The sequence below is a fragment of the Thiosulfatihalobacter marinus genome (genome assembly GCF_016019955.1).
GTDB classification, from domain to species: Bacteria; Pseudomonadota; Alphaproteobacteria; order Rhodobacterales; family Rhodobacteraceae; genus Shimia; species Shimia marinus_A.
Genome location: NZ_JAECRZ010000007.1, coordinates 1 through 55,485, shown reverse-complemented (window position 1 = coordinate 55,485; position 55,485 = coordinate 1). Strand labels below are relative to the sequence as shown.

At 61.4% G+C, this 55,485-nt stretch carries 57 protein-coding genes and 1 tRNA gene; 29 read left to right on the top strand and 29 right to left on the bottom strand.

Annotated features, from left to right (window positions below; translation table 11 throughout):
• The first annotated feature begins 16 nt into the window (after nt 1-16).
• Nucleotides 17-93 (top strand) — tRNA-Pro (locus I3253_RS11915).
• Nucleotides 94-151: 58 nt separating this feature from the next.
• Nucleotides 152-1,225, top strand: a complete 1,074-nt coding sequence (locus I3253_RS11910) for a 2'-deoxycytidine 5'-triphosphate deaminase (RefSeq protein WP_197917902.1) — start codon at nt 152-154, stop codon at nt 1,223-1,225.
• Between the two features lie 9 nt (nt 1,226-1,234).
• Here I3253_RS11910 and I3253_RS11905 read toward each other — a convergent pair whose 3' ends face one another.
• From I3253_RS11905 to I3253_RS11875, 7 genes are all read right to left on the bottom strand, one after another.
• Nucleotides 1,235-1,444, bottom strand: a complete 210-nt coding sequence (locus tag I3253_RS11905; protein ID WP_197917901.1) for a hypothetical protein — start codon at nt 1,442-1,444, stop codon at nt 1,235-1,237.
• 89 nt (nt 1,445-1,533) lie between these two features.
• Nucleotides 1,534-2,190, bottom strand: coding sequence for an SMC-Scp complex subunit ScpB (gene scpB, locus I3253_RS11900; RefSeq protein ID WP_197917900.1), 657 nt, complete (start codon nt 2,188-2,190; stop codon nt 1,534-1,536).
• Nucleotides 2,183-2,980: a segregation and condensation protein A gene (locus I3253_RS11895; protein WP_197917899.1), complete on the bottom strand. Its 798-nt coding sequence runs from the start codon at nt 2,978-2,980 to the stop codon at nt 2,183-2,185. The genes scpB and I3253_RS11895 overlap by 8 nt, the downstream gene beginning before the upstream one ends.
• 12 nt (nt 2,981-2,992) lie before the next feature.
• On the bottom strand, nt 2,993-3,976 hold the full coding sequence (locus I3253_RS11890; RefSeq protein ID WP_197917898.1) for a glycoside hydrolase family 3 N-terminal domain-containing protein: 984 nt from the start codon (nt 3,974-3,976) through the stop codon (nt 2,993-2,995).
• Complete coding sequence (locus I3253_RS11885) at nt 3,973-4,965, bottom strand: SPOR domain-containing protein (RefSeq protein ID WP_197917897.1); 993 nt, start codon at nt 4,963-4,965, stop codon at nt 3,973-3,975. Before I3253_RS11885 ends, I3253_RS11890 begins: the two co-directional genes overlap by 4 nt.
• An 81-nt stretch (nt 4,966-5,046) precedes the next feature.
• Nucleotides 5,047-6,792, bottom strand: a complete 1,746-nt coding sequence (gene argS / locus I3253_RS11880) for an arginine--tRNA ligase (protein WP_197917896.1) — start codon at nt 6,790-6,792, stop codon at nt 5,047-5,049.
• A gap of 52 nt (nt 6,793-6,844) precedes the next feature.
• Nucleotides 6,845-7,990 carry a deoxyguanosinetriphosphate triphosphohydrolase gene (locus I3253_RS11875; RefSeq protein ID WP_197917895.1) on the bottom strand — a complete coding sequence of 382 codons (1,146 nt, stop codon included), beginning with the start codon at nt 7,988-7,990 and terminating at the stop codon, nt 6,845-6,847.
• 98 nt (nt 7,991-8,088) lie between these two features.
• On the opposite strand from I3253_RS11875, the gene I3253_RS11870 reads away from it, so the two are divergent.
• Nucleotides 8,089-8,412 carry a HesB/IscA family protein gene (locus tag I3253_RS11870; protein ID WP_197917894.1) on the top strand — a complete coding sequence of 108 codons (324 nt, stop codon included), beginning with the start codon at nt 8,089-8,091 and terminating at the stop codon, nt 8,410-8,412.
• On the opposite strand, the gene I3253_RS11865 is transcribed toward I3253_RS11870, so the two are convergent.
• Genes I3253_RS11865 through I3253_RS11855 form a run of 3 tightly spaced genes read right to left on the bottom strand, consistent with a single transcriptional unit; the run spans nt 8,413 to nt 11,146 of the window.
• Nucleotides 8,413-9,363, bottom strand: coding sequence for a DMT family transporter (locus I3253_RS11865; RefSeq protein WP_197917893.1), 951 nt, complete (start codon nt 9,361-9,363; stop codon nt 8,413-8,415).
• A complete protein-coding gene (locus I3253_RS11860; protein ID WP_197917892.1) occupies nt 9,363-10,439 on the bottom strand; it encodes a DUF6902 family protein in 1,077 nt (358 codons plus the stop codon). Before I3253_RS11860 ends, I3253_RS11865 begins: the two co-directional genes overlap by 1 nt.
• 59 nt (nt 10,440-10,498) lie before the next feature.
• Nucleotides 10,499-11,146 carry a DUF6749 family protein gene (locus tag I3253_RS11855; protein WP_197917891.1) on the bottom strand — a complete coding sequence of 216 codons (648 nt, stop codon included), beginning with the start codon at nt 11,144-11,146 and terminating at the stop codon, nt 10,499-10,501.
• Nucleotides 11,147-11,536: 390 nt separating this feature from the next.
• Here I3253_RS11855 and xth point away from each other — a divergent pair, with 390 nt between their 5' ends.
• A complete protein-coding gene (gene xth / locus I3253_RS11850; protein ID WP_197917890.1) occupies nt 11,537-12,316 on the top strand; it encodes an exodeoxyribonuclease III in 780 nt (259 codons plus the stop codon).
• 75 nt (nt 12,317-12,391) lie between these two features.
• Here xth and I3253_RS11845 read toward each other — a convergent pair whose 3' ends face one another.
• Together I3253_RS11845 and dksA are read right to left on the bottom strand one after the other, a co-directional pair.
• Entirely contained in the window at nt 12,392-13,564 is a 1,173-nt protein-coding gene (locus I3253_RS11845; protein ID WP_197918086.1) for an FAD-dependent monooxygenase, read from the bottom strand.
• 70 nt (nt 13,565-13,634) lie between these two features.
• Entirely contained in the window at nt 13,635-14,057 is a 423-nt protein-coding gene (gene dksA / locus I3253_RS11840; protein WP_197918076.1) for an RNA polymerase-binding protein DksA, read from the bottom strand.
• 185 nt (nt 14,058-14,242) lie between these two features.
• Between dksA and I3253_RS11835 the strand changes: the two genes are divergently transcribed.
• The 5 genes from I3253_RS11835 to I3253_RS11815 all read left to right on the top strand — a co-directional run bounded on the left by I3253_RS11835 (nt 14,243) and on the right by I3253_RS11815 (nt 18,428).
• Nucleotides 14,243-15,082, top strand: coding sequence for an AAA family ATPase (locus I3253_RS11835; protein WP_197917889.1), 840 nt, complete (start codon nt 14,243-14,245; stop codon nt 15,080-15,082).
• Nucleotides 15,083-15,248: 166 nt separating this feature from the next.
• On the top strand, nt 15,249-15,704 hold the full coding sequence (locus tag I3253_RS11830) for a GNAT family N-acetyltransferase (protein ID WP_197917888.1): 456 nt from the start codon (nt 15,249-15,251) through the stop codon (nt 15,702-15,704).
• Nucleotides 15,701-17,065 carry a DUF2927 domain-containing protein gene (locus tag I3253_RS11825; RefSeq protein WP_197917887.1) on the top strand — a complete coding sequence of 455 codons (1,365 nt, stop codon included), beginning with the start codon at nt 15,701-15,703 and terminating at the stop codon, nt 17,063-17,065. The genes I3253_RS11830 and I3253_RS11825 overlap by 4 nt, the downstream gene beginning before the upstream one ends.
• Before the next feature lie 6 nt (nt 17,066-17,071).
• Nucleotides 17,072-17,239: a hypothetical protein gene (locus I3253_RS11820; RefSeq protein ID WP_197917886.1), complete on the top strand. Its 168-nt coding sequence runs from the start codon at nt 17,072-17,074 to the stop codon at nt 17,237-17,239.
• A gap of 4 nt (nt 17,240-17,243) precedes the next feature.
• The gene (locus tag I3253_RS11815; RefSeq protein WP_197917885.1) at nt 17,244-18,428 is read left to right on the top strand and encodes a vWA domain-containing protein; all 1,185 of its coding nucleotides are present in this window, start codon (nt 17,244-17,246) and stop codon (nt 18,426-18,428) included.
• A gap of 425 nt (nt 18,429-18,853) precedes the next feature.
• Here I3253_RS11815 and I3253_RS11810 read toward each other — a convergent pair whose 3' ends face one another.
• Nucleotides 18,854-20,410 carry an NAD(P)H-hydrate dehydratase gene (locus I3253_RS11810; protein ID WP_197917884.1) on the bottom strand — a complete coding sequence of 519 codons (1,557 nt, stop codon included), beginning with the start codon at nt 20,408-20,410 and terminating at the stop codon, nt 18,854-18,856.
• A 173-nt stretch (nt 20,411-20,583) separates the two neighbouring features.
• Here I3253_RS11810 and I3253_RS11805 point away from each other — a divergent pair, with 173 nt between their 5' ends.
• The 3 genes from I3253_RS11805 (at nt 20,584) to I3253_RS11795 (ending at nt 23,025) form a co-directional block, all read left to right on the top strand.
• Nucleotides 20,584-20,922: a P-II family nitrogen regulator gene (locus tag I3253_RS11805; RefSeq protein WP_197917883.1), complete on the top strand. Its 339-nt coding sequence runs from the start codon at nt 20,584-20,586 to the stop codon at nt 20,920-20,922.
• Nucleotides 20,923-20,958: 36 nt separating this feature from the next.
• On the top strand, nt 20,959-22,365 hold the full coding sequence (gene glnA / locus I3253_RS11800; RefSeq protein ID WP_197917882.1) for a type I glutamate--ammonia ligase: 1,407 nt from the start codon (nt 20,959-20,961) through the stop codon (nt 22,363-22,365).
• Between the two features lie 174 nt (nt 22,366-22,539).
• Entirely contained in the window at nt 22,540-23,025 is a 486-nt protein-coding gene (locus tag I3253_RS11795; protein ID WP_197917881.1) for a flavodoxin family protein, read from the top strand.
• On the opposite strand, the gene I3253_RS11790 is transcribed toward I3253_RS11795, so the two are convergent.
• Nucleotides 22,986-23,783, bottom strand: coding sequence for a heme-dependent oxidative N-demethylase family protein (locus I3253_RS11790; RefSeq protein ID WP_197917880.1), 798 nt, complete (start codon nt 23,781-23,783; stop codon nt 22,986-22,988). The genes I3253_RS11795 and I3253_RS11790 overlap by 40 nt on opposite strands.
• Before the next feature lie 123 nt (nt 23,784-23,906).
• Here I3253_RS11790 and dddP point away from each other — a divergent pair, with 123 nt between their 5' ends.
• Together dddP and I3253_RS11780 are read left to right on the top strand one after the other, a co-directional pair.
• Nucleotides 23,907-25,253 (top strand): dimethylsulfonioproprionate lyase DddP, encoded by a 1,347-nt coding sequence (gene dddP, locus I3253_RS11785; protein ID WP_197917879.1) that lies wholly within the window; start codon nt 23,907-23,909, stop codon nt 25,251-25,253.
• Nucleotides 25,254-25,353: 100 nt separating this feature from the next.
• Nucleotides 25,354-26,571 (top strand): bifunctional alpha/beta hydrolase/OsmC family protein, encoded by a 1,218-nt coding sequence (locus I3253_RS11780; RefSeq protein WP_197917878.1) that lies wholly within the window; start codon nt 25,354-25,356, stop codon nt 26,569-26,571.
• Between the two features lie 272 nt (nt 26,572-26,843).
• Here the strand turns inward: I3253_RS11780 and I3253_RS11775 are convergent, their stop codons facing one another.
• A complete protein-coding gene (locus I3253_RS11775; protein WP_197922344.1) occupies nt 26,844-27,395 on the bottom strand; it encodes a hypothetical protein in 552 nt (183 codons plus the stop codon).
• Between the two features lie 79 nt (nt 27,396-27,474).
• Nucleotides 27,475-27,807 (bottom strand): hypothetical protein, encoded by a 333-nt coding sequence (locus I3253_RS11770; protein WP_197917876.1) that lies wholly within the window; start codon nt 27,805-27,807, stop codon nt 27,475-27,477.
• 78 nt (nt 27,808-27,885) lie between these two features.
• On the opposite strand from I3253_RS11770, the gene purB reads away from it, so the two are divergent.
• The 4 genes from purB (at nt 27,886) to I3253_RS11750 (ending at nt 31,948) form a co-directional block, all read left to right on the top strand.
• On the top strand, nt 27,886-29,190 hold the full coding sequence (gene purB / locus I3253_RS11765) for an adenylosuccinate lyase (protein ID WP_197917875.1): 1,305 nt from the start codon (nt 27,886-27,888) through the stop codon (nt 29,188-29,190).
• A 132-nt stretch (nt 29,191-29,322) separates the two neighbouring features.
• On the top strand, nt 29,323-29,880 hold the full coding sequence (locus I3253_RS11760; protein WP_197917874.1) for a tetratricopeptide repeat protein: 558 nt from the start codon (nt 29,323-29,325) through the stop codon (nt 29,878-29,880).
• 65 nt (nt 29,881-29,945) lie between these two features.
• Entirely contained in the window at nt 29,946-31,010 is a 1,065-nt protein-coding gene (locus I3253_RS11755; RefSeq protein ID WP_197917873.1) for a flagellar motor switch protein FliG, read from the top strand.
• A gap of 56 nt (nt 31,011-31,066) precedes the next feature.
• Entirely contained in the window at nt 31,067-31,948 is an 882-nt protein-coding gene (locus I3253_RS11750) for a DMT family transporter (protein ID WP_197917872.1), read from the top strand.
• Here the strand turns inward: I3253_RS11750 and I3253_RS11745 are convergent.
• Entirely contained in the window at nt 31,945-32,640 is a 696-nt protein-coding gene (locus tag I3253_RS11745; protein WP_197917871.1) for a DUF1223 domain-containing protein, read from the bottom strand. The two genes, I3253_RS11750 and I3253_RS11745, sit on opposite strands and share 4 nt — an antisense overlap.
• A 212-nt stretch (nt 32,641-32,852) precedes the next feature.
• Here I3253_RS11745 and acnA point away from each other — a divergent pair, with 212 nt between their 5' ends.
• Nucleotides 32,853-35,540: an aconitate hydratase AcnA gene (acnA, locus tag I3253_RS11740; protein ID WP_197917870.1), complete on the top strand. Its 2,688-nt coding sequence runs from the start codon at nt 32,853-32,855 to the stop codon at nt 35,538-35,540.
• A gap of 170 nt (nt 35,541-35,710) precedes the next feature.
• Here acnA and I3253_RS11735 read toward each other — a convergent pair whose 3' ends face one another.
• The 6 genes from I3253_RS11735 to I3253_RS11710 all read right to left on the bottom strand — a co-directional run bounded on the left by I3253_RS11735 (nt 35,711) and on the right by I3253_RS11710 (nt 39,865).
• Nucleotides 35,711-36,244 (bottom strand): DsbE family thiol:disulfide interchange protein, encoded by a 534-nt coding sequence (locus tag I3253_RS11735; protein ID WP_197917869.1) that lies wholly within the window; start codon nt 36,242-36,244, stop codon nt 35,711-35,713.
• Nucleotides 36,237-36,386, bottom strand: coding sequence for a heme exporter protein CcmD (gene ccmD / locus I3253_RS11730; RefSeq protein ID WP_408647815.1), 150 nt, complete (start codon nt 36,384-36,386; stop codon nt 36,237-36,239). Before ccmD ends, I3253_RS11735 begins: the two co-directional genes overlap by 8 nt.
• Nucleotides 36,386-37,117 (bottom strand): heme ABC transporter permease, encoded by a 732-nt coding sequence (locus tag I3253_RS11725; RefSeq protein WP_197917867.1) that lies wholly within the window; start codon nt 37,115-37,117, stop codon nt 36,386-36,388. The genes ccmD and I3253_RS11725 overlap by 1 nt, the downstream gene beginning before the upstream one ends.
• A 91-nt stretch (nt 37,118-37,208) precedes the next feature.
• Nucleotides 37,209-37,865 (bottom strand): heme exporter protein CcmB, encoded by a 657-nt coding sequence (ccmB, locus tag I3253_RS11720; RefSeq protein ID WP_197917866.1) that lies wholly within the window; start codon nt 37,863-37,865, stop codon nt 37,209-37,211.
• Nucleotides 37,862-38,485: a heme ABC exporter ATP-binding protein CcmA gene (gene ccmA / locus I3253_RS11715; RefSeq protein ID WP_197917865.1), complete on the bottom strand. Its 624-nt coding sequence runs from the start codon at nt 38,483-38,485 to the stop codon at nt 37,862-37,864. The genes ccmB and ccmA overlap by 4 nt, the downstream gene beginning before the upstream one ends.
• A 228-nt stretch (nt 38,486-38,713) precedes the next feature.
• Nucleotides 38,714-39,865 (bottom strand): pyridoxal phosphate-dependent aminotransferase, encoded by a 1,152-nt coding sequence (locus tag I3253_RS11710; protein ID WP_197917864.1) that lies wholly within the window; start codon nt 39,863-39,865, stop codon nt 38,714-38,716.
• Nucleotides 39,866-39,921: 56 nt separating this feature from the next.
• Here I3253_RS11710 and I3253_RS11705 point away from each other — a divergent pair, with 56 nt between their 5' ends.
• From I3253_RS11705 to ilvN, 3 genes are all read left to right on the top strand, one after another.
• Nucleotides 39,922-41,250: a M48 family metalloprotease gene (locus tag I3253_RS11705; protein ID WP_197917863.1), complete on the top strand. Its 1,329-nt coding sequence runs from the start codon at nt 39,922-39,924 to the stop codon at nt 41,248-41,250.
• Nucleotides 41,251-41,613: 363 nt separating this feature from the next.
• On the top strand, nt 41,614-43,368 hold the full coding sequence (locus I3253_RS11700; protein WP_197917862.1) for an acetolactate synthase 3 large subunit: 1,755 nt from the start codon (nt 41,614-41,616) through the stop codon (nt 43,366-43,368).
• 12 nt (nt 43,369-43,380) lie between these two features.
• Complete coding sequence (gene ilvN / locus I3253_RS11695; protein WP_197917861.1) at nt 43,381-43,944, top strand: acetolactate synthase small subunit; 564 nt, start codon at nt 43,381-43,383, stop codon at nt 43,942-43,944.
• A 75-nt stretch (nt 43,945-44,019) separates the two neighbouring features.
• Here ilvN and I3253_RS11690 read toward each other — a convergent pair whose 3' ends face one another.
• A complete protein-coding gene (locus tag I3253_RS11690; RefSeq protein WP_197917860.1) occupies nt 44,020-44,370 on the bottom strand; it encodes a hypothetical protein in 351 nt (116 codons plus the stop codon).
• A gap of 281 nt (nt 44,371-44,651) precedes the next feature.
• Between I3253_RS11690 and I3253_RS11685 the strand changes: the two genes are divergently transcribed.
• The 3 genes from I3253_RS11685 (at nt 44,652) to I3253_RS11675 (ending at nt 46,892) form a co-directional block, all read left to right on the top strand.
• Complete coding sequence (locus tag I3253_RS11685; protein WP_197917859.1) at nt 44,652-45,410, top strand: helix-turn-helix domain-containing protein; 759 nt, start codon at nt 44,652-44,654, stop codon at nt 45,408-45,410.
• A 118-nt stretch (nt 45,411-45,528) separates the two neighbouring features.
• Nucleotides 45,529-46,683 carry an aromatic ring-hydroxylating oxygenase subunit alpha gene (locus I3253_RS11680; protein WP_197917858.1) on the top strand — a complete coding sequence of 385 codons (1,155 nt, stop codon included), beginning with the start codon at nt 45,529-45,531 and terminating at the stop codon, nt 46,681-46,683.
• On the top strand, nt 46,680-46,892 hold the full coding sequence (locus I3253_RS11675) for a hypothetical protein (RefSeq protein WP_197917857.1): 213 nt from the start codon (nt 46,680-46,682) through the stop codon (nt 46,890-46,892). The genes I3253_RS11680 and I3253_RS11675 overlap by 4 nt, the downstream gene beginning before the upstream one ends.
• A 26-nt stretch (nt 46,893-46,918) precedes the next feature.
• Here I3253_RS11675 and I3253_RS11670 read toward each other — a convergent pair whose 3' ends face one another.
• The 3 genes from I3253_RS11670 to I3253_RS11660 are packed head-to-tail and all read right to left on the bottom strand — an operon-like array spanning nt 46,919 to nt 50,564.
• A complete protein-coding gene (locus I3253_RS11670; RefSeq protein WP_197917856.1) occupies nt 46,919-47,698 on the bottom strand; it encodes a DUF2189 domain-containing protein in 780 nt (259 codons plus the stop codon).
• 60 nt (nt 47,699-47,758) lie between these two features.
• Nucleotides 47,759-49,186: an amidase gene (locus I3253_RS11665; RefSeq protein ID WP_197917855.1), complete on the bottom strand. Its 1,428-nt coding sequence runs from the start codon at nt 49,184-49,186 to the stop codon at nt 47,759-47,761.
• Nucleotides 49,187-49,208: 22 nt separating this feature from the next.
• A complete protein-coding gene (locus I3253_RS11660) occupies nt 49,209-50,564 on the bottom strand; it encodes an MATE family efflux transporter (protein WP_197917854.1) in 1,356 nt (451 codons plus the stop codon).
• Nucleotides 50,565-50,702: 138 nt separating this feature from the next.
• Between I3253_RS11660 and I3253_RS11655 the strand changes: the two genes are divergently transcribed.
• Nucleotides 50,703-51,308 carry a 2-hydroxychromene-2-carboxylate isomerase gene (locus tag I3253_RS11655; RefSeq protein WP_197917853.1) on the top strand — a complete coding sequence of 202 codons (606 nt, stop codon included), beginning with the start codon at nt 50,703-50,705 and terminating at the stop codon, nt 51,306-51,308.
• A complete protein-coding gene (locus I3253_RS11650) occupies nt 51,305-51,949 on the top strand; it encodes a TIGR02453 family protein (RefSeq protein ID WP_197917852.1) in 645 nt (214 codons plus the stop codon). The genes I3253_RS11655 and I3253_RS11650 overlap by 4 nt, the downstream gene beginning before the upstream one ends.
• Before the next feature lie 60 nt (nt 51,950-52,009).
• Here I3253_RS11650 and ppk2 read toward each other — a convergent pair whose 3' ends face one another.
• Nucleotides 52,010-53,002, bottom strand: coding sequence for a polyphosphate kinase 2 (ppk2, locus tag I3253_RS11645; protein WP_197917851.1), 993 nt, complete (start codon nt 53,000-53,002; stop codon nt 52,010-52,012).
• 181 nt (nt 53,003-53,183) lie between these two features.
• Here ppk2 and parE point away from each other — a divergent pair, with 181 nt between their 5' ends.
• Complete coding sequence (gene parE, locus I3253_RS11640) at nt 53,184-55,145, top strand: DNA topoisomerase IV subunit B (protein ID WP_197917850.1); 1,962 nt, start codon at nt 53,184-53,186, stop codon at nt 55,143-55,145.
• A complete protein-coding gene (locus I3253_RS20460) occupies nt 55,142-55,339 on the top strand; it encodes a hypothetical protein (protein ID WP_197922382.1) in 198 nt (65 codons plus the stop codon). The genes parE and I3253_RS20460 overlap by 4 nt, the downstream gene beginning before the upstream one ends.
• Here the strand turns inward: I3253_RS20460 and I3253_RS11635 are convergent.
• Nucleotides 55,285-55,485: integrase core domain-containing protein (locus I3253_RS11635; protein ID WP_197917849.1), on the bottom strand; the 201-nt coding region annotated here is incomplete at its 5' end. The genes I3253_RS20460 and I3253_RS11635 overlap by 55 nt on opposite strands.

The following is a 55,485-nucleotide window of genomic DNA, read 5'->3' as shown; positions in this document are numbered from 1 at the left end:
ATGTACAGCCCATCGTCGGGCTATGGCGCAGCCTGGTAGCGCGTCCGTCTGGGGGACGGAAGGTCGCAGGTTCGAGTCCTGCTAGCCCGACCATTCAAAACCGCCCGTGTGTCGCAAGGCCCGGGCGTTTTGCTTATCCGGGGAGAGCATCATGACCGGCGTATTGCCCAGCCAAACCATTGAAAAGATGCTGATCTCCGGAGAGATCACCACAACGCGCCCACCTGTGGAGGGGCAGGTGCAACCCGCCTCGCTGGATCTGCGCCTTGGCGAGGTGGCTTACCGCGTGCGCGCCTCTTTCCTGTCCGGCAAAGAGCGCAGCGTCGCCGAGCGGCTTGCGGAATTCGAGATGCACCGCATTGATCTGTCCGGCGGCGCGGTTCTGGAAAAGGGCTGTGTGTATCTGGTGCCGTTGATGGAGGGGCTGGCCCTGCCCGAGAGCGTGCAGGCTGTTGCCAATGCCAAAAGTTCAACCGGACGGCTGGATCTTCTGACCCGCACAATCACCGATGGCGGCACCGAGTTTGACCGGATCGCGCCCGGCTATACTGGCCCGCTTTATGCCGAAATCTGCCCGCGCAGCTTTTCCGTTCTCGTGCGCCCCGGCATGCGGCTGAACCAGATCCGTTTCCGTAACGGCCAAAGCGTGCTAAGCGACGCGGATCTTCACGTGCTGCACGAGCGAAGCCCCCTGGTGGATGGCGACGCCGTGATCGATGACGGGCTGGGGTTCTCTGTCGATCTGCGCCCCTCACAGGGTACGCTTGTTGGATATCGCGCCAAGCCTCATACCGGGGTGATCGACCTTGACAATATCGGGATTTACGACCCGGCGGAATACTGGGAGGAGCTGCACAGTTCGGATGGCAAGATCATTCTTGATCCCGGCGCGTTCTACATCCTTGTCAGCCGCGAAGCCGTCCACATCCCCCCCGCCTACGCCGCTGAAATGGCGCCCTTCCTGGCGATGGTCGGCGAATTCCGGGTACATTACGCGGGGTTCTTCGATCCCGGTTTCGGCCATGACGCCGCCGGCGGGGCTGGCTCACGCGGGGTGCTTGAAGTACGATGTCACGAAGCGCCTTTTGTACTGGAACATGGCCAGATTGTTGGCCGACTGGTCTACGAACGAATGGCCGAAGTGCCCGACCAGCTGTATGGCGCCGGAATCGCGTCGAATTATCAGGGACAGGGCCTGAAGCTTTCCAAGCACTTCAAGACATAGGGATAACCCTCAGAACTTGTTCATCCGCCGGGCCATGCGCATCGCCTGCCTGGCGCGTTTGGTGTTCTGCTGCTGCCCGCCACCCTGGCCGTTGCGCTGCTTGCCACGACCGGCGCTTTCGGGCGTTGACATCGCCTTCATGCCTGCCCGAATGCCCCCATTTACGGCTTTGCGAAAAAACATGCGCATGATCATGTTCATAAGTTGGTTGGCGTTCATCTTGGATTCTCCAATCCTGGTTGCGTTCCTAGATAGGCGCAAATTGTGCCCGAAATATGGCCAGGGTGCCGCAATACACCGGATTGTTCTCAATCTTCGAACAATTCGGACTGGCCTTCCACGTCTTCGGCCTCGTCCTCGGCGTCTCCACCCATGGGCATTGCGCCCGGCGGAGGACGGTTTTCCAGCAAACCGGCTGCCCGAAGTTCCTTGAGCCCGGGCAGATCTCGCGCACTTTCCAGCCCGAAATGGTCCAGAAATTCCCCGGTAACAACAAAAGTTACCGGACGCCCCGGGGTCATCCGGCGGCGCCCAAACCGGATCCATTCCATTTCCAACAACTGATCCACCGTGCCCCGGCTTACGCTGACACCGCGTATCTCCTCGATCTCGGCGCGGGTGACGGGCTGATGATAGGCGATGATCGCCAGGGTTTCGATGGCCGCCCGGCTGAGTTTGCGGGTTTCCACGGTTTCCTTCTGCATGAGAAACCCAAGATCCCCGGCCGTGCGCATCGCCCAGGCATCCCCCACCTTGATCACCTGCACACCACGCCCCTCGTAGCGTTTGCGCAGATGAACCAGCGCCTCGGCAGCGTCGCATCCATGCGGCATCCGGGCATTCATTTCCCTGACACTCACCGGCTCTGCACTGGCAAACAGGATGGCTTCACACATGCGCTCCTGCTCCCCCATCGGCGGAGCTTCGAAAAGACTTTCCTCTTTTTTGTCAACGCCTTCAGACATGACCCTCATCTTTCTTGCGCAATTCTATCGGTGCAAATGTCTCGGATTGGCGAATTTCGATCCTGCCTTCCTTGGCCAGTTCCAAAGAGGCCGCAAAAGTGGCCGCCGTGGCGGATCGGCGCTTCTTGGGATCGTTTTCCCAGCCGACCGGCAAATAGCTCAGGATATCGGTCCAGGCTCCGGCAAAACCAATCAGCCCGCGCATCCGTTCCAGCGCCTCTTCCATGGTGAAAACCGAGTCGCGGTCCATCGTAAACGGGCGAAACTCGTCACGCGTTCGAATGCGCGCATAGCCCTGCATCAGGTCCAGCAATGTTGCGGTATACGTCACGCGCCGCACCCGCATAATGTCTTCCGGGATTCCACGCGCAAAGAAATCCCTCCCGAGCTGATCCCGTGCCATCAGCTTGGAGGCCGCATCGCGCATGGCCTGCAATCGCTCCAGTTGGAACGCCAGGTGGGCAGCAAGTTCTTCGCCGCTTGGCCCCTCTTCCGTCGGGTCTGGCGGCAGCAGCAAGCGCGATTTCAGAAAAGCCAGCCAAGCGGCCATCACCAGATAGTCCGCCGCAAGTTCCAGCCGCAGCTGCTTGGCCTTTTCGACAAAGGCAAGGTATTGGCGGGCCAGATGCAGGATCGAAATCTTGCGCAGATCCACCTTTTGAGTTCGCGACAGCGTCAGCAAAAGGTCCAGCGGCCCTTCGAACCCGTCCACATCCACAATCAGCGATTCCGCCGCCAACCGCTCGGCAACGGAAATCCCCCGGCTTTCCTCGAACTCGCTTTCGGCCATGCCCCTGCCCGCTCAGAACGCTTTAAGTTCCGCAGTCAACGCCGTAATGTCAACCGGTTCGGGTGTCCGCCGCGCCCCAAGCGCGGCCTCGGCCCGTGCCTGCGCCTCTGGGCCCATCTCGCCACAGGCCGCGGCCACCGCCACCCGTTCGGGCAGCGCACCGTTGCAATGCAACACCACGTCACAGCCCGCCCCAATCGCTGCCGCCGCACGCTCGGGCACGGCGCCCGACAGCGCCTGCATCGAGATGTCATCCGTCATGACCAGCCCGCCGAAACCAATGTCGGTTCGGATCAGTTGAAGTATCCCCGGCGAAATCGTCGCCGGAACCGTGTCCAGTGCCTCATAAACCAGATGCGCCGTCATCCCCATCGGCAGGTCGTTCAAGGCCCGGAACGGGGCAAAATCAGCTTCCAGCCCGGACGCCGAAACCGTGACGCGTGGCAGGTCATGGTGGCTGTCGGCAACGGCCCGTCCATGGCCCGGCAAATGCTTCACAACCGGCAGAACGCCGCCATCCAGCAACCCGTTTGCCACGGCCCGCCCAATCCGTGCGACCAACGCAGGATCGTCGCCATAGCAGCGGTTCTTCAGAAAGGGATGGGTTTCGGGACGGGCGACATCCAGCATCGGGGCACAATTCGCATCCACACCAACCGCATGCAATTCATGCGCGATCAGGCGATAGCGCAGGTACATCATCCGCTCCGCAGCGTTACCAGCGCCCATAACGTGATCCAGCGGCGCGGGCCAATCGGTGGCCAGAGGCGCACGCATCCTCTGGACACGGCCACCCTCTTGATCGATCAGGATCGGTGCGGCATGACCCACGCTGTCGCGCAGATCGGCGCACAGGGTTCTGACCTGGTCGGCGGTGTCGATATTGCGTGCAAACAGGATGAACCCAAACGGTTGCGCATCCCCGAAGAACGCGCGCTCATCCTTGCTCAGTTTCGTGCCATCACAGCCAAAGATCGCGGCGCCGAAACGGCTCATCGGGTTGTGACCGGGATGCAATCGGCGTTTTCAGCCTTGAGCGCCGAACACAGGCGGCGTGCGTCAGACACATCCGCAAAACCCATGGCCCGCAAACGATAAAACACCTTGCCACCGCTCGACGCTTTCTGGATTACCCGCGTTTTTTCGCCCAGATAGTCGCTGAAACGTGTGCTCAGCTTGTCCCATTCCGCAGCGGCAATTTCGGGACTGGCAAAGGCGCCCAACTGAACCATCCGCGTGCCAACCGGTATATCCGCCGCGTCGACGGCCTTGGGCGCGGCCTCGATTGCGGGTGTGGCCGACGCCAGCTGTACCTGCTCCGCCTGCGGAGCGGCAAGCGTGGCCGGACGGGGAACCGGACGCAAAGACCGCTTCATACCACCCTTGATCACTGGTTTGGGAGAAGCCTTGGCCGGTTCGGACTCTGGCGTCAGCGCCGCCACCCTGGTTTTGACCGGTGGTGTGTCGGCAGGCCCGCTTTCGCTCAGCGGAGCGGCCCCCGCCGCCAGTTGCGCGGCAAGTTCCTCGACGGTCAGCGCCTCGCCGCTCTTAAGAGCAGGCGGCGCTTTGATGGCGTCCGGCTTGGAGCGCGGGGCGGGTTTCTCCAGCTTTTCGGTTTCCAGAACGGGCGCCCTTGTCGCTTCGACAACCGCGTCCCTCTCTGAAAGCTGAATGGGCGGCGGTGCCAGCACCAGCCGATCCGCCGGCTTTTCCGCCGATCCATCCGCCGCCACCTTGTTCACGGCCAACCCCTGGTTTTCCGCCGGTTCCCCTCCGGGGTTATCCGGTTTCTTGCGCATCGGGCCTTCCAGTGCGCGCACCACCGGCACCCCACTGACATCCCGCACCAAAAGCTTATAGCCCCATACGCCGGTCCCCGCGACCAAGGCCAACGACAGAACTGCCCCGGCCCAGGTCACAACCTTACCGGTGTTTTGCGTTGGCGCCGCGTCGGCGCCACGCATCCCCAAAGGAATCTCTGCCATTTTCGCCTCACTGCCACCGGCGATACGTTGTCACCGGAGTTGCCTTGCCGTTGCCTCACCTCCGCGCGCCGTGCGGCTTTATCACCGCATCTCCTGTGCCGGGGTTACGCCAAGAATACCAAGACCAGCAGAAATAACAACGGCCACGGCCCTAGCCAGGGCGATTTTCGCCTGACTTGTGGCCTTGTCACCCTCTTGAATGAACCGCAAACCGGGATCGTCGTTTCCACGGTTCCATAGCGCGTGAAGCTCGCTTGCCAGTTCGTAAAGGTAGAACGCAACCCGGTGCGGCTCGTTCGTACGCCCCGCGATCTCTACCAGCCGAGGCCATTCCGCAAGTTTCCGGGCCACACTGATCTCGGCTTCGTGATCCAGCTTTGTCAGATCAGCACCGATCAAAGCGGCATCATCCGCCGCGATCCCGGCCTCATCCGCCTTGCGCAATACCGAACACACACGCGCATGGGCGTATTGCACATAGAACACCGGGTTGTCCTTGGATTGCTCCAACACCTTGTCGAAATCGAAATCCAGCGGGGCGTCGTTCTTGCGCGTCAGCATCACAAAGCGGGTCACATCCGCGCCCACCTGATCGACCACATCGCGCAGCGTCACGAAATTTCCCGCGCGCTTGGACATCTTGAAAGGCTGGCCGTTCTTCCACAGCTTCACCAGTTGGGTGAGCTTGATATCCAGCGGCACCCGGCCATCGCTCAGCGCCGAGACAGCGGCCTTCATGCGCTTGACATAGCCGCCGTGATCCGCCCCGAACACATCAATAAGCGCGTCGAACCCTCTGGAAACCTTGTCATAATGATAGGCAATATCCGGTGCGAAATAGGTCCAGGCACCATCGGATTTCTTGACGGGGCGATCTACGTCGTCACCGTGCTCGGTCGATTTGAACAACGTCTGCTCGCGCGGCTCCCAGTCCTCGGGTTTCTTGCCCTTGGGCGGCTCCAGAACACCCTCATAGATCAAGCCCTTGTCTTCCAGAGATTTCAGCGCCGCCTCGATCTGTCCCGTGCCGTACAGGGATTTTTCAGAGTAGAACACATCCATCTCGACCCCCAGCGCCTTGAGATCGGCGCGGATCAGGTTCATCATCGCCTCTGTGGCAAACTCACGAATGGCCACAAGCCACACACCTTCGGGCTGACCGACATACGCATCGCCCACCTTGTCCTTCAATGCCGCGCCCACCGGGATCAAGTAATCGCCAGGATAAGTTCCATCCTCAAAGGCAACCTCTTGCCCATGCGCCTCCAGGTAACGCAGATAGACCGATCTGGCCAACACATCGACCTGCGCGCCACCGTCATTGATGTAATATTCGCGCGTCACAGCATAGCCGACAAAGTCCAACAACGATGCCAGAGCATCGCCAAATACCGCGCCGCGCGTGTGGCCCACATGCAACGGCCCGGTCGGATTGGCCGAAACGTATTCGACGTTCACCCGCTTGCCTTTCCCCATGGCCGAGCGGCCAAAATCCGCGCCTTCTTCCAACGAAGCCTTGACCACCCCCTGCCACATTTCCGGCGCCAGGCGCAGGTTGATGAAACCGGGGCCCGCGACATCGGCGCTCGTGATCCGCGCATCCCCGGCCAGGATGCTGGCCAGACCCTCGGCTATATCGCGGGGTTTGGCTTTGGCGGGTTTCGCCAGAACCATCGCAGCATTGGTCGCCATGTCGCCATGCGCGGCATCGCGCGGCGGTTCGACGGCGACGTTGGTGAAATCCAGTTCCGCAGGCAGCGCGCCCTCGGCCTGCATTCGTTCCAGCGCGCCAATCACCAACGCACGCATCTCGGTAAAGAGGTTCATTTGGACCCGTCCTTTTCGATTTGGGCCGGGTTTAACATTGCCAGCGGTCAGGTCAATGTGCCTTGCCCATCAGCCGCGCATGTTCCTGCAAGGCAAATCGATCGGTCATTCCGGCAATATAGTCGCAGACCATGCGCGCGACGGCAACTTCGCCATCGCAATCACGCAGATCAGGATGCCAGCGCTCCGGCAAAAGCGTTGGGCTGGCCAGAAACAACGGAAACAGGTCGTTCACCACCTGCGTCACCTCTTCGCGCATTCTCACCACGGACGGCGCACGGTACATACGGCTGAACAAAAAGGCGCGTATCTGCTTCAGATCAGACCACAAGGCGGGCGAAAACCGCACCACCGGCGCACCATTCAGCCGGACAGCCTCTACCGATTGCGCGCCGCTGTTCCACAAAAGCTGTCGCGACGTGTCGATCACGTCCGACACCATCACGCCGAACACCCGGCGCAATGCCTCATGACGCCGCCGGATACGGTCCAACCCCGGATACAGCCGGTCTACTTCTGCATAGGCATCTCCGACAATCGGGAGATTGGCTATCTCTTCTTCGCTGAACAGCCCGGCGCGCAAGCCGTCATGCAGATCGTGGTTGTTATAGGCCACGTCATCCGACAAGGCCGCAACCTGGGCCTCGGCGCTGGCATGGGTGTGCAGCTCCAGATCGTGCTCGGCATTGTAATCCGCCAGGGCATAAGGCAGTTCACCCAGGACTGGACCGTTATGTTTTGCAATACCTTCAAGGGTTTCCCAGGTAAGGTTCAACCCGTCAAATCCGGCGTAATGCCGCTCCAGCGCGGTCACGATCCGCACTGCCTGTGCATTGTGATCAAACCCGCCATAGCGAGCCATCAGGGCATTCAGCGCATCCTCACCCGTGTGGCCGAACGGCGTATGACCCAGATCATGGGCCAGCGCCACCGCCTCTGTCAGTTCCTGGTTCAACCCCAGGGCCCCGGCCATCGTGCGCGCGACCTGCGCCACCTCAATGGAATGTGTCAGGCGCGTGCGGAAATAATCGCCCTCGTGCTCAACGAACACCTGCGTCTTGTGCTTCAGCCGCCGAAAGGCGCTGGCATGTATGATCCTGTCCCGATCACGCTGAAAACATGACCGGAAACTGCTTTCCTCCTCCGGGTAGCGCCGTCCCCTGGCGCGTGCCGGATCAGAGGCATAGGGCGCAATCATGTTCTGAGGTCCTTGTAGCCTGTCCCTGGTCCTTCTATATTGCACGGTGGCTCCGGTTTGAACCGGGTCAACGCGCGAAACTGTCTTTGGGTGAAAAAATGCAACTGCCTCCAAAGGTTACGGAGCGGGCTTTTGCCCGTCTGGCCGAGATTGGCGCCGCCGCTCAGGGGCAGGCCCTGCGCATCGCAGTCGAAGGCGGGGGATGTTCGGGGTTTCAGTACGAGATCCGGCTGGATGCACCGCGCGATGACGATCTGGTGCTGGAAAAGGGTGGCGAAAAGGTGCTGGTGGATTCGGTTTCCCTGCCGTTTCTGCAAAATGCCACGATTGATTTCACCGAAGAACTGATCGGCGCTCGCTTTGTCATCGACAATCCCAACGCCACAAGCTCCTGCGGCTGTGGAACGAGTTTTTCAATGTAATCACAATTCGTTACGCACCAAAGTTCTTGCAACTTTGAGCCGCAAAAAACGCGTTTTCAGGCGCAGCAACCACGGGTATGGCATACCCTCCGGTTGCATCTGGTCATAGACAAGAAACACGCCGGATCCAATCACGATGGCTGTACCCAGATAGATGTTCAACCCCGGCACCTCACCAAAGAACAGCGCCCCCAGTACAACCATCCAGACAAATTGCAGGTTCATCAGCGGCGTCACCGAATAGGCCGACAACAGGCGCAGCGCGACAACCGACAGCCAGCGTGCGGCGAACAACAGCACGCCATAGGCCGCAACCCATCCCAGATCGGCAAGCGGCATCGGCGTGTAGACAAACGGCAAGGCCAGCAACATAGTCGCCGCCAGGGCAAGATTGGGATAAAAGACCTGCGCCAGCGAATTGGTTTCAATCCGTCCGATATAGCGCGCAAGAACAAGAGACAGGGTTCCGCACAGGCTGGCAAACAGCGCCACAAGATGTCCGGCCGTCACAGCGCCCAACCCGCCCGGGAACAGATACAACATGCCCACAAACCCCGCCGCCAATGCAGCCCAGGCCATGGGCCGGACATGTTCTCGCAGGATCGGGCCGGACAAAAGCCCTGCGAATAGGGGCATCAGGGCGATGAACACAAAAACTTCGGCCAGCGGCAGCAGCCGGAACGCGTAGAAAAACGCAACAGATCCAATCACCGTCAGAAAGGATCGCAGCGCCATCGCACGCGGACAGGCGGTTTTCAGGCTTTGCCCCCGCCCCTTTAGGCGCGCCGATCCCAAGCTAAGCGCAACAACAAGGAAACCCGACACCGCAAAAAGCTGCGGCGCGGCATACCCGGACGCGATCAGCTTGGTGATCGCATCAGCCGAAGAAATCATCAGCGTGTACAAAAGCACAAGGCCAGTGCCCATCAATGCCGGACGGTGCAGCCCCATCACATTGCCCCCGCCATCGCGTTGGCGCGTGCAAATCCCTCAAAGAATTCTTCGAAAACGTCGGTGGATTTTTCGGCACATGCCATGATGACCTGGGCATCCGGGCTCAACCCGTCCAACACGACCGGCCGCATCGCGCCCCAGTCGCCGCTGCGATTGTCGTCCAGCCGATACATGATTTCCGACAGCTCGCGCAGCGGCCCGCCAATCGCTTCGGGGCGGAAGAACCCCATGCGCCCGGCCTCGAACGCCTTGTTGAACGGCGCTTTCCCAGCCGCCGCCATGGCCCAGTTGCAGACCAGGAATTCGTGATAATCATCCTGTTGCGCAACACGGTCGCCACATTCCACGTCAAACAGCGCGGTATGGCGCAGCAGCCAGGTGTCCCACATTTCCGGAACCGGCATCCCGCTATGTCGCATCGCCACACAAACTTCGGCCAGCAAATCGGCATTCTGTTCAAGAAAGGCCAGCAACCCAATGAATTCCAAAGATTTTTTCACTTCACACCCCAGATGGGGGTCACGCCTGCCATATTCCGAAAGATAGAACACCGCATGGGTCAGCTCATAGGCTGCCTTCTTGTTGGGCATCGAAAACGTGGCCGACCGCCCCATAAAGGCACGCATCCGTGTTTCAAGGGTTTCATCCTCGGGCAGCGGTTCAACCCCGCGCCGCAACATCAGGCGGCGCGCTTCCAGACGTTGCAGGTCGGAAAGCTCCGCCTTGGCAAACCCTTGCGCCGCGACCCATTCAGACAGCCGCGCGCCCTTGTCGCCACCCAGTCCCAGATCTTCGAGATCCAGGCAGATCGACAGCAGGAAGCGATAGTATTGCGGGAAGAACTGAAGGCGCTTTTCCACATTTTCGTAGAAATCCGCATAGGCACCCAATGAGGACCCATCCACATCCGCACCCGTGCACTCAAGGATATTGAGCAGTTCGGCGTTTTCCTTCAGCCAGAACACATCGTCGCCAAAGCGGCGATGCCGGGCAAAGCTCTGCATGAGCGCGCCATGGCGCTCAGCAGGGGTTTGCCGCTGGGACGGGACGATCAGTTGCACGACATTCGACATCGGATTTCTCCTCACCTTGTCAGAGGCGCGCAACCGCGCCCCGGTCCCCAGTCAACGGATCACAGACCCGACGTGAAAAGCTCGGCGCCTTCACCGGCTTCGGCGCGGGCTTCACCGCGCGGGGCCAGCCCGCTGGTGAACATCTGCACCAGGCCACTTGTGAACATTTCCACCGCATCTCCGGCTTCGGCAGAAGACCCCTCGGCCGCCAGACCACTGGTAAACATTTCAAGCCCCTCGCCGGCAGTGGCTTGGGCGGTTTGCGTCGGGGCCAGACCGCTGGTGTACATCTGCACAAGCCCGCTGGTGAACATTTCCACCGCATCTCCGGCTTCGGCAGACGAGCCTTCGGCGGCCAACCCGCTTGTGAACATCTGAACCAGACCGCTGGTGAACATCTCCACCGCGTCACCGGCTTCCGCCGATTGGCCCGCTGCGGACAGACCGCTCGTGAACATTTCAAGCCCTTCGCCGGCGGTTGCATCGGCCGTTGCACGCGGGGCCAATCCGCTGGTGAACATCTGCACCAGGCCACTGGTGAAAAGCGCGGTGTCATCGCCCGACATGGCATCGCCCGTCATCTCGGCCGTCAGTCCCGAAGTGAACATTCCGGTGGCCTCTCCGTCAAACGGGCTGAGGTGGGTGTTGCCCGGCGTACGCTGTGCAAAGGTTTCGTTAACGTTTTCGATGGATTTTTTGGCGAGCATTTTTGAATTCCCAGTTGAAGTTTCGACCTCTTCACGCTTGCACTCATTCCGGGTTTTTCAAACAATTTTTTCTCGCTTAGCGAGTTCGCAACAATCATAATCACTTCAATATCAATCCTTAAAAACTTGTTTTATATTGCTTTTTGTGACTCAACGGGTCCGCAATATTTTCGCCTCATTCACGCCTCATTTTCACCACAATCGCACTTTGGCCGCATGTCGCGCACCGTCGCCACACAGAGAATCACACCCGCCACGCCCCACGATTCCCGGCCCGTGCAGCGCGTGATTCCCCGGCATATCGCTCGCTGAAATGCCCGGATACGTCCCTTGCAGAACCCCAGTTTCCGGTGGATAGTTCCCGAGAACCAGGCGCAAGGGGGCTGTCTCATGAAGGTCGCGACATTCAATATCAACGGCATCAAGGCCCGGGCCGAGGCGCTGCCGCGGTGGCTGGACGAGGCTCAGCCCGACGTGGCTCTGCTACAAGAGATCAAATCCGTCGACGCGTCATTCCCGCGCGCCCTGTTCGAGGATCGCGGCTACATCGTCGAAACCCACGGCCAGAAAAGTTTTAACGGCGTGGCCATACTGTCAAAATTGCCGCTGGAGGACATCCGCCGTGGCCTGCCGGGCGACGACAGCGATGAACAGGCCCGCTATGTCGAAGCCACCGTGATGGGCGATGTGCCAGTTCGGGTATGTGGCCTGTACCTGCCCAACGGCAACCCGACACCAGGACCAAAATACGACTACAAGCTCGCCTGGATGGAACGGCTGATCGATCGGGCGCGCGTTTTGCTGGCGTCGGAAGAGCCGTTTCTGATGGCCGGAGATTACAACGTCATCCCCCAGGACGAAGACGCCGCGCGTCCGGAAGCCTGGCGCGAGGATGCGCTGGCCCTCCCCCAAAGCCGCGCCGCATTCCGCCGTCTGCTCTATCTCGGCATGACCGAAGCCTTTCGCACCTGTACCGCTGGCGCGGGCCATTATTCGTTCTGGGATTATCAGGCCGGGGCGTGGAACCGCGATGACGGGATACGCATCGATCACTTTCTGCTCAGCCCGCAATGTGCCGATCTGTTGCGCGATTGCCAGATCGACAAGCACGTGCGCGGCGAAACCAGGCCATCCGACCACGTGCCTGTCTGGGTCGATCTCGCGGCATGACCAGGCCGCCCGCGCGCCAGAGGCGCAGTCGGGCTCAAAACGGGGTGCCGCAGGCACTCTTTCGGTTCGCGCCTCCTACCCGGCCGTAACGTCGTGCCGGTAGATCCAGTCAAACTGGGACAACATGCGTTTGGGGGCGACCGCCCCACCGATCCGCAACCCCAAATGTGCCAGCGCCCTTACCGGCGGCACGCTCAGGTGGTATTTCCAGGCGTTTTTTGACGCCGCCGCCACAACGCGTTTCACCCGTTCTTCCCGGCGCGCCTGGTATCCGGAAAGCCCCGATTCCGTATCGGGCGCCTCTGCCAGGGCATCGCCCAGAACCCAGGCATCTTCCATCGCCATGACTGCGCCCTGCGCCATGAAAGGCAGCGTTGGATGCGCCGCGTCCCCCAGAATCGCAACATTCGCCTTGTGCCACACCGGCGCGACCGGATGCCGGAACAAACCCCAGCGGCGCACAGTGTCCACCTGCTTCAACAAATCAGGAACGATGCCGCCAAAGTCGGCAAAGACGGCCCGAAGATTGGCCGGGTCATCCGCGATATGCCAACCTTCCTCGGCCCATGCCGCACGCTCCTGCACGGCCACGATATTGACCAGCGCTCCGCCTCGCAGCGGGTACGTCACCACATGGCGGTGCGGCCCCATATGTACCTGCGCCACATCCGGGTGGCCGCTGGTATTTGGCACCGTGGCACGCCAGGCCACCTGACGGGTAAAGAACGGCGCGACAGTGCCATTCAGCGCCGCCCGCGCCCGGCTGTGCAGACCGTCAGCACCCAACAGCAATTTTGCCCCGAACTCGGCACCGTTTGCCATGCGCGCCACCGGTTTTTCACCCGGCAGCACATCCTCGACTTTCTGCAAGAGACGTACGCGGATGCCTGTCCGGCGCACGGCTTCGGCAAGCAGATCGATCAGATCGGCGCGATGCACGAAATAATACCGCATCTCTTCGGGCAGATGCCCCAGGTCCACCCGCGTTACCAGACGCCCCACCGCATAGTCGCGCAGTTCCACCGCGCGGGCACGCACCGCCTTTTGCGCCAGTGCCGTCTCCAGCCCCAACGCGCGTAAAACCGCCACACCATTCGGACTTATCTGCAACCCGGCGCCAACTTCGGTGATATCTTCGGCCTGTTCCAGCACGGTCACCAGCGCGCCACGTCGTTGCAGGCACAAAGCGGCCGTAAGCCCGCCAATACCGGCACCGATCACACCGGTTTTCAATCCCATCATTTCCATACTGGCCATATGAAACGAAAAACGCCGGGACAAAAGCCCCGGCGCCTGTGTTTTTCCATGTTCCACCGGCTTATTCGTCGCGGTGCACTTTTTCCCGGCGCTCGTGGCGCTCCTGGGCTTCCAGGCTCATGGTTGCGATGGGGCGCGCATCCAGCCGTTTCAGGCTGATCGGCTCGCCGGTCACTTCACAATAGCCGTATTCGCCCTCGTCGATCCTGCGCAGGGCCGAATCGATCTTGAGCACCAGCTTGCGCTGACGGTCCCGGGTGCGCAATTCCAGCGCCCGGTCGGTTTCTTCGCTGGCGCGATCGGCCACGTCGGGGATATTACGCGTTCCGTCCTGCAATCCTTCGATCGTGTCCCGGCTGTCCGCCAGAAGCTCATTTTTCCAGTTGATCAGCTTGCGGCGGAAATACTCTACCTGCCGTTCGTTCATGAACGGCTCATCTTCTGCGGGACGATAGTCGTCAGGCAGGAAGGTTTCGGCTTTCATGGCTGCTCCCTCTTCGTGGTCAACGTCCATCGCGGTTGAATCTTCAGACATCGAACCCCCCTTCTCTGCGCCTGCCAATACCCCTTCGGTCCGGGATTGTCACTACCCCTTAGCAGTGCATTGCGGACAAATTATGTTCACGGTAGGGTGCCGCCCGAAACACGCGAACGGGCAGGAAATTCCTCATGAAATTCGAAGGCACCAAGGATTACGTCGCGACCGAAGACCTGACGGTTGCCGTCAACGCGGCGGTTACGTTGGAACGGCCTCTGCTGGTTAAGGGCGAGCCGGGTACGGGCAAGACCGAACTGGCCCGGCAAGTGGCCGCCGCGCTCGGGTTGCGTATGATTGAATGGAACATCAAGTCCACCACCAAGGCGCAACAAGGCCTCTATGAATACGATGCGGTATCACGCCTGCGTGACAGCCAACTGGGCGATGCGCGCGTGCATGACATCTCCAATTACATCAAGCGCGGCAAGCTGTGGGAGGCGTTTGATTCGGACGAACGTGTTGTCTTGCTGATTGATGAGATCGACAAGGCGGATATCGAATTTCCCAACGATCTCTTGCAGGAACTCGACAAGATGGAGTTCCACGTCTACGAAACCGGGCAAACCGTCCGCGCAAGGCAGCGCCCGATCATCATCATCACGTCGAACAACGAAAAAGAACTGCCTGACGCATTTCTGCGCCGATGCTTTTTTCACTATATCCGCTTTCCCGATTCCGACACAATGAAGCGGATCGTCGAAGTGCATCACCCCGGAATCAAGGACCACCTGCTGACCACCGCATTGACGCAGTTCTACGAAATCCGCGACGTGGCCGGGCTCAAGAAAAAGCCGTCCACATCCGAAGTTCTGGACTGGCTCAAGCTGCTGCTGGCCGAAGACATGGACCCGCAGGATCTCAAGCGCGACGGGGTCAATGCCCTGCCCAAGCTGCATGGCGCTCTGCTCAAGAACGAACAGGACGTGCACCTGTTTGAACGTCTTGCATTCATGGCGCGTTCCAGCCGCTAGGCCGGGTGCTTGACGGCAACGGGGTGAATGAAACCGGCCCGAAACCGGCACAGGCACCCTTCGCTAGCCTTTGAATAATCGAAACCGCTTCACATTCTTGCCGCAGGGCGCTCATATGCTACCCTGAGCGATAATTACGGACATTTTTGAGCAGAGAATGACAGGCATGGTTGACACCAGGGAAATTGTGATCCGCCCGTTGCGCCTGACAGACAAGGCCGAATGGCGCCGAATGTGGACGGCTTATCTGGAATTTTACGAAACCACCGTCTCCGGCAACGTCTACACCACCACCTTTGCGCGCCTGACGGGCGATGATCCACAGGATTTTTCCGGCCTTGTGGCGCAACGCGGCGAAGATTTGGTCGGGCTCGCCCACTACCTGTTTCACCGGCATGCCTGGAAAGTGGAGAATGTTTGCTATCTCCAGGATTTGTACACCGATCCTGAGGTGCGCGGCACCGGCGTCGGGCGCCAGCTGATCGAAGCGGTCTATGCCGCTGCCGATCGCGCCGGCGCCCCATCAGTGTATTGGCTTACTCAGGAGTTCAACGCGCGCGCCCGACATCTATACGACCGGGTTGGAACGCTCTCGCCCTTCATCCGGTACAACCGCCCATGAAGTTGCGCCTGGCTCTTTTAGCGCTTCTTGCGCTTTCGGCCTGCGTGTCGAGCGGTAATCTGGACACACCCACCCGCGCCGCTGTCGCGGACACGACTCTGCCGCCGATGAAGAATTTCGCGACCCCGCAACCTGCTCCTCCGGCACGGGCGAACCGCGATATTGCGCGGGATTTTCTTGATCTCAGCTTCCAACTTGAAAGCGGGCGAAAACTTGATCGGCTGACGCGTTTCGAAGGCCCGATCACGGTCCGAGTCGTCGGCAAGACGCCGGTGGGTATGATGTCTGATCTGCAACGCTTGATCTCGCGCCTCCGAACCGAGGCCCGTATCGATATCCGCCTTGTGCGCGACAGCAGCGCCAACATTACAATTCAGTCAGTCTCGCGGCGCGAAATCCGGCGCGCCCTGCCCCAGGCGGCCTGTTTCGTCGTACCCAATATCTCGAACCTGTCGCAATATCGCTCGGCCCGGCGCAATGCGTCCACCAACTGGGCGTTGCTGGAACGCCGCGAAAAGCTGGCGATCTTCGTTCCCAACGACACCAGCCCGCAGGAAACCCGCGATTGCCTCCAGGAAGAACTGGCTCAGGCAATTGGTCCGCTCAACGATCTCTATCGCCTTCCCGACAGCATTTTCAACGACGACAATATCCACGCCGTGCTGACCGGCTTCGACATGACCGTGCTGCGCGCCTATTACGACCCGGCGCTGCGCAATGGCATGACCCGCGATCAGGTGGCTGCCCGTCTCCCCGCCATCCTTGCCCGCATCAACCCGCGCGGAGAAGGGCTTTCGCCCCGCAATCTGCCGGCCACGCCACGGTCCTGGATCGACGCGATCCAGACCGCTCTTGGCCCGGGCACAGCCCCCGCCGCCCGCCGGGTTGCCGCGCGTCAGGCGCTTTCCATCGCGCAAAATCAGGGCTGGCAGGATCATCGGCTGGGCTTTTCCTATTATGCGCTGGGGCGTCTGTTGCAATCTCAGGATGTGGACGCCGCACAAACCCAGTTCCTCAATGCCGATCGCGCGTATGCCCGCGCGCCACAACTCGGGCCACACCGCGCCTTTGTCGCGACACAGCTTTCGGCCCACGCCATTTCGACAGGCCAGGACCAACAGGCGCTCGCCTTGATCGACCCGCAACTCGCGGTCGCCGCGCAATATGAGAATGCGGCTCTGCTCTCTACCCTGATGCTCTTGCGGGCGGAGGCGCTGGACATGGAGGGCAGACGACAAGAGGCAAGCACTGTCCGGCTGGACAGTCTTGGCTGGGCACGCTACGGATTTGGCCCGGATTGGGCCGTGCGTTCGAAAATTCGCGAGATTGCCGCGCTCAACCCGCTGAACGGGAGATTCTGACAAATCATGATCGTTTTCTTCGCAGCCATAGCCGGTGCCGTTGTCGGCGCCTTTCTGGCCCGCAAACGTGGCGGCAAACGCCTTGATGTCCTGCAGTATACCTTTATCTACGCCGTCGCCTTTGCGCTGCTTGGCCTGTTCGCCACCATCCTGGTGCACAGGTTGAGCCTGTAGGCTCATGTTTCTGAGGTTCTTCGAAAATCTGCGGTCTGGCGGTGTGCCGGTATCGCTGCGCGAATTTCTCGGATTTCTCGAAGGCCTTCGGGCGGGGCTTGCCACCTATGATGTCGAGGCCTTCTACTACCTTGCCCGCACGGTGATGGTGAAGGACGAGCGCAATATCGACAAGTTCGATCGCGCTTTTGCAGCCACGTTCGAGGGGCTGGGCGAGATTTCCATCCAGCAGGTGCTGGAAGCCGTCGATATCCCCGAAGACTGGCTTCGCAAGATGGCCGAGAAACATCTCAGCCCCCAAGAAATGGCCGAGATCGACTCGCTTGGTGGTTTTGACAAGCTGATGGAAACGCTCAAGGAGCGGCTCAAGGAACAGGAAGGCCGCCACCAGGGCGGCAACAAATGGATCGGCACCGCCGGCACCTCGCCGTTTGGCGCCTATGGGTACAACCCCGAGGGCGTGCGCATCGGTCAAAAGGAAAGCCGCCACCAAAGGGCGGTAAAGGTATGGGACAAGCGCGAATTCCGCAATTTCGACGACACGGTCGAACTGGGTACCCGCAATATCAAAGTGGCGCTCAAACGCCTGCGCCGCTGGGCGCGCGAAGGCGCCAACGAAGAGCTTGACCTCAACGGCACCATCCGCGCCACTGCCGAGCATGGCTATCTTGACGTGAAAACCCGCCCCGAACGGCACAACGCGGTCAAGGTGCTGTTGTTTCTGGATGTGGGCGGGTCGATGGACCCTTATGTGAAAGTGGTCGAAGAGCTGTTTTCCGCCGCGCGGGCCGAATTCAAGCATCTCGAATACTATTACTTCCACAACTGTCTGTACGAAGGTGTCTGGCGTGACAATCGCCGCCGTTGGGATGCCCAGACCCCCACGCACGAAGTGCTGCGCACCTATGGACCCGACTACAAATGCATATTCGTCGGGGACGCGTCCATGTCTCCTTATGAAATCGCCTATCCCGGCGGCGCCAACGAGCACTGGAACAAGGAGGCGGGGCAAGTCTGGCTGGAACGTGCCCGCGATCAGTGGAAATCAAACCTGTGGATCAACCCGATCCCGGAACACTACTGGCCGCATACCCATTCCATCAAGATGGTGCGCGAGATTTTCCAAGATCGCATGGTTCCGATGACGCTCGAAGGGTTGGAACGGGGTATGCGGGGCCTGACGCGTTAGGGTCAGGACCCGGTCAACATGGCGGTCTGCCGCTCATCTGGTGTTTCATCGGGATCGTTCAACCGTAGGTTTCGGAATTTGTGGGTTCGTTTCGGCCTTCGGAACCGGCTTTGGCGGCGATTGGGCGGGCTGCTGGAAATCATGGGCCGACCGAGATCATCTCAACCGTTGATCCAATCTGGTCGCTGAACATGGAGTTGTCCGACCTTTCGCGTTCTGGCACCCTGACTTTCCAGACGTACCTTTTTATGGCGTCACCCACGCGCGCGCGCCTATATTCCGCTTGGTGAATTGAGCTATGTCGCACGAAACGACTTGAACGCGCCTTATGCGGCGATAGCGATCGGCGCGCCGCTTCGCCACTTGCCACGACAATCTCGCAAAATCGTTCGAACCTGCCATCAAGATTTGGTCACTTTGAAGGGTCATGCCCTGAGCGATTTCAGAACTCCCGGCAGCATCTCTGGCAAGTCCTCGGCGATCAGGCCCGGCCCGAAGCGCCGCGCACATTCCACGTGCAGCCACGCCGCAATCTCGGCGGCACGCAATGGTGCCTCCCCGCGCGCCAGCATACCCGTGACAAACCCGGCAAGCACATCCCCCGATCCCGCAGTCGCCAGCCAGGGAGCCGCCCTGTCATACACCGCGGCATTGATCGCACAGGCCCCGGACTGATCCGCGATCACCGTATCCGCCCCCTTGAGCAAGACCGTGCATCCAGCCCGCCTCGCCGCGTCACGGGCTGCGTCAACCTTGGAATAGGCTGGCCCGCCCCCTGTCACAGAGCCGATTTTTCCGGCAATATCCGGGAACAGCCGGGAAAATTCGCCCAAATGGGGTGTCAGCACACATTGTGCATGAAGCATATCGAACAAAGTTTCGGGCGCCGCCTCATAGGCCGTGATCGCATCGGCGTCCAGAACCACTGCACGGTGCGCCCCATCTCCCGGCGCCGACGCCGCAAGCGCGACGGGAACCAATTCGCGCGCGCGCTCGGTCCCCATGCCCGGCCCAAGGCAAAGCGCATTGAACCGGCTGTCCGTCAGCACCTTGGCCAAGGCCCCCGCACTGTCGATACGATTCAGCATCACCGCGGTAATCTGGCAGGCCACCTCCATCTGGGCCGCCGGCGGTACCCCCAGGGTGACAAGCCCAGCCCCGACACGAAGCGCCCCGCGCGCCGCCAGCCGCGCGGCGCCGGTTCTTCCTGCGCCTCCCGACAACACAAGGGCATGCCCATACCCATACTTGTGCCGATCAGCCGATTTGCCAAGCGCCCAGCAGATCTGCTCATCGGCGTATTGGACGGTACCGGGCACATCATACCCTTCCAGCCCGATACTCTTGACCACAACACGGCCACAGTGGCGAGGACCGTCATTCAGAAAATGCCCCGGTCGGGCCTGATGAAACGTGACGGTCAAATCCGCCAAGGCGGCACCATGCTCCGCGGACAGCGCCGTTCCGCTGTCCATGCACAATCCTGTGGGCGCATCCACCGCAACGACGCGCCCGGCGAACCGGTCATGCTCGAATACCGTGACCAGCGGGGCGAGCACCTCGGCTGGCGCAGCGCGCGTCAATCCCGCACCAAAGACCGCATCAACCAACAAGTCGCCCGAAGCCTTGGCAATATCCGGGACATGCCATGGTCGCACGCCCCCTTCGGCTTGCCAAAGATTGTGGTTTTCCTTGGCGTCCGCAGGAAGGTTCGCGGCATCGCCGAATTGAAAGATGTCAACAATCCAACCAAGCGCCTTGAGAAGGCGCGCGATCACATATCCGTCGCCACCGTTGTTGCCCGGACCGCACAGCACGACGGCACGGCCCGGCTGATCCGCCACCTCTGGCCACGCCTCGAAAATTGCCTCGACAACCCCTCGCCCGGCCCGTTCCATCAGTTCCAACCCGGTCACGGTCCCGGAATGAATCGCCGCTTGTTCAATGGCGCGCATTTGTGCGGCGGTCAGCAATTCGCTCATTTAGAAATCCCTTGCGATTCAATTCAGCACAGTTTGTCAGCAAGTTGCACATTTTTTAGGCAGCAAATTGGAATCCCCCAACACCCGCCGCCCTGCTACATCTTAGCCAATTGTGACTGCCGGGCGAAAGTGATCTGAGCAGAGCAAGTTGTCAGGTGAGGAGGAATCTCCAGATGAAAAAGATCGAGGCAATCATCAAGCCGTTCAAGCTGGATGAAGTCAAAGAGGCATTGCAGGACTTTGGTGTGCAGGGCCTCAGCGTGATCGAGGTCAAGGGGTTCGGTCGCCAGAAAGGCCACACCGAACTGTATCGCGGCGCGGAGTATGTCGTGGACTTCCTTCCCAAGGTTAAGATCGAGGTCGTTCTGGATGACGACCAGGTCGACGGCGCCATTGAGGCCATCGTGGACGCCGCCAAGACCGACAAGATCGGTGACGGCAAGATTTTCGTCAGCCCCGTCGAACAAGCCATTCGCATCCGTACCGGTGAAACCGGCCCGGACGCGCTGTAATCCACCCTTTCCAAGTTTAGAAAAAGGAAAAAGAGAATGAGCGCAGACGCAGTTCTCCAGCTGATCAAAGACGAAGACGCCGCCTATGTGGACATCCGCTTCACCGACACGCGCGGCAAGTTGCAGCACGTGACCGTGGACGTGGATCTTGTTGACGAAGACTTCCTGGAAGAAGGCTTCATGTTTGACGGGTCGTCGATCGCTGGCTGGAAGTCGATCGAAAACTCGGACATGAAGCTGATGCCGGACACGACCTCGGCCTATGTCGATCCGTTTTATGCCGAAAAGACAATCTGCATCCATTGCTCGATCGTCGAGCCCGATACCGGCGAGTCGTACGAACGCGATCCGCGCGGCACCGCGCAGAAAGCCGAGGCATATCTGAAATCTTCTGGCATCGGCGATGTTGCCTATATGGGCCCGGAAGCGGAATTCTTCCTGTTCGACGACGTGCGCTTCTCCAACTCGATCAACAAGGTCTCTTACGAGGTCGACGCGATCGACGCCTCCTGGAACACCGACACCGAATACGAGATGGGCAACACCGGTCATCGTCCGGGCGTCAAGGGCGGCTATTTCCCTGTGAACCCGATCGACGACGCGCAAGATCTGCGGTCGGAAATGCTCTCGACCATGAAACGTCTGGGCATGAAGGTGGACAAGCACCATCACGAGGTTGCCTCCTGTCAGCACGAGCTTGGGCTGATCTTTGACTCGCTGACCAAGCAGGCCGATGAGCTTCAGAAGTACAAATACGTGATTCACAACGTGGCCCAGTCCTACGGCAAAACCGCGACATTCATGCCCAAGCCGATTTATGGCGACAACGGCACCGGGATGCACGTGAACATGTCGATCTGGAAGGACGGAAAACCGCTTTTCGCGGGCGACAAATACGCCGACCTGAGCCAGGAAGCGCTGTATTTCATCGGCGGCGTGCTGAAACATGCCAAGACCCTGAACGCCTTCACCAACCCGTCGACCAACTCCTACAAGCGTCTGATCCCCGGCTTCGAAGCCCCGGTCCTGCGCGCCTATTCGGCCCGTAACCGTTCGGGTTGCGTCCGTATTCCGTGGACGGAATCGCCCAAGGCAAAGCGCGTCGAGGCCCGCTTCCCGGATCCCTCGGCCAACCCCTATCTGGCGTTTGCCGCGCTGCTGATGGCTGGTCTGGACGGTATCATCAACAAGATCGATCCGGGCGAAGCCATGGACAAGAACCTGTATGATCTGCCTGCCGAAGAGCTAGCCGGTATCCCGACCGTCTGCGGCTCGCTGCGCGAAGCCCTGGAAGCTCTGGAATCCGATCATGACTTCCTGCTGGCCGGCGACGTGTTCACGAAGGACCAGATCGAAGGCTATATCGAACTGAAGATGGAAGAAGTGGAGCTTTATGAGCATACACCCCACCCAGTCGAGTTCGGCATGTACTACAGCTGCTGATCCCCGGTATCTGCAAAAGAGAATGGGCGCCCAATCCGGGCGCCCTTTTTTTGTCCAGCCGGAGCGGCACCGTTTTCTTGCCAAGAAAACGGCACGGAATTTTTGCAAAATTCCGGTTCGCGACATTGCTGGCGTCGCGTTAAAGTAGCACGAGCGTAATCAGAAAACCCCGCCATGTCTGACCTTTTGATCGTCTATCATTCCCGCACCGACGGTAGCCGTCAGATGGCACAAAGCGCCTTAGATGGCGCCAGCACCGAATGCCGGACAATGCTGTTGCGCGCCCAGGACGCTCAGCCTGACGACCTGCTGTCGGCCAAGGGTTACATATTCGCCGCTCCGGAAAACCTTGCCGCGCTGTCCGGTGAAATGAAGGCCTTTTTCGACCGGTGTTATTACCCTGTACTGGGTCGGATCGAAGGCCGCCCCTACGCCCAGATGATCTGCGCCGGTTCCGATGGAAGCAACGCGGCACGGCAGCTGGCACGGATCGCGACAGGCTGGCGTTTGAGGGAAGTCCAGCCGCCCTTTATCCTGTGTACCCACGCGCAATCACCCGAAGCAATCCTTGCCCGCAAGACCCTGACCCGCCAACAACACGAAGATTGCCGGGCACTGGGTCAGGCATTTGGCGCCGGATTGGCAATGGGCGCATTCTGATCATCCCTGTCATGCGGATCCGGCAGGTTTTCACGTGCCAACACAAAGGTATGGATCGAAAACACCACCGCGTCGCTGTCGGGCAGGCGCAGTATGGATTGAAGTTCGGATCGCAAATACGGCGCGGTCTGCGTGTTCACATGGTCACGCGGCGCATTTTCATGGCGCGGCTGATGCAGGGCAGGATCGTTGTACCACAACGCGTTTCGCCGCCATAGCGGCCGCTCTTTTCGCACCCCGTCGAACAGGCGTTGCACCCGACTCGCGATATTTTCGTCATAGCCCGAAACTGGTGTATGGATATCGGTCAGGGGTTTCATGAACTTTTCCGAAAGGCTCCAGCTGGCGGGAAAACACAAAACCGCGCCGGTCAATACATGCTGGTCCCCGTGTTTCTGCAAAAGGCACATGTCTTCCTGAACCAGCCGCCCGACGCTCCCCAAAGGGTCGTCGGCCTCGACCGAAACCTCGCGACCATCCGGACAGATCATCACGTTGCCACGCCGCGCAAAGCCTTCTCGCCGCGTCAACTGTTCCAGCACCCGCACAAGCAGTTCCTGCGCCGCAGGCATCGCGCCGGCGTCCACCGCCACAACATCCTTGCGTCGTGTGCGCAATATCGCCTCGCGCAGGTGCATCTGCCCGGCATAGGCATCATCCACATGCAACCATTCTTCAGGCGGCAATGGCGCGATACCCGGAAGCGCCGCGCGGTCGAAAGGGTCAAAAGGAATGGTTTTCTGGAGAACGGGGATCATGGGCCATTTCTAGACATGGAACCGCCGCGACGCATCTCAAAAAGACATGGCCGCGTCGGAAACAGGCACGACTGTGGGCGATTCGCCCGCTCAGACTAGGCATCGCCGACAAGGGAGATCACCATGAACCATCACTACCGCGACATCCGCAAAATCGATCCGACGCGCGGCACCACTCTGGGTGACGGTTCTCCGAACGACGCAAACCGAATCGAAATCGGCCCGACCCGGCTCGCCTTTGACGAATGGGCGGGTGCGGGGCTGGAATTGCCCAATCTCGCCGCCATGCGCGAGCATCGCTGGAAAAGGCTGACGCAGCATTTGGTGGACCGCGACTATGGCGGTCTTTTGATGTTCGATCCGCTCAACATCCGTTATGCCACCGACAGCACCAACATGCAGCTGTGGAACACGCACAACCCGTTTCGCGCGGTTCTGCTGTGCGCGGATGGCTACATGGTGATCTGGGACTACAAGAATTCGCCCTTCCTGTCCTCGTTCAATCCCCTGGTGCGCGAAGCCCGCTCGGGGGCCGACCTGTTCTACTTTGATCGCGGCGACAAGATCGACGTGGCCGCGGATACTTTCTCAAACGAAGTCCGCATCCTGATGCAGGCGCATGCCCCCGGCAATCGGCGGCTGGCCGTCGACAAGATCATGCTGCACGGGCTGCGCGCGCTGGAGGCGCAGGGTTTGGAGATCATGGAGGGCGAGGAAGTCACCGAAAAGGCGCGCGCGGTCAAGGGACCGGACGAGATCCTGGCCATGCGTTGCGCAAATCACGCCTGCGAAAGCGCGGTCGCCGAGATGGAGCGGTTCGCGCGCGAGAACATACCGCTCGGCGCCACCTCGGAAGATGACATCTGGGCCGTTCTTCACGCCGAAAACATCCGCCGTGGCGGCGAATGGATCGAAACCCGCCTGTTGACATCCGGGCCCCGCACGAACCCGTGGTTTCAGGAATGCGGGCCGCGGATCGTGCAAAACAACGAGATCGTGGCCTTCGATACCGATCTGATCAGCAGTTATGGCATCTGTATCGACATAAGCCGCACATGGTGGGTGGGCGACGCCAAGCCGACCAACACGATGGTCTATGCCATGCGCCACGCCCATGAACACATCATGACCAATATGGACATGCTCAGGCCCGGAATAACCATCCCCGAACTGACGGCCAATGCCCACAAGCTGGACGAAAAATTCTGGGGTCAGAAATATGGCTGTCTGATGCATGGCGTCGGGTTATGTGACGAGTGGCCGCTTGTCGCCTATTCCGACAAGGCCGTGCCCGGCGCGTTCGACTACGCGCTGGAGCCGGGCATGGTGTTGTGCGTCGAGGCGCTTGTCGGTGAAAGCGGCGGCGATTTTTCGATCAAACTGGAGGATCAGGTGCTGATCACGGAAGACGGGTATGAAAACCTGTCCACCTATCCGTTCGATCCGGTCCTGATGGGCGAGCCAACCTGACGCTCTCGATGCGTCACCATGACGTGATCCACCCGACACGCCCCTTGGCGGGCCGGGTTTGCGGGCGCAGGTTGGAGATACGCCAACCAAAGGACCGCCCATGCCCACCAAACGCCTCACTTTCCCCGGCCATTCCGGTGACATGCTGGCCGCGCGGCTCGATTTGCCGGACGGACCGCATCTTGCAACCGCGCTGTTTGCTCATTGTTTCACCTGCTCCAAGGATATTCCCGCCGCGCGGCGTATTTCGGCGCGGTTGGCGGCAATGGGGATCGGCGTGTTGCGATTCGACTTTACCGGGCTTGGCCATAGCGGGGGCGAATTCGCCAATACGACTTTCAGTTCCAATGTAGACGATCTGGTCGCGGCCGCGCGCCACCTGTCGGACCAGGGGCTGCCCCCCGCCCTGTTGATCGGCCATAGCCTGGGCGGCGCGGCGATCTTGCGGGCGGCGGGCGAGATTGACTCGGCGCGCGCCGTCGTGACGATCGGCGCGCCGTTCGATCCGGGCCATGTGACCCATAATTTCGGCGACGCGCTGAACCTGATCGCGCAGAAGGGCGAGGCGGAAGTCTCCCTTGGCGGGCGTCCCTTCACCATACGCAAGTCCTTTGTCGAAGACGTGTCTTCAGTGCGCCTTGCCTCGGCGATCGGCAATCTTCAAAGAGCCTTGCTTGTGATGCACGGACCACGCGACGATGTTGTCGGCATCGAAAATGCAGGCCAGATTTTCGGCGCGGCCAAGCACCCCAAGAGCTTTGTCACCCTCGACGAGGCCGATCATCTGGTCAGCCGCGCACAAGATGCGGAATATGCAGCAGAGGTGATTGCCGCATGGTCCGGGCGCTACCTTGATCTGCGCCCCCCTGCCCCGCCACCCGGTGCGCCCGAAGGGATCATTCGGGTCAACGAAGCCGATCCCGCAGGGTTTTTGCAGGATATCAATGCCGGTCCTTATCATCATGCCCTGGCGGATGAACCGCTGGCCTATGGCGGCACCAATCGCGGCATGTCACCCTATGGCTTCCTGTCCGCCGGGCTGGGGGCCTGTACGTCGATGACGGTGCGCATGTATGCGCGACGAAAGGGATGGCCCCTGGAACATGTCCAGGTGGATGTCTGTCATGACAAGATCCATGCCCACGACGCCGAAACAGGGCGTCAGTCCAAGGTGGATACGTTTCGCAGGGTGGTTCGGCTGACAGGCCCGCTGAATGACTCACAGCGGGCCAGGCTTCTGGAAATTGCCGACAGTTGCCCCGTGCACCGGACGCTGGAAAGCAACAGTCGGGTGATCACCGAACTGGTGTCGGCCTGATCAGCGGCGCGGTGTGGGCCTGGCAACCGGCGGCCTGGGCGCAATGGGATGGACCGGACGGGGTGGTCGTTCGATCGGGTGGACAGGACGCGGCGGTCGCGGCGGTCGCGGCCGGTAATAGTCGTTCCACATCATCGAATCATAATACACGCCCACTTGTGCCGTGCCGGTCACACCGGTGCTTTCACAAGCGCTGAGTGTCAGTCCGCCGGCAACGAGCAGCCCGCCAAGGCGAAGTGCGGATTTTGAGAACAGCTTCATCGCGACCTCCCTCAACGTGACCGTATGGAATTGTAGATGGCGTTGACATCCACCAATGCGTCCGGCGCGTAATCCGCGCTCAGCGCGGTCATACTGAACACCACACGCCCGTTGGGCAGGTCAATCAGGGACACCGTGAAAAATACTGTCTGATTGTCCCGGCGCCCCTGCCCGCGATAGACGCGCGCGGGATAGCCGGCGATACGGCGGCTTTCCAAATCGGTGACAGTCGCACCCTTTGCAACCTGCTGTGCCAGTGATCTGGCATAGTCCTCGGCCTCGTCCAGCGTGCGCAGACCGTCCGGAGAGACAAACCCGATCCATACCCCGCTGTCCTTTTCGGGTTGCAAGCCGATCACCCGCTCGACAACCCGCGATTCCTCTTCGCCCGGTGGGGTCAGCGAACGATCGCCCCCAACCCGCACTTTCCAGAAATCAGGCACTTCTATGCTGAAAACCGGCTTGTCGCCGTCGGTATACGTCACGGGCGTACCTGCATGTGCAAGGCCCACAGCCAGCACAAGGGCCGCCGAGACCGTCGCTAACCGAAATCCTGGGGTCACGTCTCAATTTCTCCTGCAAATCTGATACCATCCTAGTTCGAACCGCCCCCATGTCCAGCCCGGGACAGCCCGATACGTTTCATGGGCGACGCGTCCCGGTCGTGGCGGATCCATCCGGGCCGACAAACCGGACACCATCCGTTCCCTGGCGTTGCACGAGATAACAGTCCCACAACCTGCTTGGGGGCCATTGGCTGCAATAGCGATCGCCGCGCACCTGCCAGTATCCCCAGCTGACCTGCCCGGCGTTGTAAAGCGTGCGGCCAGAGGCGAAGAAACGTTGCCATGCCCTGTCATAGCCGACTTCGCGATCTGTCAGGAATGCCGCGATCTCCTCCCCGACGAGCGGGCGCCAGTCCTGTGCGCCCGCGGCGCTCGCCAGCAACCCGGCGACAAGGGCAAACCGTCCCATCCTGGCGCTCCTGCCTTGTTGTTTGTCGCCCACCAGTCTAAACCGCGCGCGAACGCTCCCAATACACAAGGCCGTGACATGATCCCTCGCTATGCCCGCCCCGAAATGGTTGCCATCTGGTCGCCGGAAACCAAGTTCAAGATCTGGTACGAAATCGAGGCGCACGCCTGTGACGCCATGGCCGATCTGGGCGTCATCCCGCGCGAAAACGCCGAGGCCGTGTGGAAAGCCAAGGACGTGGAATTCGACGTGGCCCGCATAGACGAGATCGAAGCCGTCACCAAACATGATGTCATCGCCTTCCTGACTCATCTTGCCGAACATGTCGGCAGCGAAGAAGCGCGTTTCGTGCATCAGGGCATGACCTCGTCGGACGTGCTGGACACATGCCTGAACGTGCAACTGGTGCGCGCCGCCGACATCCTGCTGAAGGGCATGGACAAGGTGCTGGCGGCGCTGAAGACCCGCGCGATGGAGCACAAGAACACCGTGCGCGTCGGCCGCAGCCACGGCATCCACGCCGAGCCCACAACGATGGGCCTGACCTTCGCCCGCTTTTACGCCGAGATGGACCGCAACAAGAACCGCCTGGAAAAAGCGCGCTGGGAAGTGGCCACGGGCGCGATTTCCGGCGCAGTCGGCACGTTCGCCAACATTGACCCGGCGGTCGAAGAACATGTCTGCGAAAAACTGGGCCTGCGCCCCGAGCCGATCAGCACCCAGGTGATCCCGCGCGATCGTCACGCCATGTTCTTTGCCACGCTGGGCGTGATTGCGTCGTCGATCGAAAACATCGCCACCGAAATCCGCCACATGCAGCGCACCGAGGTTCTGGAAGGCGCGGAATTCTTCTCGATGGGCCAAAAGGGTTCGTCGGCGATGCCGCACAAGAAGAACCCGGTTCTGACCGAAAACCTGACCGGTCTGGCGCGTCTGGTGCGCATGACCGTGATCCCCGCGATGGAGAACGTGGCGCTTTGGCACGAACGCGATATTTCGCATTCCTCGGTGGAACGCGGCATCGGCCCGGACGCCACCATCACGCTGGATTTTGCCCTGAACCGTCTGGCCGGCGTTGTCGAAAAGATGCTGATCTTTCCCGACAACATGCTGGACAACATGAACAAGTTTCCCGGTCTGGTGATGTCGCAGCGCGTCCTTCTGGCGCTGACCCAGGCCGGCGTCAGCCGCGAAGACGCCTATTCGATGGTGCAGCGCAACGCCCTGAAAGTCTGGGAAGAGCGCCTTGATTTCCGCGAATTGCTGTTGGCAGACGAAGCTGTTGTTTCGGCACTGGGTGTCGACGGGATCAACGAAAAATTCGACATGGGCTATCACACCAAACATGTCGACACGATCTTCAGGCGGGTCTTTGGCGACTGAGCCGGAAACCATATCGCCTTTGGTTGGGGCCGTGGCAGATTGCTGCGGCCCTTTTCTTTCAACGCTGACACCTCCGTGATTTCGTTCCAGCCATGCGCTATGCTAGGCTGCGTATGTAACCAGGAGGTCTGTATGACACTGATCCGCTTTGGCCAGGCAGCCGTTCTTGCCACCGCGTTCGCGGCGTTTTCTCCCTTGCCCCTACTTGCGGCCGGCGGCGGCGGCAGCGTGGCGCCCAAGCCCACCCAAACCACGAAAGAGTGCAAGACCGGCAAAGTCTGGAGCGACAAGAAGAAGCGCTGTGTCAATCCGGAGAATTCCGGGCTGAGCGACGATGCGCTTTACCATGCCGTGCGCGAACTGGCCTATTCCGGCCGGCTGGAGGAAGCACAGCGCGTTCTGGCGGCCATGCCGGACCAATCCGATGATCGCGTGCTGACCTATTGGGGTTTCACCCACCGCAAGCTGGGTAATGTCGAACTTGGTATGACCTATTACCAAAAGGCACTTGCCGCCAATCCCGACAACCATTTGGCACGCTCTTACAAGGGTCAGGCCCATGTCGAGGCGGGGGATCTGGTACTGGCGCGGGCCGAGCTGTTACAGATCCGCGTTCGGGGTGGCAGCGGCACCTGGGCCGAACAATCATTGACGAATGCAATCGAAACCGGTGCGACCTACAATTTCTGAGCGGTGACATTCAGGAATTCTTCAGTGTTGGGTGCTTAGGTGGCCCCAACACTTGGAACTCTGACATGACCACGCCAACATCGCTTGCCCGATTGTCCCCCCCGGCCCCGCCACCCAAGGCCAACCCGCGCCTGACCCAGCGGCACAAGGCTGCGATCATCGTGCGTTTCCTGCTGAACGAGGGCGCCGATGTTGCCCTTACCCAATTGCCCGACGCGATGCAGGCCGATCTGACTTATCTGATGGGGGAAATGGGCTATGTCGACCGCACGACGCTGGGCGCTGTCCTCATGGAATTTGCCCAGGAGCTGGAATCCATCGGCCTGTCCTTTCCCGGCGGCATGCCCGGCGCGCTGTCCGCGTTGGAGGGGCGGATCAGCCCGATGACCGCCGCGCGCCTGCGCAAGGAGGCCGGCGTGCGCCTGGCGGGCGATCCCTGGGAGCGTATCCGCGGGCTTTCCGTTGCAGAACTGAAGGATCTGGTGGATGCCGAAAGCACCGAGGTTGCCGCCGTCACGATCTCGAAGCTGGATGTCGGAAAGGCGGCCGAATTGCTTGGCGCCTTGCCCGGCGACAAGGCACGGCGCATCACCTATGCGGTGTCCATGACCGGAACTATCACGCCGGCCGCCGTGGACCGTATCGGGCTGACCCTGGCCAGCCAACTGGACGATGTGCCCCCCCGCGCCTTTGACGAGGCCCCCGTCAATCGGGTCGGCGCAATCCTGAACTCGTCAACCGCCTCTACCCGCGACGACCTGCTCAGCGCCCTGGACGAAACCGATGCCGATTTCGCGGGAGAGGTGCGCAAGACGATCTTCACCTATGCGCATATTCCACAGCGCGTCGAACCACGCGACCTGCCGCGCGTGGTGAAGGACGTAGACGAGGAAACACTGGTCACCGCGCTCGCCTATGCCACGGAAGGCGAAGCAGGCACGACCACAACCTTCCTGCTTGACAATATATCTGCCCGGCTGGCCGATCAGCTGCGCGACGCGGTCGAAGAACGCGGCGCCGTGTCTGCCCGCGAAGGAGAGGCCGCTCTGGCGCGGGTGACGACCACAATCCGCGAATTGGAGGCGGCCGGAGAGCTGAAGCTGATCCGGCCAGAGGAAACGGAAGACTAGACAGACCGGGCCCAGATGCTTAGCAAGTTCAGGAACTCCCTTTCCCGTGGTCGAACATGCCCAACCTTCTCCCTGATCCCGGCACCCGGGCCCGCGCCATCCTTTTGATGGTGGCCGCGGTTCTGTTCTTTACGGCGATGGATGCCTCGGCAAAGGCACTGGCGCGCGAAGTCGGCATTACCACCACCCTCTGGGCCCGTTACACGGGCCAAACCGTGCTTGTCCTGGGGCTGGTCGCCCATCGGTTCCCGGGCGTGATGAAGACAAGGTACCCGAAACTGCAACTCGCCCGCTCGCTGCTTCTGCTCCTGACGACCGCATTCTTTTTTGTCGGAATTGCCAATATCGGCCTGTCCGAGGCAACCGCGATCATGAATGTGAATCCGGTTCTGGTCACGTTGGGTGCGGCGCTGTTCCTGGGGGAGCCGCTTGGCATACGTCGGGTATCGGGTATCGCGGTGGCCATGATTGGTGCGTTGATTGTCATTCGCCCGGGCGGAAACGTTTTTACCCTCTACGCGGTTTTTCCGCTGATTGGCGCCGCCTGCTATTCCGCCTATGCGCTGACCACGCGTTTCGTGGGGCGTGACGAGGATGTGTGGACTTCGCTGGTATATACCGGTCTGATCGGTACAGCGATCATGACCATTCTGGTCGTGCCCGCATGGCAAACCCCGTCAATCACGGCCTGGGGGTTGATGACGCTTTTGGCGGTCTTCGGAACATTGGGCCAGCTGTGCCTGATACGCGCCCTGTCACAGGGCGAGGCGGCAATGCTGGCGCCTTTCGCCTATTGCGGTCTGGTTTTCGCGACGATCTGGGGGCTCCTGTTTTTTCGGGAATGGCCGGATCGGTGGTCGCTTCTGGGGGCCGGAATCATCGCGGCGGCAGGGATTTATGTCTGGTATCGCGAAACGTTCGGCCGCCGCTCCGGCTAGCGCAAACGCGCCGCCGCCAGAATGGGCCCGCTCCCCGCCCTCTGGATCAAAACGACAACCGGCGCGCTGCCCGGCGCGGTTGTTTCAATGTTCAGCGGCCGGTCGCCGTTCCATTTGGTGACAACCTTCCAGTCATTGACAATGTTTCGGTACGTCATGATGCGCCCGGCGTTTTCACCGCCACGGATATTGACGATCTCTTCGTCAACATAGCGCACAAGTTGCACATCCATTGCGACGCTCACGCTGGATCTGGCAGCGATCCACACCTTGTCGCCCCGGCGTTCTATTTTCAGATCCACCGGAGACAGCGCCGACTTGTGTGCCTTGATCAGGCCTTCAACCTTGTCGGGATAAGTGCCAACCACGTCATCCTCGCCGTCCACGATCATTTGTGGCGTATACACGGACCGTTTCCCCAACGCCCTGGCAAACGCTTTCTGACGTGCGCTGTAGGCTGGGGCGGCAAAACTGTCCTTCCAGCCAATATAGTCCCAGTAATCGACGTGAAGCGCCAACGCGATCACGTCGTCCCGATCGGCCAGATTCTTGCGGAAAAAGGAAACCGCGGGCGGGCAGGATGCACATCCCTGAGACGTGTAAAGTTCGACCACGACCGGCCGATCCTGCGCGGTCGCGACACTGGCCAGGATGAGCCATAATGTCGCGAGTAATCCTGACCTGCGGATCATGTGTATGTCTTTCTCATGTCATGTCATCCCCGTTCTTTTCTAGGGCTTCAAAGCCTTAAATGCCAATCACCGTTTTGCGAGACCGGGGGAAAGCCGCGTTTTCTGTGTGCAATGGTATACAAAAAATGCGCACGCCCCCTTGATTGCCGCGCGCCGATAGGTCAAAAGCAGCGCCAGCGAGACCCCATTTTTCTGATCTGAGGGAGGCCAACATGCCCATCAAAGTCGGACAGGATACCGCCAAGACCCGCAAGTCGCTTACGGTCAATGGCAAGTCCATTTCCTATTATTCGATCCCCGCCGCGCAAGAGGCCGGTCTGGGAGATTTTTCAAAACTGCCGGCATCGCTCAAGGTGGTTCTGGAGAACATGCTGCGATTCGAGGATGGCGGTTTCTCGGTGTCGATCGAAGACATCAAGGCCTTTGCCGAATGGGGTGCCAACAATGGCAAGAACCCCCGCGAGATCGCCTATCGCCCGGCCCGTGTCCTGATGCAGGACTTCACCGGCGTTCCCGCCGTGGTGGACCTGGCCGCGATGCGCGACGGCATCAAGGGCCTGGGAGGTGACGCGCAAAAGATCAACCCGTTGAACCCCGTTGACCTTGTCATCGACCACTCGGTCATGATCGACGAATTCGGCAACCCGCGCGCCTTCCAGATGAACGTGGATCGGGAATACGAACGCAACATGGAACGGTATCAGTTCCTGAAATGGGGTCAGAACGCGTTCAACAACTTCCGTGTTGTGCCGCCGGGCACGGGCATCTGCCACCAGGTAAACGTTGAATACCTGGCGCAAACCGTGTGGACCGACGAGGACCAGAACGGCGAAACCGTAGCCTATCCCGACACGCTGGTCGGCACCGACAGCCACACCACCATGGTCAACGGCATGGCCGTTCTGGGTTGGGGCGTTGGCGGGATCGAGGCCGAGGCCGCGATGCTGGGTCAGCCCATCTCGATGCTGATTCCCGAAGTTGTCGGCTTCAAGCTGACCGGCGCGATGGTCGAAGGCACCACCGCTACCGATCTTGTGCTGAAGGTCGTGGAAATGCTGCGCGCCAAGGGTGTTGTGGGCAAGTTTGTTGAGTTTTACGGCGACGGGCTTGACCGCCTGCCCCTGCCCGACCGCGCAACCATCGCCAACATGGCCCCGGAATACGGGGCAACCTGCGGCTTCTTTCCGATCGACGGCGAGACCCTGCGCTATCTGCGCCAGACCGGACGCGACGAGGACCGCATCGCGCTGGTCGAGGCCTATGCCAAGGAAAACGGCTTCTGGCGGGACGCGGATTATGCACCGGTCTATACCGACACGCTGGAGCTGGACATGGGCACAATCGTGCCGGCAATCTCCGGCCCCAAGCGTCCGCAGGACTATCTGCCCCTGACCAACGCCAAGGAAGCCTTCGACAAGGAAATGAAGGAAACCTTCAAGCGTCCGCAGGGCAAGGAAGTACCGGTCGAAGGCGAGGATTACACCATGTCTTCGGGCAAGGTGGTGATCGCGTCGATCACCTCATGTACCAACACCTCCAACCCCTATGTGCTGATCGGCGCGGGACTTGTGGCACGCAAGGCGCGCGAGCTGGGCATGAACCGCAAGCCCTGGGTGAAAACCTCGCTGGCGCCCGGTTCCCAAGTCGTGACCGAGTATCTGGAAGCCGCGGGCCTTCAGGAAGATCTGGACGCGATCGGATTCAACCTGGTGGGCTATGGCTGCACCACCTGTATCGGCAACTCGGGGCCGCTTCAGCCGGAGATTTCCAAGGCGATCAACGAAGGCGATCTGGTCGCCACCGCCGTGCTGTCGGGCAACCGCAACTTCGAAGGCCGGATCAGCCCGGATGTGCGCGCCAACTACCTGGCCTCGCCGCCGCTGGTTGTGGCCTATGCACTGGCCGGCGACATGAACATCGACCTGACATCCGAGCCGATCGGCCAGGACAGGAATGGCAACGACGTGTATCTGAAAGACATCTGGCCCAGCAATGACGAAATTGCCGCGCTGGTGGAAAAAACCGTTACACGCGAAGCCTTTGTCAGCAAATACGCCGACGTGTTCAAGGGTGACGAAAAGTGGCAGGCCGTCGAGACCACTGACAGCGAAACCTATGACTGGCCGGTGAAATCGACCTATGTCCAGAACCCGCCCTACTTTCAGGGCATGAGCAGCGAGCCGGGTACGATTTCGAATATCGACGGCGCCAAGGTACTGCTGATCCTGGGCGACATGGTCACAACAGACCACATCTCGCCCGCCGGCTCCTTTGCCCAGTCCACCCCGGCCGGCAAATACCTGACCGAACGTCAGGTGCCGGTGCGCGAGTTCAACTCGTACGGGTCGCGTCGCGGCAATCACCAGATCATGATGCGCGGCACATTCGCCAATATCCGCATTAAGAACGAGATGCTGGATGGTGTCGAAGGCGGCTATACCAAGGGGCCCGACGGCGCTCAGACCAGCGTTTACGATGCCTCGATGGCCTATCAGGAACAAGGTACCCCGCTGGTGGTGTTTGGCGGCGAACAGTACGGCGCGGGCTCGTCGCGCGACTGGGCAGCCAAGGGCACCGCGCTTCTGGGCGTCAAGGCCGTGATTGCCGAGAGCTTCGAGCGTATCCACCGCTCGAATCTGGTGGGCATGGGTGTGATCCCGTTCGAATTCACTGGTGGCGACACCCGCAAATCGCTGGACCTGACCGGTGACGAGACGGTGTCTATCCGCGGGCTGGACACGATCGAACCGTTGCAGGAAGTGCCTTGCGACATCACCTATGCCGATGGCACCACCAGGACGATCACCCTGAAGTGCCGGATCGATACCGCGCCCGAGATCGAGTATGTCGAACATGGCGGCGTGCTGCATTACGTGCTGCGCAACCTCGCCAAAACGTAAACCCGACGGGTTAAGAAAATCCAAAGCCCCGGCGCGCTGCCGGGGCTTTTTTCGTGGGCCGCGCCAGGGCTGGCGCCCGCCATTGCCACGCAAACCCACAGACGCTGCCGCGCAAAGAGACAAGATTAGAGCCTGTACGTTAACAAAACCACCTTGTGCCGGGCGGGCGCTCAGTTCAGCTTCGCCAGAGCCGGCCGCAGACGCTCGGTCAGTTCACGCTCGGTCAGGGCGCCGGCCAGGCGCAGCAGAACCGTACCGTCGCCGTCGATCAGAAAGGTTTCCGGCAGTCCATAGACCCCCCATTCCAACCCCGTTCTGCCCTCGGGATCGGCGCCTATGGCGACATAGGGATCCCCAAGCTCTTCCAGGAATCCCAATCCGTTTTCAACCGTGTCCTTGTAGTTGATCCCGTAGATCGCCATGCCCTCTTTCTGCAAGATGGTCAGGTTGGGGTGCTCGACCCGGCAGGGCGCGCACCAGCTTGCCCAGAAATTCACCAGTTTCACCTGCCCGTCGCGCAAGGTCTCGTTGGTCCAGAGCGGCTTGTCACCCAAAGGTGCAAGCGCGACGGCGGGGGCCGGTGCGCCAACCAGAACCGAGGGCAATTCGTCGGGATTCTGGCGATTCATGCCGGCAAAGAATAGCCCCGCCAGGGCGATGAAAAGGATCGACGGTACCAGCATCACCGGCGAGACCCTAGCCATTGCGGCGGGTCTCCACCTTGTCCAGATCGGCCCTTGCCCTGCGCGCCGCGAGCAGGCTCCACCAGACCAGAGCAATCAACAGAACAATCGACACGCCATAGGCGCTAAGGACCGTGCTGGCATATTTTCCAAGTTCGGGCATCATCCCAGTCTCTCCCGTGCCAGAAGCGCCTTGGTGCGGCGTTTCTGGATTTCCGTGCGGGTCCGCAGGAACACCAGCGCGATGAACAGCAGGACGAACCCTGCTATGGATATGTAGAGCGGCGTCGAGAACACGTCGGCAATGTTCTCTTCCTTGTCCAGGCTGAGTGTCGCGCCCTGATGCAGGCCCTGGTTCCAGAAATTCACCGCATAACGGCTGAGGACGGCAAAGACCGATCCAACGATGCACAGAACCGATGTCAGATCGGCGGCGGTGTCGGGATCGTCGATCGCGCCCCACAGGGCCAGATATCCCAGATAGAACAGGAAAAGGATCAGGAACGAGGTCAGGCGCGGATCCCAGGCCCACCACGTGCCCCACATCGGCTGCCCCCAGATGGCGCCGGTCAGCAGCGCGATCACCGTCATCACGATGCCCACAGGCGCGGCGGCCTTGGCGGCCAGCGCGCTGACATGGTGGCGGCGGATCAGCCAGACAAGCGACGTGACCAGCATCATGAACCACACATTGATCGCCATCAGCGCCGACGGCACGTGCAGGTAGATGATCTTGACGGTCGATCCCTGCCGGTAATCGTCGGGGGTAAAGAAGAACCCCCAGACAAGGCCCACAACCAGCGTGACCGTCGCCCCGATGGACACCCACGGCAGGACAAGGCCGGCGGTGCGGCTGAACTTGACCGGATTGGCATATTCCCAGATCGAACCCATGTTGTCTTCCTTACTGCCCGGTTGGGTGGCTTGCACTTCACATCGCCGAGAGCGGTGCGGGCGTCCTTGATTTCCCTCAATCCCGGTGTTCCTAGCGCAGATTGACCCTCAAGACCAAGGCCGAAGCAAACGGCAAAAGCGCAATCACGCCAAATGTGATCCCGGCCAGCATCAGCAGCGGCGTGGTGGTGGCCAGCCCCTCGGCGCCGCGCCGCGCGAGTTCGGCGCCAAAGATGAGCGTTGGCACGTAAAAGGGCAGAACCAAGAGAGAAAGCAGCAAACCGCCGCGCTTGATTCCGACCGTCAGCGCCGCCCCGAACGTGCCGATCACGCTGAGCGCGGGGGTGCCCAGCAACAGCGACAGAACCAGCCATGGATAGCCCGGTTCCGGCAGGCTGAGCAACAGGCCGAAAAACGGCGCCGCCAGGGTCAGCGGCAGGCCGGTGGTCAGCCAATGCGCCAGCGCCTTGATGGTGACAACGCCCTCCAGCGGCAAGGGTGACGTGGCCAGAAGATCAAGCGAACCGTCCTCCCAGTCCAGCGCCAGGATGCGATCCAGCGACAACAGGCAGGCCAGCAGCGCGCCAAGCCACAAAATGCCCGGCGCGATCTTGGACAAGAGCGACGATTCCGGGCCAACGCCAAAGGGCACAAGTACCGTTACAATAAGGAAAAAAGCCAGGCCAAGACCAAAGCCGCCCCCAGCGCGAAAGGCCAGTTTCAGATCGCGGATCAACAGCGAGATCATAAGAAACCCTCGTCGAACCCGCCCGGTACGGTGCTGTTCGGCCCGGCGCGGAACGGACCGACATCCAGCACCTCGGCCTCGCTCAGACCCAGATCGATATGGGTCGCCAGAAGCGCGCTGCCCCCCGCCTGCAAATGGGCGCGCACCGCGTCGGCGAACATCCGCACCGAGGCGGTGTCCAGCGACACGGTGGGTTCGTCCAGCACCCAGATCGGACGGCCCGTCACCAGCAGGCGCGCCAGACCAAGCCGGCGCTTCTGCCCGGCGGACAATGTCCCAGCCATCCGGTCCGTCAGCGCGGCCAGGTCAAATGCCTGGATCGCGGCGGAAATATCTTTCCGGCCAAATACATCCGACCAGAAGTTCAGGTTCTCGGTCACGCTGAGCATGGCCTTCAGACCATCGCTGTGCGCCGCATAGGCGATGCTTTCGGGCGGGCAGTCCACACGACCGGAAAGAGGCGGCTGCAACCCGGCAACAGTGCGCAAAAGCGTGGTCTTGCCCACGCCGTTGGGACCGCGCAGGATCAGCGCCCGGCCCGGCTCCAGCGAGAAATTCAACCCTTCAAGAACGGGAATTCCGCCACGGGTGATGGTCAGGTCGTGCACGCTCAAACTCATGGCACCCGATTACCCGAAATGCACAGCGGACAAAAGCGAAATGGTCAAGGCGCGCGCGCGGCGCGGCCCGGCAGGGCGAATCAGGGGTTAACGCACTGATCCGGCAGGAAAACCAGTGATCGGCGCGGCGTCGGTATCACGTCGGTATTGCGTCGGTGCGGGATCGGGCGGATGACGGAGTACCCCAAAGCGCGCGACAGTCACCAAATTGCAGGAATTGGCGTGGCGTCAGACGAATCCCCGCGCCGCCATGAAGCGGCGCAGACGCGCCAGCCCCTCGGCAATATCGGCGCTGGCGCGGGCATAGGAAAAGCGCAGCGTCTGGTGCCCGCGCTGTGGATCGAAATCCAGCCCCGGCGTAACGGCCACCCCGGCCTCGTCCAGAGCCTCGCGCGCAAGGGCGCGGCTGTCGCTGGTGAAGGCGCTGACATCGACATAGACGTAAAAGGCGCCATCGGGCGGAGCAAACCGGGTGAACCCGGCGCGCGGCAGACCCTCGATCATCATCTGCCGGTTGGCGCGGTAGACATCCATGTTCGACTCAAGCTCGTCCACGCAATCCATCGCTGCCAGCGCGGCGACCTGGCTGGCATGGGGCGGGCAGATGAACATGTTCTGCGCCAGACGCTCGACCAGACGCACATGATCCGGCGGCACCACCATCCAGCCCACGCGCCAGCCCGTCATCGAGAAATATTTGGAAAAGGAATTGATGACATAGGTCTCGTCGGTGAGTTCCAGCGCGGTGACGGCCCTGGCCTCGTATTCGATGCCGTGGTAAATCTCGTCGCTGATAAAGGCCGCGCCCCTGTCGGCGCACAGGTCGATCAGGGCGGACATCGCCGCGCGATCCAGCATGGTGCCGGTGGGATTGGCCGGTGACGCCACCATCAGCCCGGCGAAATCCAGCCCCGCCAGATCGGCGGGCACCGGTTGCAGGCGGTTTTCATCCGCTGTTTGGATGTCGATCGGTTCAAGGGACAGGGCACGCAGGATCTGGCGATAGCTGGGATAGCCGGGCGCGCCGATGGCGACCCGGTCGCCGGCCTCGAACAGCGCGGTAAAGGCCAGCAGGAATGCCCCGGACGACCCGGGCGTGACGATCACGCGGGACGGATCCAGATCGACATCGTACCAGTCGCCGTAAAGGCGCGCGATGCGGGCGCGCAGGGCCGGCAGGCCAAGCGCGACGGTATAGCCAAGCGCATCTGTCTGCATGGCTTGTGCCAACGCGGCGCGGGCCGCCGCCGGGGCGGCGGTGCCCGGTTGCCCCACTTCCATATGGATGATGTGGCGCCCGTCGGCCTCGGCCTGACGGGCCGCCTCCATGACATCCATCACAATGAAGGGATCAACCGCCCCGCGCCTTGAGTTCCGCATGATTTTCGTTCCTATTGCCGCCCATGAGGTTTCACCGTGAAATGACGGCGCCGTCAATGACTGGCTTGCGGGCCTTCGCCGTCTTTCTGGCGGCGGCGCTGGTGTTGGTATGGGCCACCCTGCCCGCCCGCGCCGCGACACTGATCCGCGATGCGGACATAGAAAACGCGCTGACACGCATGTCAGCCCCGATCCTGAGCGCCGCCGGGCTGGGCGGGACGGTGCGGATCCTGATGATCAACGATCGTTCGCTGAATGCCTTTGTGATCGATAGCAACAATATCTTCCTTCACTCTGGCATGGTGGCGCGGATGGACACGCCCGAAATGCTTCAGGCGGTGATCGCCCATGAGGCGGCGCATATCGCCAACGGGCATATCACCCGGCGCATGACCAACCTGGATTCGTCGCGTACCCTTGCCGGGCTGGGCCTGGCCCTGGCCCTGGCGGCGGCGGCGGCCACGGGGCGGTCAGACCTGGCGGCGGGGATCGCGATTGGCTCTCAGGCGACGGCCCAGCGTCAGTTTCTGGCCCATAGCCGCGCCGAAGAGGCCTCGGCCGACCAGTCCGGCGTACGTTATATGGCGCTGGCGGGGATCGACCCGCAGGGCGCGGTCGAGGTGCACCGGATTTTCGAGGGGCAGGAATTGCTGAATGTAACGCGCCAGGATCCTTATATGCGGTCGCACCCGCTGACCCGCGACCGGATGCGCGCCATGGAACGGTTTGTCGCGGCCTATGCCGGCACGTTCGAGCCGCAGCCGGACCTGGATTATTGGTATGACCGGGCGCGCGGCAAGTTGACCGCCTTTGTCAACACGCCGAAATGGACGTTGGCGCGTGCCGATGAAAGCCTGACCGAAGACATTCGCCTGATGCGCGAGGCTGTGGCCTATCACAGGCTTCAGGATCGCGCCACCGCGCTGAACCGGATCGACCGGGCCATTGCGCTGCGCCCGCAGGACGCATTCTACCATGATCTCAAGGGGCAGATCCTGCTGGAGAGCCGCCAGTTCCAGCCCGCCGTGACGGCCTATGCACGCGCCGTCGAACTGGCGCCGTCCAATGCCCTGATCCTTGGGGGTCTGGGCCGGGCACTGCTGGCGACCAACCGGCCCAGGGAGGCGCTGACCTATCTGGAAAAGGCCCGGTCGCTGGATTTCAGCGATCCGCTGGTGCTGCGCGATCTGGGGTCGGCCTATGCCCAGACCGGGCAGGATGGCATGGCGGCGCTGGCCACCGCCGAACGCTATGCGCTGCAAGGGCGCCTGAAGGATGCCGAGGTCCACGCCAAGCGCGCCAGCGGCCTGTTGCCGCGCGGATCCGGCGGCTGGCGCCGGGCGGAAGATATCGTCGGGGCGGCGCGGCGGGCCGAGAAAAAGTAGCATAGCGACGGTGGCGGCGACAGGGGAACGCGCGTCATGAAAGCCGGGGCAAGCACCGGTGAAAATCCGGCTTGATTTACGCTTGTTGCCGCCCAACGCCCGGTTTGCGCAACTTTCGCAAAGAAAAACATGGGTCAGAGACAGTTTTTCCACCTGATTGACGGTTGACGCCGCGACGCGGCGGAAATATGGTCCGCGTCGAGCCGCATTCAGGAGCCGACAATGCAAGAGCTAGTCGTAATTGTAGGAACATGGCGCATGGGCCGGTAACGGACACCATATTGGTACCCATGCGCCCCCGTCGGATGATCGGGGGCTTTTTTGTGCGGACGACAAATTGTGACGTTGAAGACGGAGAGACAGATGACACGTCAGATGACCGGAGCGAGAATGGTGGTTCAGGCCCTCAAGGATCAGGGTGTGGACACGGTATTCGGATATCCTGGCGGGGCTGTCCTACCGATTTATGACGAGATTTTTCAGCAGAATGACATTCGGCACATCCTGGTGCGCCATGAACAGGGCGCGGTGCATGCCGCCGAGGGCTATGCGCGGTCGACCGGCAAGGTGGGCGTGGCGCTGGTGACATCCGGCCCCGGCGCGACCAACGCGGTGACGGGGCTGACCGATGCGCTGCTGGATTCGATCCCGATTGTTGTCCTGTCGGGCCAGGTGCCGACCTTCATGATCGGTTCGGATGCGTTTCAGGAGGCCGACACCGTGGGCATCACCCGCCCCTGTACCAAGCATAACTGGCTGGCCAAGGACACGGCAAAGCTGTCGGAAACCATTCACCAGGCGTTTCACGTGGCCCGGTCGGGCCGCCCGGGGCCGGTTCTGGTGGATATTCCCAAGGACGTACAATTTGCCAGCGCGGCGTATACCAAGCCGGAAAAGGCCAACACCTCCAACTATCAGCCGCAGCTGCGCGGCGATATCGAGATGATCAACGAACTGGTCGAGGCGCTGGAGACCGCCGAACGCCCGGTTTTCTATACCGGTGGCGGCGTGATCAATTCGGGCGACAAGGCCAGCGCGCTGCTGCGCGAGCTGGTGGACGCCACCGATATTCCGATCACCTCGACCCTGATGGGGCTGGGCGCCTACCCGGCCTCGGGCAAAAACTGGCTGGGAATGCTGGGGATGCACGGGCTATACGAGGCGAACATGGCCATGCATGACTGTGACCTGATGATCAATATCGGGGCGCGGTTCGACGACCGGATCACCGGGCTGATCGAGGCGTTTTCGCCCCGCTCCAGAAAGGCGCATATCGACATCGACCCGTCCTCGATCAACAAGGTGATCAAGACCGATATCCCGATCGTGGGCGACGTGGCGCATGTGCTGGAAGATATCCTGAAGGTCTGGAAGGCGCGCGGGCGCACGCTGAACCGCGCGGGAATCGCGAAATGGCAGGACAAGATCAGCGAATGGCGCAAGGTGGATTGCCTGAAGTTCAAGCAGGAAGGCAGGATCATCAAGCCGCAATACGCGCTGCAACGGCTTGAGGCGCTGACCAAGGATCACGACCGCTATATCTGTACCGAGGTGGGCCAGCACCAGATGTGGGCGGCCCAGTTCCTGGGATTCGAAGACCCCAACCGCTGGATGACATCCGGCGGCCTGGGCACGATGGGTTATGGTTTTCCGGCGTCCATCGGGGCGCAGATGGCGCACCCCGAAAGCCTTGTGATCAACGTGGCGGGCGAGGCGAGCTGGCTGATGAACATGCAGGAAATGGGTACGGCGGTCCAGTTCCGCCTGCCGGTGAAACAGTTCATCCTGAACAACGAACGGTTGGGCATGGTGCGCCAGTGGCAGGAATTGCTGCATGGCGAGCGCTATTCGCACAGCTGGTCCGAGGCGCTGCCCGACTTTGTGAAACTGGCCGAGGCCTTTGGCGCCAAGGGAATCTATTGCGACAACCCGGATGATCTGGACGATGCGATCCTGGAAATGATCAATCATGACGGACCGGTGATCTTTGATTGCCTTGTCGAGAAGCACGAGAACTGTTTCCCGATGATCCCGTCGGGCAAGCCGCATAATGAAATGCTGCTGGGCGAGGCTTCGACGCAGGGCGCGATCGAAGCCGGTGGCGCGGTGCTGGTGTAAGGAGAAAGACGGATGGCTGCTCTGAAAATCAAAAAAGGCTCGACGAAGCATTCCGCCTATAATCTGCGCCCGAATTTTTCGGATGTGCAGGAAACCCATACGCTGGCGGTGGTGGTTGACAACGAACCCGGTGTGCTGGCCCGCGTGATCGGGCTGTTTTCGGGCCGGGGTTACAACATCGAAAGCCTGACCGTGGCCGAGATCGACCATACCGGGCATCATTCCCGGATCACGGTTGTCACCACGGGCACGCCGCAGGTGATCGAACAGATCAAGACCCAGCTGGGCCGAATCGTGCCGGTGCACGAGGTGCATGACCTGACGGTGGAAGGCCCGTCGGTGGAGCGTGAACTGGGGCTGTTCAAGGTGACGGGCGGGGGCGACAAGCGGGTCGAGGCGCTGCGGCTGGCGGATATCTTTCGCGCCAATGTGGTGGACAGCACGCTGGAAAGCTTTGTGTTCGAGATCACCGGCGCGCCGGAAAAGATCGACGCCTTTGCGGATCTGATGCGCCCGTTGGGGCTGGTCGAGGTCGCGCGCACCGGTGTGGCGGCGCTGTCACGCGGCCCGGCATAGACGCACGAGACACGGCAGAATGACAAAGGGGGCCCGCCGGCCCCCTTTTTCCTTGTGGTCGTCCGTGAGTGTGTTTCAGGCAAGTTCCAGGGCAGCAATCTTTTTGCGGGCGCGGGGTGGTGTAAACGGGATCACCTGGGCCGAGGGCACAACAGCGTCATGACGGGCGCTGGGAGCGGCGGCCGCATCGCACAATCTATCGGGGAGCCCGGCATAGGCGCCCTGCCCCACCCGGCGCGGATTTCGTGCATATCGCTGGTGGCGTTCTTCGCGCAGATCGAAATGGACAAGATCGCCGGCATCGAAATCCATCAGGCTGGCGGGATCGTCTACGCCGCCATTGAAATAGGCCAGGTCGCCGTGATCCTCACACCAGATCACTGCCTTGTTGTCACCTGCATCACTCCAAAGAACCACTCCAAGCATCTGAGTTCTAACTCCTTTTTGCCTCATTGTCGAGTGTCACAAATGTGCCTTTGCAACGACATGGAAATTTGAGCGTCGGTCGCTTCGAAATTGTGTCGACTTGGCATTCTTCTGATGCCATTATGCGTCATGATGATGCTAATAAGCGTCACCGAAAAACAGGAAAGATGAAAACGCGCGCCACATGGTAGAATGGATGGCACCAACCCCAACCGGAGAGTGTTTTGAACGAAGGCCCCACCTCTTTACGACCGCAGAAGTCACCAGCCGAACTGCGGCAGATGTTCGGGCAGAATCTGCGAATTCTGGCCCGCAACTACCCATCCGTGTCCCGATTATGTCGCGACCTTGGCATCAATCGCACGCAATTCAATCGCTACCTGTCCGGCGAGAGTTTTCCCCGCCCGGACGTTCTGCACCGCATATGCAGCTTTTTTAACGTCGACGCGCGCATCCTGCTGGAGCCTCTTGGCGCCTTGCAGACCGACCGGGGCGTTCTCAACCATCCGTTGATCGCCGATTATGTCGGCACGGGGATGACCGATATTCCCCAGGACGTGTTTCCGGACGGGTTCTACCGGTTCTCGCGCCGCTCCTTCATCGAGCAGGACCTTATCATCATTGGCCTTGTCTACGTGTTTCGACGGGATGAGCACACGTTCATTCGCGGCTACGAGGCCAAGGAGGCGATGCGCCAGCAGGGCCTGCCTACCGATACAGCCACGCGCGAGTTTCGCGGCGTGATCCTGCCACAGGAAGACGGTGTTGCGGCGCTGGTCAGTCATGCGCGCACCATGGCAACCTCATTCAACTATCTCAGCCGCGTGGCGTCGTTCCAGAATCATTACTGGGTTGGCTATGCCACCCGCACGGTGCGCGAAACCGTGACCGGCTGCCGTGCGGCGCGGCTGGCCTATGAGCATCTGGGCAAGGATACCGGCGCGGTCTTGCAGGCGGCGCGGTCGGTTGGCTTTTGCAGCCCGGACGAGCTGATGCCCTATCACCGCAAGCTGTTGCAACTGGACCGCCCGTTCAGCTGACGCCGCCCTGCCCCGCCTGACGCCAAGCCGTGTCGGAAGCGGTCAGGACAGGTCGCAGATCGGCAATTGACCGGCGCGTTAATGGGCGAAACTTCTTCGAGCAAGAGGAGATTCGCCCATGTCGACCCGTTCGGACGATCTTGACGCGGTCCGCCGCCCGGTGGAAACGGCCCGTGGCCTGCCCAACCCGCATTATACGGATCCGACCCTGTTCCAGGAGGAAAACCGCGCCCTGCTTTGCGGCACCTGGGCCGGGCTGGCGGTGGCCGCGGATGTGCCCGAACCGGGCGACGCGGTGCCGCTGACCTTTCTGGGGATGCCGCTATTGCTGATCCGTGACCGGGACGGCGCGGTGAGGGTGTTCAACAATACCTGCCGCCACCGGGGCATGATCCTTGTGGACGAACCGCGCAAGATCGAGGGCGCGATCCGCTGTCCTTATCATTCCTGGTGTTATGCCACCGACGGGCGGCTTGTGACCACGCCGCATGTGGGCGGGCCGGGACAGAACACGCACGAGGCCGTCAACCGAAGCGAGCTTGGGCTGGTGGAAATCCGCAGCCATATCTGGCGCGACGTGGTGTTCATCAACATCTCGGGCGATGCGCCGCCCTTTGAAGAGGTGCACCGCGATCTGCTGGCCCGCTGGGGCGGGCTGGAACAGCCGCTTTTTCATGGCGGCAAGGACAGCCGGTTTGAACTGGATGTGCGCTGTAACTGGAAGCTGGCGGTCGAGAATTACTGTGAAAGCTATCATCTGCCCTGGGTGCATCCCGGCCTGAACAGCTATTCGCGGCTGGAGGATCACTATCACATTGCCGCGCCGGGACAGTATTCCGGCCAGGGCACGCTGGTGTATCGCCGGATCAAGGGTGAAAACGGCGTGATGTTCCCGGATTTCGCGGGCCTGTCGGCGCAGTGGGACGAAGGCGCGGAATATATTGCCGTCTATCCCAATGTCCTGCTGGGCGCGCAGCGCGATCATGCCTTTGCCATCGTGCTGGAGCCGGTGGCAATTGACCGCACGCTGGAGCATATCCACCTGTATTATGCCACGCCCGAAACCGACGACGCGCTGCGCGCGCGAAACGCGGCCCAGTGGAAGCTGGTCTTCGAAGAGGACGTGTTCGTTGTTGAGGGGATGCAGCGCGGACGCCACGCGCCGGGCTTTGACGGGGGCCGGTTTTCCCCTGCGATGGACGGGCCAACCCATTGTTTTCACGATTGGGTGGCCGGGCGCCTGCAAGCCTTGCGGGCGCACGCGGCGCAATGAGCGATCTGGACGCGCGCCTGCTGGATGCGCATGCGGCGGGCGACCGGCAGGCGCTGGTCGCCCTGTACCGGCAGGCGGCGGATGCGGCCAGGCAGGCGGACGCGCGCGGCTTTTACCTGACCCATGCCTATGTCTATGCGCTGGAGATCGGGCATCCCGAAATCGGCGCGCTGCGTAACCGTCTGAAAGAGATGGGGCGCGAGGAATAGCGCCGCCGGGCCACGCCGGGCCGGTATCAGCCTTCTGCCGCGTGCTGCATCAGCGAGTAAAGATGCCATGTTGCATGGCCCAGCAGCGGCAAAACGATCAGCAGGCCCAGAAAGCCGGGGATCATCGCCAGAAAGGTCAGTCCCGAAATCAGCGCCGCCCAGATCAGCATGACCACGAAATTATTCTGCACGGCCTGAAAGCTGGTGATCATGGCGGTCACGAAATCGACCTCGCGATCCAGCAGCAGCGGCAGGGAAATCACCGTGATCATATAAAGCAACAGCGCGAACGCCGCCCCAACCGCCGTGCCCATGACAAGCATCTGTATCCCTTTTCCGGTCAGGTAAATCTCGTAAGAGCTGGACACGTTGGTCATGGTCGACAGGCCCAGAAACAGGGCGAAGATCATATGCGCCAGGAAAAACCAGAACAGGAACACGACGATGATCACCGCACAGATCGACGGCAGCTGGCGTTTGCTTTGCCGCCCGATCACGCCAAAGATCGCGTACCAGTCCATCGCCTCGCCCCGTTCCAGCCGGCGTGACACCTCGTATACACCGACAGCGGCGAAAGGGCCGATCAGCGGAAAGCCGATGGCCGCAAAGACCAGCCAATAGCTTTGCCCGGTAGCAATGGTGATCCACGCCATAAGCCAGCCCGCCAGCACGTAAAACGCGGCAAAGACCAGGCCGTAACCGGGCTTGGCCCTGAAATCCCGCCAGCCATTGCGCAGGGCCGCGCGCAACATCGCGATGTCAACGGCGCCCAGATCGGGCACACCCTGCTCTGGTGTCTGCGTCATGCATTCCTCCCTCTGCATGGCATTGCGTAAACGCCAAGAGACAGGGATTCCGCAGACGATTCAAGCTTTTCGCATGTGAGGCGGGTGATTTTGCGGCCAGCGGGTCACGCGGTGATAAGCATCGGCCACTTGCAGCAGCCTGGCATCCTGTCCCTTGGCGGCAAACAGCTGCACCCCCATCGGCAGCCCGTTGGCGCCAAACCCCACCGGCACGCTGATGGCGGGCAGGCCGATCAGGCTGACAGGGACCATCACCTGCATCCAGCGGTGATAGGTATCCATCGCATTGCCGTTGATCTTGTCGGGCCAGTCCCAGCTGGCCGGGAACGGCCAGCATTGCGCAACCGGCAGAGCCAGCACATCCACGCTCCCGAACAGATCGGCGGCGCAGGTGAACCACGCCGAACGGGTGGCACAGGCCGCGTGCAGCGCACTGGTGGACAGAGACAGGCCGCGCGCCACCTCCCATTGGGCTTCGGGCTTGAGGCGGGCACGGCGCGCGGGATCGTTGAACAGCGGCGCAAGCTCTGCGGACAACGCAAAGGCGCGCAGATCGGTCCAGGACCAGAACAGCGCCTCGGCATCGAACGGCGCCGCCACCGGGGTCACTTTTGCGCCCAGATCGCTACATTTGTCCAACGCGCCCCGGCAAAGATCCAGTATGCCAGGCTCTGTCGGCATCGCCCCCTCCCAATCGCCCAGCCAGCCGATACGAAGCCCGTTCAGGTCTCCGGTGCCCGGCAGCGCCCAGTCTTGTGGCGGCATGTTGAAGGGTACGCGCGAATCGGGTGCCGCCAGAACCTGCATCATCAGCGCGATGTCACCCGGGCTGCGCGCCATCGGGCCGATGGTCGAAAGCTGCTGCCAGAAGGTTTCCCCGCCTGCTTCGCGCGGAACCACGCCCCAGCTGGGCCGGAAACCATAGACATTGTTCCAGCCGGCCGGATTGCGCAGGCTGCCCATCATGTCGCTGCCATCGGCCAGCGCCACCATGCCACAGGCCAGCGCCGCCCCAGCCCCGCCCGACGAGCCGCCCGCCGTCCGGTCAGCGGCATAGGGGTTGCGGGTAACGCCGTGCACCGGGTTGTAGCTGTGGCTGCCCAGTCCGAATTCGGGCACGTTCGTCTTGCCGATAAAGATCGCCCCGGCGGCCCGCAACCGGGCGACAAAGGCGCTGTCGCTTTGTGAGATACGCTCTGAAAAAAGGGGGGAACCTTCGGTGTTACGGGTGCCGCTGACATGGGCCAGCGCCTTGACGGCGATGGGCAGCCCGTGCAATGGAGCGCGCCGATCAGGAGGCGCGGCATCGGCGGCGCGCGCCTGTGCCATAAGTGTCTCGGCGCCATGCAGATCGACAATGGCGTTGACAGCGCCGTTGCGCGCGTCAATCCGGTCCAGCGTGGCGCTCATCAGGGTTTGCGCAGACAATGCGCCGCTGCGCAGGGCGTCGCATTGCGCCTGAGCGCTCCAGTCCAAAAATTCTGTCATGTCTCCTCCAGTCGGCTGAATGTCAGGTGGCAAAGCGCGTGCGCAGGCGGCGCAGGTCCGGCCCCCAGAAGCGCCAGAGCAGCAGGATCGCGGCCAGGGTCAGGCCGATCACCAGACCCAGCCACACACCAACCCCGCCAAGCCCCAGCGAGAAGCCAAGCGCATAGCCCGACGGCACGCCGATGAGCCAGTAACTGAAGGCGGCGATCACCATCGGGCCGCGCGTGTCCTGAACCCCGCGCAACAGCCCCAGCGCCATCACCTGCATCCCGTCCATCACCTGGAACAGCGCCGCCACATACAAAAGCGACACCCCGGCGGCCAGGATCACGTCACGCTCGGGTTCGGCCGGATCGATGAACAGGCCCAGCAGGAATTCGGGAAACAGCAGGAACAGGCTGACCGCGACCAGCGCCGTGACCAGCGACGCCGCCAGCGCCACCCGCGCGCCGCGCGCCAGATGATCCGCGTCCCGCCGCCCCATGGCGTTGCCCGCCCGCACCGTGGCCGCGTTGGACAGACCAAGATGCGCCATGAAGGCCAGACTGGCAAGTTGCAGCGCGATGCCATGGGCGGCAAGCTGCACCGTACCCAGCCAGCCCATCATCAGCGACGAGGCGGCAAACAGCCCGACCTCTGCCAGGTTGGTCAGACCGATCGGCACGCCCAGGCGGAATACGTGAAAAAACGCCTCCCAGTCCGGGCGCCAGAGCCGGGCGAACAATGTGTGATGCGACATGGCCAGCCGGGCATAGGCCACCACGCCCGCCAAAGAGATCGCCTGAACCACGATCGAGGCGATCGCCGCCCCGGCCACGCCCAGTTCGGGAAAGCCCCAGTTGCCGAATATCAGCAGGTAATTCACCAGCGCATTGGCCGGGACGGCGGCAACCGTGACCCAGAACACCACCCGCGTGCGTTCAAGCGCGGCCAGATAGCTTTTCAGCACCATGACCAGCAACGCGGGAAACAGGCCGAACCCGGCAATCACCAGATAATCCCGCGCCAGCGCGGAAACCACAGGTGTCTGTCCCAGCGCCAGAAGGATCGGCCCGGAATACAGGAACAACGGCAGCCCGAGCAGCCCGAACAGGGCCGACAGCCACAGCCCCATGCGCGTGACGCGCCGCAGCGCGGTTTCGTCGCCCGCCGCCTCGGCCTCGGCCACAAGTGGCATGACGGCTATGGCAAAGCCCGACCCAAGGATGAAAATCACGAAGAAGAACGTGCTGCCCAGCACCACCGCGGCCAGCGACTCCACGCTGTACCAGCCCAGCATGATCGTGTCGGTCAGCCCGATGGCAAACTGGGCCACATGCCCGCCGATCAGGGGCACGCCAAGGCCGAGAAGCGCGCGCATATGATCGCGATAAGGCATGATGGGATGAGTCATCCCCAAGGCTTAGGGCCGATGGAGGGCCGGGGCAAGAGATGTTGCACGGTTGATCAAGCGGTTGATCGAAGGCAAAGCCTCTGGCACGCTGCGCCGGCGTATCCGCAGATCAGGACCGGCCCCATGCCCCGTATCGAATTCTGGTATGCCATCGGCAGCACCTACAGCTATCTGAGTGTCATGCGCCTGACCGCGCTGGCCGAGGAAACCGGCATCGCCTTTGACTGGCGCCCGTTCAACGTGCGCGCCATCATGATCGAACAGGACAATATCCCTTTTGCCACCAAGCCCGCGCGGGCGGCGCATATGTGGCGTGACATCGAACGCCGCGCGCCCCGATACGGGCTGGCGCCGCGCCTGCCGGCGCCCTATCCGCTGGACGGGTTCGACCTGGCCAACAGGGTGGCCATCCTGGCGCGTCAGGAAGGCTGGGTCGAGGCCTATACGATCGCCACCTACCGGCGCTGGTTCGAACAGGGCCAGCCCGCCGGGAGCGCGCCGAACCTGAGCGACAGCCTGCGCGCCATTGACCAGGACCCGGCGCGCGTGCTGGCGGCGGCGGATACGCCGGATTGCGAGGCGGCCTATGTGGCGGCCACCGATGCGGCGCGCGCCAAGGGCATTTTCGGCGCGCCGTCTTTTTTGGTGGGGAATGAGCTGTTCTGGGGCGATGACCGGCTGGAAGACGCCATCGACTGGGCCAAGAGCCACGAACGGGCACCGGAATGAGCATGGATTTCGACAAGCTGGTGCCCCGCGCGCGCGCCTTTCTGGGCGAACTGGAACAGAACAATACGCGCGGCTGGTTCAATGACCACAAGGCGCAATATGAAGACACGCTGAAAACCCCGGCGCTGGCCCTGCTGGACAAGATCGCCGCCAGTTTGGAAAAACAAACCGGCGTGGTGCCCGCGACCAAGCTGTTCCGGCCACAGCGCGATGTGCGGTTTTCAAAGGACAAGACACCTTATCACACCCATCTGCACATGCTCTGGACCACCGGGCGCGTAGGCTGGTTCCTTGGAATTTCAACCGGGTATGTCACCGCCGGCGCCGGGGCGATGGGGTTTGACAAGGACGGCCTGCAACGCTGGCGCGCGGCGGTGGACGGCCCCGGGGGCGACAGGATCGCCGCCTGCGTCACGGCCCTGTCGGCCAGCGGCGCCCGCATCAGTGATCCCGAGTTGAAACGCGTGCCCGCGCCCTTTGACAAGGACCACCCCCACGCCGGCCTTCTGCGCCGCAAAAGCCTGACCGCATGGCATGACCTGACCGAGGCGGACATCAAAAAAGGCGGTCTGATCGCGGGGATCGAGACCGCCTTTTCAGAGCTTCAACCTTTGGCCAGGGTTCTGCGTCCCCTCCTCTGACACAGCACCTGCGGACCCGTATGGAACGCGCCCGCGGCGGCGAAGCCCTTGTTCCGTTACTCAGCTGCGCCGCGTTTCGGGATGCAGCGACGCGCCCAGGATGTGATCGGAGCGGTGAATCACATGGCTGGCCGTGTTCACGATCAGCGGATCGGGCGCATGGGCGATCCTGGGATCCTTGCCCGGATAGTCGAGCGAGTTCAGGAAATGCAGCATACAGTTCAGCCGCGCGCGTTTCTTGTCGTCCGACTTGATCACCGTCCAGGGCGCATCCGCCGTGTCGGTGTAAAAGAACATCGCCTCCTTGGCTTCGGTATAATCGTCCCACTTGCTCAGGCTGGCCTTGTCGATCGGCGACAGCTTCCACTGTTTCAGCGGGTCGGTCTCGCGGCTGGCGAAACGGCTTCTTTGTTCCTCTTGCGTGACCGAAAACCAGAACTTGTAAAGCCGGATCCCCGACCGCACCAGCATCCGTTCCAGATCCGGGGTCTGACGCATGAATTCCAGATATTCATTGGGCTCGCAGAACCCCATCACCCGTTCGACCCCGGCGCGGTTGTACCACGAACGGTCATAGAAAACGATCTCGCCCGCAGTTGGCAAATGGTCGATATAACGCTGGAAATACCACTGGCCGCGCTCTTCGTCGGTGGGTTTGTTCAGGGCCACCACGCGCGCGGACCGCGGGTTGAGATGTTCGGTAAAGCGCTTGATCGTGCCGCCCTTGCCCGCGGCATCGCGCCCCTCGAACAGCATCACGAATTTCTGCCCGGTTTCCTGTGCCCAGATCTGCACCTTGAGCAGCTCGGCCTGAATCTGCGCCTTCTGCCGCTCGTAAGTGCGGCGCGACAGGCGGGTTTCATACGGGTATTGGCCGCTTTCAAAGGCACGGCGCACGTCATCGGCGGTTGGCCCCTGTTTGCGCGCACGCGGCGCAGCGGCGACCTCGGCCTGATCACCGACAGGCGCAGATGCCCCGTTCGGCTTTGCCTTTGCGTCTGTTTCCTGTGCAGTTATGGGGGTTTCCGGGGTTTTCGCGGGGGATGCGGCCATGAGGTCTCCTTGGGTTGAAAGCAAGGCCGCATCCTAGCGGAACGGGCGAGACCTTGCATTGATACACGTCAACACGCCCCCCACACCCCGCCGGGCACGGCAGGTACAACTCGCCTCTTTTCCCTTGTGATCCGCCCTGCCATAATGCGCCCCAATCAACACCAAAAAAAGAGCAGCGCGAATGCCCAATGATCTCCTGACAGAGAGCCAGTCCCAGACCAGCTATGACGCATCCTCGATCGAGGTGCTGGAGGGGCTGGAGCCGGTCCGCAAACGCCCCGGCATGTATATCGGGGGCACGGATGAGCGGGCGCTGCATCATATGGTGGCCGAGATCCTGGACAACTCGATGGACGAGGCGGTGGCGGGCCATGCCAACCGGATCGAGGTGGAACTGCACGCCGATTACGCGCTGAGCGTGCGCGACAACGGGCGCGGCATCCCGGTGGACCCGCATCCCAAGTTTCCCGGCAAATCCGCGCTGGAAGTGATCCTGTGCACGCTGCACGCGGGGGGCAAGTTTTCCGGCAAGGCCTATCAGACCTCGGGCGGATTGCATGGCGTGGGGGCCTCGGTGGTCAACGCGCTGTCGGATTCCATGGTGGTACAGGTGGCGCGCAACAAGGAACTGTTCGAACAGCGGTTTTCGCGCGGGCTGCCGCAGGGGCCGCTGGAAAAGCTGGGCCCGACGCAGAACCGGCGCGGCACCATGGTGACATTCCATGCCGACCCCGAGATTTTCGGCCATCACCGGTTCAAGCCCGCGCGCCTGTTCAAATCGATCCGGTCCAAGGCCTATCTGTTCTCGGGCGTAGAAATCCGCTGGAAATCGGCAATCGACGACGGCGAAACCCCCACAGAGGCGGTGTTTCATTTTCCCGGCGGGCTAAGCGATTATCTCAGGGAGTCCATGAACGGCTCGTCCACCTATGCCGATCAGCCCTTTGCCGGGACGGTGGATTTCCGCGAACGGTTCAACGCGCCGGGCAAGGTGGAATGGGCGATCAACTGGACCCCGTCGCGGGACGGGTTCATCCAGTCTTACTGTAACACCGTGCCCACACCGGAGGGCGGCACCCATGTGGCCGGGTTCTGGGCCGCGATCCTGAAGGGCATCCGCGCCTATGGCGAGTTGGTCAACAACCGCAAGGCGGCGCAGATCACGCGGGACGACCTGATCACCGGGGGCTGCGCGCTGGTGTCCTGTTTCATCAGCGAGCCGGAATTCGTGGGCCAGACCAAGGACAGGCTGGCCACGGTCGAGGCGCAAAAGCTGGTCGAGGGCGCGGTGCGCGACCATTTCGACAACTGGCTGGCGGCAGACACGAAATCGGCCGGCGCCATTCTGGATTTCCTGATCCTGCGGTCCGAAGAACGGCTGCGCCGGCGCCAGGAAAAGGAAACCCAGCGCAAGAGCGCCACCAAGAAGCTGCGCCTGCCCGGCAAGCTGGTGGATTGTTCGGCCACCAATCGCGCGGGCACGGAATTGTTCATCGTCGAGGGCGACTCGGCCGGTGGCTCGGCCAAGATGGCGCGCGACCGCAAGACCCAGGCCCTGCTGCCGCTGCGTGGCAAGATCCTGAACGTGCTGGGCGCGGCCTCGTCAAAGCTGGGCTCGAACCAGGAAATCAATGACCTGACCCAGGCGCTGGGGGTTGGGCTGGGCACAAAATTCAACGTCGACGATCTGCGCTATGACAAGGTTATCATCATGACGGATGCCGATGTGGACGGAGCCCATATCGCAGCGCTTCTGATGACCTTTTTCTTTACCCAGATGCGCCCGATGATCGATTCCGGGCACCTTTACCTCGCCTGCCCGCCGCTGTTCCGCCTGACGCAGGGGGCGAAACGGGTGTATTGCCTGGACGAAGCCGAACGCGACGTGTGGCTGGAAAAGGGGCTGGGCGGCAAGGGCAAGATCGACGTGAGCCGCTTCAAGGGCCTGGGCGAAATGGACGCGAAGGATCTGAAGGAAACCACGATGGACCCGACCTCACGCAAGCTGATCCGGGTGACGATCGACGAGGACGAACCGGGCGAAACCGGCGATCTGGTGGAACGGCTGATGGGCAAGAAACCCGAGAAGCGGTTCGAGTACATCCAGGAGAACGCGAGGTTCGTGGAGGAGTTGGATGTTTGAGGGTTTATTCTCTTGAAAGCCAGATAGAATCTAAAGCAAGAGTTCAGATTGTTTGCGGAACACTTGGTCTAGCAGCTATTGAAGACTATATCGTTGCGCGTTGGGCTATTTTGAATGGCCTTGACCTGCCACTGAACTTTCATCCAGCCGCGACCGGAGCCCGGTTTGTGTTTACGCCGATTGGCGCAGGTTGAGCAATCGCCCGACGCGTGGAGCTTTCATCTCGCGTAGCGGGGCGGGCGATTGCGGTGGTCGGGGTCCGCGCATAGTCAGCCGGGGTTTGGTAGTCCAAGGCTGAATGGGGTCGTTCGGTGTTGTAGTCAGCCGCCCAGGCCGCGAT

Bases quoted from the DNA above. Each gene is read 5' to 3' on its own strand.
- parE (WP_197917850.1), top strand. From the start codon at position 53,184: ATGCCCAATGATCTCCTGACAGAGAGCCAGTCCCAGACCAGCTATGAC.
- I3253_RS11685 (WP_197917859.1), top strand. From the start codon at position 44,652: ATGTTCGGGCAGAATCTGCGAATTCTGGCCCGCAACTACCCATCCGTG.
- I3253_RS11895 (WP_197917899.1), bottom strand. From the start codon at position 2,980: ATGGCCGAAAGCGAGTTCGAGGAAAGCCGGGGGATTTCCGTTGCCGAG.
- I3253_RS11660 (WP_197917854.1), bottom strand. From the start codon at position 50,564: ATGCCTTATCGCGATCATATGCGCGCGCTTCTCGGCCTTGGCGTGCCC.
- ccmB (WP_197917866.1), bottom strand. From the start codon at position 37,865: ATGATCTCGCTGTTGATCCGCGATCTGAAACTGGCCTTTCGCGCTGGG.
- I3253_RS11675 (WP_197917857.1), top strand. From the start codon at position 46,680: ATGAGCGATCTGGACGCGCGCCTGCTGGATGCGCATGCGGCGGGCGAC.
- I3253_RS11865 (WP_197917893.1), bottom strand. From the start codon at position 9,363: ATGGGGCTGCACCGTCCGGCATTGATGGGCACTGGCCTTGTGCTTTTG.
- I3253_RS11910 (WP_197917902.1), top strand. From the start codon at position 152: ATGACCGGCGTATTGCCCAGCCAAACCATTGAAAAGATGCTGATCTCC.
- ilvN (WP_197917861.1), top strand. From the start codon at position 43,381: ATGGCTGCTCTGAAAATCAAAAAAGGCTCGACGAAGCATTCCGCCTAT.
- I3253_RS11690 (WP_197917860.1), bottom strand. From the start codon at position 44,370: ATGCTTGGAGTGGTTCTTTGGAGTGATGCAGGTGACAACAAGGCAGTG.
- argS (WP_197917896.1), bottom strand. From the start codon at position 6,792: ATGAACCTCTTTACCGAGATGCGTGCGTTGGTGATTGGCGCGCTGGAA.
- glnA (WP_197917882.1), top strand. From the start codon at position 20,959: ATGAGCGCAGACGCAGTTCTCCAGCTGATCAAAGACGAAGACGCCGCC.
- I3253_RS11890 (WP_197917898.1), bottom strand. From the start codon at position 3,976: ATGAGCCGTTTCGGCGCCGCGATCTTTGGCTGTGATGGCACGAAACTG.
- I3253_RS11680 (WP_197917858.1), top strand. From the start codon at position 45,529: ATGTCGACCCGTTCGGACGATCTTGACGCGGTCCGCCGCCCGGTGGAA.
- acnA (WP_197917870.1), top strand. From the start codon at position 32,853: ATGCCCATCAAAGTCGGACAGGATACCGCCAAGACCCGCAAGTCGCTT.
- I3253_RS11650 (WP_197917852.1), top strand. From the start codon at position 51,305: ATGAGCATGGATTTCGACAAGCTGGTGCCCCGCGCGCGCGCCTTTCTG.
- I3253_RS11655 (WP_197917853.1), top strand. From the start codon at position 50,703: ATGCCCCGTATCGAATTCTGGTATGCCATCGGCAGCACCTACAGCTAT.
- I3253_RS11870 (WP_197917894.1), top strand. From the start codon at position 8,089: ATGCAACTGCCTCCAAAGGTTACGGAGCGGGCTTTTGCCCGTCTGGCC.
- I3253_RS11735 (WP_197917869.1), bottom strand. From the start codon at position 36,244: ATGGCTAGGGTCTCGCCGGTGATGCTGGTACCGTCGATCCTTTTCATC.
- I3253_RS11860 (WP_197917892.1), bottom strand. From the start codon at position 10,439: ATGTCGAATGTCGTGCAACTGATCGTCCCGTCCCAGCGGCAAACCCCT.
- dksA (WP_197918076.1), bottom strand. From the start codon at position 14,057: ATGAAAGCCGAAACCTTCCTGCCTGACGACTATCGTCCCGCAGAAGAT.
- I3253_RS11820 (WP_197917886.1), top strand. From the start codon at position 17,072: ATGATCGTTTTCTTCGCAGCCATAGCCGGTGCCGTTGTCGGCGCCTTT.
- I3253_RS11700 (WP_197917862.1), top strand. From the start codon at position 41,614: ATGACACGTCAGATGACCGGAGCGAGAATGGTGGTTCAGGCCCTCAAG.
- I3253_RS11750 (WP_197917872.1), top strand. From the start codon at position 31,067: ATGCCCAACCTTCTCCCTGATCCCGGCACCCGGGCCCGCGCCATCCTT.
- I3253_RS11755 (WP_197917873.1), top strand. From the start codon at position 29,946: ATGACCACGCCAACATCGCTTGCCCGATTGTCCCCCCCGGCCCCGCCA.
- I3253_RS11885 (WP_197917897.1), bottom strand. From the start codon at position 4,965: ATGGCAGAGATTCCTTTGGGGATGCGTGGCGCCGACGCGGCGCCAACG.
- I3253_RS11805 (WP_197917883.1), top strand. From the start codon at position 20,584: ATGAAAAAGATCGAGGCAATCATCAAGCCGTTCAAGCTGGATGAAGTC.
- I3253_RS11835 (WP_197917889.1), top strand. From the start codon at position 14,243: ATGAAATTCGAAGGCACCAAGGATTACGTCGCGACCGAAGACCTGACG.
- I3253_RS11710 (WP_197917864.1), bottom strand. From the start codon at position 39,865: ATGCGGAACTCAAGGCGCGGGGCGGTTGATCCCTTCATTGTGATGGAT.
- I3253_RS11855 (WP_197917891.1), bottom strand. From the start codon at position 11,146: ATGCTCGCCAAAAAATCCATCGAAAACGTTAACGAAACCTTTGCACAG.
- I3253_RS11745 (WP_197917871.1), bottom strand. From the start codon at position 32,640: ATGATCCGCAGGTCAGGATTACTCGCGACATTATGGCTCATCCTGGCC.
- I3253_RS11810 (WP_197917884.1), bottom strand. From the start codon at position 20,410: ATGAGCGAATTGCTGACCGCCGCACAAATGCGCGCCATTGAACAAGCG.
- I3253_RS11845 (WP_197918086.1), bottom strand. From the start codon at position 13,564: ATGGAAATGATGGGATTGAAAACCGGTGTGATCGGTGCCGGTATTGGC.
- xth (WP_197917890.1), top strand. From the start codon at position 11,537: ATGAAGGTCGCGACATTCAATATCAACGGCATCAAGGCCCGGGCCGAG.
- ccmA (WP_197917865.1), bottom strand. From the start codon at position 38,485: ATGAGTTTGAGCGTGCACGACCTGACCATCACCCGTGGCGGAATTCCC.
- I3253_RS11825 (WP_197917887.1), top strand. From the start codon at position 15,701: ATGAAGTTGCGCCTGGCTCTTTTAGCGCTTCTTGCGCTTTCGGCCTGC.
- I3253_RS11705 (WP_197917863.1), top strand. From the start codon at position 39,922: ATGACTGGCTTGCGGGCCTTCGCCGTCTTTCTGGCGGCGGCGCTGGTG.
- I3253_RS11770 (WP_197917876.1), bottom strand. From the start codon at position 27,807: ATGGGACGGTTTGCCCTTGTCGCCGGGTTGCTGGCGAGCGCCGCGGGC.
- I3253_RS11875 (WP_197917895.1), bottom strand. From the start codon at position 7,990: ATGATTGCGCCCTATGCCTCTGATCCGGCACGCGCCAGGGGACGGCGC.
- I3253_RS11760 (WP_197917874.1), top strand. From the start codon at position 29,323: ATGACACTGATCCGCTTTGGCCAGGCAGCCGTTCTTGCCACCGCGTTC.
- I3253_RS11665 (WP_197917855.1), bottom strand. From the start codon at position 49,186: ATGACAGAATTTTTGGACTGGAGCGCTCAGGCGCAATGCGACGCCCTG.
- I3253_RS11780 (WP_197917878.1), top strand. From the start codon at position 25,354: ATGCCCACCAAACGCCTCACTTTCCCCGGCCATTCCGGTGACATGCTG.
- I3253_RS11815 (WP_197917885.1), top strand. From the start codon at position 17,244: ATGTTTCTGAGGTTCTTCGAAAATCTGCGGTCTGGCGGTGTGCCGGTA.
- I3253_RS11905 (WP_197917901.1), bottom strand. From the start codon at position 1,444: ATGAACGCCAACCAACTTATGAACATGATCATGCGCATGTTTTTTCGC.
- dddP (WP_197917879.1), top strand. From the start codon at position 23,907: ATGAACCATCACTACCGCGACATCCGCAAAATCGATCCGACGCGCGGC.
- I3253_RS11795 (WP_197917881.1), top strand. From the start codon at position 22,540: ATGTCTGACCTTTTGATCGTCTATCATTCCCGCACCGACGGTAGCCGT.
- I3253_RS11670 (WP_197917856.1), bottom strand. From the start codon at position 47,698: ATGACGCAGACACCAGAGCAGGGTGTGCCCGATCTGGGCGCCGTTGAC.
- I3253_RS11830 (WP_197917888.1), top strand. From the start codon at position 15,249: ATGGTTGACACCAGGGAAATTGTGATCCGCCCGTTGCGCCTGACAGAC.
- ccmD (WP_408647815.1), bottom strand. From the start codon at position 36,386: ATGCCCGAACTTGGAAAATATGCCAGCACGGTCCTTAGCGCCTATGGC.
- I3253_RS11725 (WP_197917867.1), bottom strand. From the start codon at position 37,117: ATGGGTTCGATCTGGGAATATGCCAATCCGGTCAAGTTCAGCCGCACC.
- scpB (WP_197917900.1), bottom strand. From the start codon at position 2,190: ATGTCTGAAGGCGTTGACAAAAAAGAGGAAAGTCTTTTCGAAGCTCCG.
- purB (WP_197917875.1), top strand. From the start codon at position 27,886: ATGATCCCTCGCTATGCCCGCCCCGAAATGGTTGCCATCTGGTCGCCG.
- ppk2 (WP_197917851.1), bottom strand. From the start codon at position 53,002: ATGGCCGCATCCCCCGCGAAAACCCCGGAAACCCCCATAACTGCACAG.
- I3253_RS11790 (WP_197917880.1), bottom strand. From the start codon at position 23,783: ATGATCCCCGTTCTCCAGAAAACCATTCCTTTTGACCCTTTCGACCGC.